The organism is Niastella sp., from assembly GCF_045805085.1.
Lineage (GTDB): Bacteria > Bacteroidota > Bacteroidia > Chitinophagales > Chitinophagaceae > Niastella.
Genome location: NZ_JBJMLX010000218.1, coordinates 1 through 57671 on the forward strand (window position 1 = coordinate 1; position 57671 = coordinate 57671).

Genomic DNA, 57671 nt, shown 5'->3' on the forward strand with positions numbered 1-57671 from the left:
CAATAATATGTACCTTTTTATTTCCTTTAAATAGAACACAGGAGATCACAGCATGAGGTAGAATATGCACTGGATCTTTTGCAAAAAGCAATACCACTTTGCTGTATCGTTTCCGATTCATGTAATGTCATCTCATAGCAGTTTAAGCTTTGTGGCTAAACCAGGCCATGTAACCGGAACATTAATCAGCTGTTTTTCAGAAATAAATATATTTTATATAAATAAAATATCAAGGGCGATCCTGAACATAAGCGTTTAAAAACGGGTCCAGTTCACCACTCCTTCTGCCAACTTTACTTTTATAGCTCGTTGTTGTTTTCCCTTTGCCTTCTGCCCTTTGCCCTTTGCCTTATTTTCTTACCTTCGCACCACCATGACGGAAAAGATTCTTATTCTCGATTTCGGCAGTCAGTATACTCAATTGATTGCCAGGGCCGTCCGGGAGGCCAACGTGTATTGCGAAATAATTCCCTATCACAAAAAAGTTGAATTTGATCCTTCACTGAAAGGTATAATCCTGTCGGGTTCGCCTTTTTCCGTGAACGACGTCAATGCCCCGGAAGTAGATGTAAAAGCCCTCAACCAGCAACTGCCCGTATTAGGGGTTTGCTATGGCGCCCAGTTAACGGCCAAACAATTTGGCGGACAGGTAGCCAAAAGTAACAAACGCGAATACGGTCGTGCCCTTATGCACAAACAAACCGACGACGTGTTGCTGAAAGATGTTATGGAGAAATCGCAGGTTTGGATGAGCCATAGCGACTCCGTACTGCAATTGCCTGCCGGGTTCAACGTGCTGGCCACTACCGATGGCATTCCCTTCGCCGCCTTTAAAAAGAACAGCGATACCAATCCCCTGTACTGTGTACAATTCCACCCCGAAGTGTACCATTCTACAGAAGGGAAAAAAATGATCAAGAACTTCCTCGTAAATATCTGCGGAGTTAAGCAGGACTGGACGCCCGCTCACTTTATCACTGATACGGTAAACGACCTGAAAAAACAGATCGGCGATCGTAAAGTGATCATGGCACTGAGCGGTGGGGTTGACTCTACCGTGGCCGCAACATTGATCCATAAAGCCATTGGCAAAAACCTGTACGGCATTTTTGTAGACAACGGCGTGTTGCGCAAAAATGAATTTGAGCAGGTACTCGAAACCTATAAAACCATTGGCCTGAACGTAAAAGGCGTAAATGTCAAACAGCTATTTTACGATGAGCTGAAGGGTAAAGTAGACCCCGAAGCCAAGCGTAAAACCATCGGCCGTCTGTTTATTGAAGTATTTCAGCAGGAAGCAAAAGCCTTTGAAGGCGTTGAGCTGTTGGGCCAGGGTACCATTTACCCCGATGTGATCGAAAGCGTATCGGTGCATGGCCCCTCGGTAACCATCAAATCGCACCACAATGTGGGTGGTTTACCCGATATTATGCACCTGGAACTGGTAGAACCCCTGCGGTTCCTGTTTAAAGATGAAGTACGCCGTGTGGGTGCAGAACTGGGAATCCCCAGCGATTTGTTAAATCGTCACCCCTTCCCCGGTCCCGGTTTGGCCATCCGCATCCTGGGTGAAATTACGCCTGACAAAGTGGAGTTATTACAGGAGGCCGACCACCGCTATATACAAGGATTGAAAGAACATAAATTATATGACCAGGTATGGCAGGCAGGCGCCATCTTACTACCGGTTAAGAGCGTGGGAGTTATGGGTGATGAAAGAACGTATGAATTCACCGTAGCTTTACGTGCGGTAACTTCGGTTGATGGCATGACCGCCGACTGGGCTCACCTTCCTTATGAATTTCTGGCACATATTTCGACTGATATCATCAACAATGTAAGAGGTATCAACCGGGTAGTGTACGACATCAGCAGTAAACCACCTGCAACGATAGAATGGGAGTAAACGTCTTTTTGAAGAGTTACCCCGCCTGCGCGGGGTAACCTTTAATTACGTGAGGTATGAATAACAATAGAACAACTCAACACTTAGTCAATAAAGAATTCCCTATGACGAAAAAATGGTTCGTATTATTATTTTCATGCCTTGCCATGGCCTGGGTAGCGCCAGTATCTGCACAAGTAACACCAGCACCAACTGGTACAACACAACCGGCACAACCCATGCAACCTGTGCTAACACAGCAAACAGATTCCGGCCGCCAGCAAATTGCCATCTTTACACCATTGTTCCTTGACTCGGCCTTTGATGTCACCGGCAATTACCGGTACGATGCCAAAACTTTTCCCAAACAATCCAGTGCAGGTTTGGAATTTTGGGAAGGTGCTGAACTGGCCATCGATTCATTACAGAAAGAAGGTATTAAACTGGATATTCATGTATATGATATCAAAGCGCCACAACCACAAATGGATTCCCTGCTGATCAGTGAAGAATTCAAATCAACGGATCTCATCATAGCACAGGTTACCTCAGCTAATGAAGTTGCAAAACTGGCCACTGTAGCCGCCACATTAGACATTCCTTTTATCAATGCTAATTATCCCAGTGATGCAGCCATTCAGAATAACCCGCATTACGTTATTCTGAACCCTACCCTGCTTACTCACTGCATTGGCCTTTACCGTTTTCTCCAAAAGAATTATTCTTTATCAGATATTATCGTATTCAGAAAGAAAGGGGCAACCGAAGACCGGATAAGAAGTTATTTTACGGAGTTTGAAAAAACGACTGCCGTAAAATTGAAGTTGAAGTATGTAACCCTCGAAGATAATTTCACCCAGGATAAACTGCAGCCCTATCTCAACAGCGATAATAAAACCATTTGCGTGGCAGGAAGCCTGGACGCCAACTTCGCCCAAACACTTTGTTCGCAGCTGGCGTTATCGAGCGATGCCAGTAACCCCAATGTGGTAATCGGTATGCCTACTTGGGACCAGATCGATTTTGAAAAATCGCAATACAAGAACCTCGAAATAGTGTACGGCACTCCGTTCTACGTAAACCCTGCCAACAAACTGGCCACCACTGTGCAGGAGAATTTTAAGAATGAATTCTATGCACGTCCGTCGGATATGGTTTTCCGTGGTTTTGAAAGCCTCTATCACTTTGGACATTTATTAATACTGAATGGGAAGAACCTGGGTTCGAGCCTGAGCGATAAAAAATACATGCTCTTTGGCGAATTCGATATTCAGCCGGTGATCAACAGAGCCACCATGACGCTTGACTATTTTGAAAATAAGAAATTATACTTTGTAAAGAAAGTAGATGGAGTAGTAAAGACAGTTTATTAGTTACCGGGTACCAGTCACCGGGTCAAAAAAGCCGTATCATGGTTGTAAACCGTGGCACGGCTTTTTTGTGTAACATAGGTGCTCCCTGGCTGCGAAGACGGGTAACCGGAAACCGGTAACTGGTAACCGGCCCCTGTAACTTAACATGTAACAGACTATTCATGCCACTGATCTCATTTACAGACAAAGGCTTGTATTGCGAAGCGGGACAATTTTATATTGACCCCTGGCAACCGGTTGATAAAGCCGTAATCACCCATGCCCATAGCGATCATGCCCGGCCCGGCAGCCAATCTTACTTATGCCACCGGGAAACCCTGCCCTTGTTAAAATTGCGGCTGGGCCCTTATAATTACCAAATAGTTGAATGGAATGAAAAGATCTACCTGAATGAAGTAATGGTATCGCTTCATCCTGCGGGGCATATCATCGGTTCTTCCCAGGTTCGCATTGAGCACAAAGGCGAAGTGTGGGTAGTAAGCGGTGATTATAAAACGGAGCCCGATGGCATCAGCGGCGATTTTGAACCCATCCCCTGTCAAACGTTTATTTCGGAATCCACATTCGGGTTACCCATCTACAACTGGAAACCGCAACACGAAATCTATCACGATATCCAGAACTGGGTGCGCAGTAATGAAGTAGCCGGCAAAACCTCCGTGTTGATCGGGTACAGCCTGGGAAAAGCACAACGGATATTACACGCATTGGAAGAAGTAACCGGCAATATTTATGTACATGGCGCCATCTGGAACGTTCATGAAACCCTGGTGCAGGCAGGTCATAAATTACCTGCCGTACAACGCATTACGCCCGATACGCCTAAGGAGGCCTTCAAGGGCAGTGTGGTGATTGCACCGCCTTCAGCAGACGGCAGTGCGTGGATGCGCCGTTTTGCTAACCATAGTACGGGCATCTGCAGCGGCTGGATGCAGGTTCGCGGCAACCAGCGACGCAGAAATGCCGATGCAGGTTTTGCACTCAGCGATCATGCCGATTGGCAGGGCCTGTTACAGGCAGTAAAAGCCACCGGTGCACAAAAAGTATACATCACGCATGGCTTTCAATCTGTCTTTAGTCGTTACCTGAATGAAATAGGCATCGATGCATCAGAAGTAAAAACGGAATTTGGAACGGAAGATGAAGAAACCTCATCCCCCGATCCCCTAAAGGGGGAGGAACCAATCTACTAAAAGAAAAATGTCAGAAAATATTCACCATACTAATCCCAATAGCTCACCGCCGAATGGCGGAATCGATAATAGCTCCCCCTTTAGGAGGCAGGGGGGTGGGATGGAGGGATTCGCCTCTCTCCTATTCACGCTTGGCACCAGCACCAAAACAAATGATAAGCTACACGCCTTATCAACCTATTTTGCGCATGCCGACGAAAAGGATAAGGTGTGGGTGATTGCCCTGTTCAGCGGTCGCCGGCCACGCCGCACCGTTAGTGGCACCCAGCTGGCAGTATGGTGTTGTGAATTAGTTGATCTGCCCATCTGGCTCTTCCAGGAATGCTATCATACCGTAGGCGATCTCTCGGAAACAATTGCTTTATTGATCCCCGAGAAAAATGATTCTTACACCCCCTCTATTGGAGGGGGTCCGGGGGCCACCCACCCACTCCATTACTACGTTGAACAATTCCAGCAACTCGAAAAAGCCACCGAATCCGAAAAGAAAGCATTTATTCTGCAGTCATGGCTGGAACTAAGCAGCCGCGAACGGTTTGTATTCAACAAATTACTGTCAGGCACTTTCAGGGTGGGCGTATCGCAAAAATTAATGGTGAACGCACTGGCCCGAACCGTTCAACTGGAACCGAGCGTTATTGCCCATCGCATCAGCGGTAACTGGGACCCCGCCACCACTGCCTTTGAACAGTTGTTAAGCGAGCAGTCAACCCAAACAGATCATTCAAAACCCTATCCTTTCTACCTCGCCTATGCGTTGGAAGGCCCCTTACAGGATCTGGGCGAACCGGCAGACTGGCAGGCCGAATGGAAATGGGATGGCATCCGCGGACAAATAATAAAACGCAACGACCAGTTGTTTGTATGGAGCCGCGGCGAAGACCTTATCACCGACAAGTTTCCGGAATACACTATTCTGCAAAGCAAACTGGAAAACGGCACTGTCGTTGACGGTGAAATATTGCCCTACAAAGATGGGCAGGTACTCAACTTTAACGTACTGCAAACCCGCATTGGCAGAAAGAACATTACAAAAAAGAATTTACAGGAAGCACCTGTTGGATTATTTGCCTATGACCTGCTTGAACTAAATGGCGAAGATATCCGGCATTGGGCACTAGCCGAGCGGCGGGCTGCTTTGGAAACACTGGTCAATTCACTGCAACTGCCCTGGCTGCAACTATCCCCTATTGTTACCTTCAGCAATTGGGAAGAACTGACCACTATTCGCGAACAAAGCCGCAACCTCAACAGTGAAGGGTTGATGTTAAAACGCAGCGCATCTGCCTACCAGGTAGGCCGCAAGCGGGGCGACTGGTGGAAATGGAAAATTGACCCGCTCACCATCGATGCGATAATGGTATATGCACAAAAAGGAACCGGCCGCCGCAGCAACCTGTACACCGATTATACCTTCGCAGTAAAAGATGGCGACAAACTGGTTCCGTTTACCAAAGCTTATTCCGGATTGACCGATAAAGAATTCGCCCAGGTAGATTCCTTTGTAAAAAAGAACTCCCTCGAAAAGTTTGGACCGGTTCGCACCGTTAAACCCGAACTGGTTTTTGAAATAGCCTTTGAAGGTATAGCTGCCAGCAACCGTCACAAATCGGGCGTAGCCCTTCGCTTTCCCCGCATCAGCCGTTGGAGGACAGATAAACTACCTAACGATATCAATACTTTAGAAGACCTGAAGCGAATGTTGGAGCTATATGGGAAATAAGAAACAGTTACAGGTTTCAAGTTTCAGGTTTCAGGTTCCGAGTTCAGTGTTGCCGCGTCGCGGTCTTTGCCCTCTGCCCTCTGCCTTGCCTTTCCACTGTCTACTGCCTTTTAAAATACTTATAACTTCCTACTTACCGCATCTGTCGTAACTTAGGGGAATGAAAAAATGGATGGTGCTCAGTCTCATTGTGATCAGTGGCGTAGCCTTTACCGGTGTGTTAATCAGCGAATATGAACCCGTTCCTATTCCGCCCAGCACACAACGCACCGGGGGCGATGTGCAGAAAGGATATGAGTATCTGACTACCGGCGAGTACGTAAAAGGGGGTATCCCTTTCAAGACCTGGTTGATGGGGATGGGCAAAAGCAAAACCAATTACCTGCAGCGTACCGGCAATAATGCCGAGATCTCTCACGAATATAATACGGTTACAGCGGCCAATGGCGAAGTACTGGTAGCGCCCAATTGCATGCAATGTCATGCACAGGTGTTCGATGGTAAACTGGTAATGGGTTTGGGTAATACCTTTATAGATTTCACCCGTAATGAAAAGCTGAATGTAAAAAACCTGAAAGCAGTGGAGAGTCTGCTGAAACTTACATCTGCCAGCAGATATAGAGCAGCCAAACCGTTTCTGGATGTAGCCGAGGCCATCTCTCCCTATCTCATCGTTAATACCCGTGGCGTAAATGCCGCCGATCGCCTGGCAGCCGTACTGGTTGCACACCGCGATCCGGTAACATTTAAATGGAACCCCGACGTACAGCTGGATATTCCCGAAACCGTTATTCCGTCTGATGTACCACCATGGTGGTTGCTGAAGAAAAAGAATGCGATGTTCTACAATGGATTTGGCCGTGGCGATTTTGGCCGTTTCCTGATGGCCTCCAACCTGCTTACTGTAAATGATACGGCAGAGTCGGCGGAAGTTGATTCACACATGCCCGATCTACTGGCTTATATTTATTCATTGGAGCCGCCCAAATATCCCGGCACTATCGATAAAACACTGGCCGGTAATGGCGAAAAGATCTTTAATAAAAAATGTGGTGGCTGTCACGGTTCCTATGGCGCTACTGAAAAATACCCCAACCTGTTGATCCCCGAGCCGGTAATTCAAACTGATTCGCTGTTGTACAAAAGCAATTATTCCGCTTCACAGTTTGTTGACTGGTTCAATAAAAGCTGGTTCACCACGGGCGATCATCCGGCGCGGCTGGAACCATTTATGGGATACATTGCGCCCCCGCTCGATGGCATTTGGGTTACAGCACCCTACCTGCATAACGGTTCTGTTCCAACGTTAGAGGCCTTGCTTAACAGCGATCTTCGCCCCAGATACTGGAGCCGCGATTTTGACAACCCGGAATACGACTATGAAAAAATAGGCTGGAAATTCACCAAAGAAACAAAGGCCCTCGATAAATTCACCTACAATACCGATCAGCCCGGTTATGGCAACTATGGCCACACCTTTGGTGACAGGCTTACTGAGAAAGACAGGAAGGCGGTATTGGAGTACCTGAAGACGTTGTGAGGAAGTTGATCAGTTGACGAGTTGACGAGTTAACAAGTTTACAAGTTAACGAGATAGAAGAAGGTTAAGAGAAATAAAGGAGAAAGTTGATAGAGTTGAAAAGAGTAAGAAACGAAAATAGTGAGAAAAATTACATCTTCGTTTGCCGTTTCACGACTCAGCCTTGCCGCGTCGCGGTTCTGCCTTCTGCCCTTTGCCCTCTGCCTTTATTTAATCAGTTTCCCGAACGAAGTATGTTTGTCTGCTTTTACCTGCACCAGATAAACACCGGGAAGCAGCGCCGACAAATTACTCATGACGATGGTATTCCGGCCCAACAATCCTTCCTGTTGCACCTTTTTTACCAATCGGCCACTCGCATCGTACAGCGCTACCTGAATCATTCCGGCTTTCTCCAGTTGCATACTTATTTGCAGAATATCTTTAAATGGATTGGGGAACACTTCAGTACTTACCGTCAATGTATTCCCGGTTCGTACCACCACCATATTGGTGTAATAGTAATTCCCATTAAGATCTGTTTCGCGGATGCGGTAATACACCGTTCCGGTAACACCCGGGGAATATACATACGAATAGGGGGTGATTACATCATTAGTGTTGGCGGCCGCCAATTCACCAACTTCGGTAAATGACCAGCCATCCAGGCTATATTCAATGGTAAAGGAGCGCGCATTTACCTGTGCATAGGCTAACCAGTTCAGTTGAACCTGTCCGTTATTATAAACAGCTTGTAAAGCACCCAACCTCTCTGCCAGTACTGAACATACAGCCGGGTTCGCCATCGTTGGCGTATAGGTATTGGGATTTGCTGCCACCAGGGCCCCGTTCACAATAAGGTTGCTGGTTGTACCCGGCATGGACTGGTTAACAGTCAACTTCTGGCCGGCAGAACTATTCTTCCCCTTGATCTGCTGGTTATTTGATACTGAACCAGCCACATACAAACTGCCATTTCCCTGAATGGTTCCATTATTACTTAACCCGCCATTTACCCGTAACTGGGCATTGCTGTTATTGATGAGGAAGCTATTGCCATTGATCGAATACGAACCGCTAACATAAAACAACCCTTCATTGCGAATACCCGTGGAGCCGGTAACACTGCCTGAAAATGTCATAATACCCAGGTTTACAATTGAATCGCTGGTAGTGCCGGTATTGAAGGTGCCGTTTGCAAAAACGGCCTTATTTTGATTATAGAACAGTCCTGAAGAAGTGAAGGTTCCATTAACGGTAACTGTTCCGCGGTTATTGATGGTAGTACCACTGTTGGTAGTAAGATCCTGGGTAAAATTTAAAACCCCGTTATTATTTATAACAGCTCCGGATCCTACATTGGCAGTAGTGCTAAACGTCATAGTACCACAAGCAGTATTCGATACCGTTAGCGCAGAGTTCTGGTTCCAGCTACTGGCCCAGGTAAAACTGCCGTTATTTGTGATGGCCGCGCCATTACTGAGCGATACGTTATTCATTATCACCGTACCATTATTTGTAACAGCGGCAGAAAAGGTATTCGCCGTGCCGGGCGCAAATTTACCACCCGTTTGTATTTGAATGACAGATCCCTGGTTGGTTGTAATATTGCCCGTATAATTGCCACCACTCACAACGACCATGGTAGCCCCGTTATTTAACGTGATGCCGCCACTGAAAGCAGTACTGATGCAAACTGTTTGTCCATTAGTGTAGCTGCCTGCAGCATTGGAAATACTGCCGGCTGGGCATTGGGCTGTTACCGCCTGGGTGGATAATATCACCCAAAGGATCACCAATAACCAACGGATATTGGCGGGGGTACGGGAATCAAGTTTCATGCGGATCAACGGGTTGGGTTGTTGCGCCCGTATAGGCACCAAACACAGGCCAGATTGCCAAAAACCTAAATCCCATTAATGGTTTACATTTTTATCAATTACATAAATACCTGTATACACTACACTTATAAGCAAGTTTTTCTTTACTAAAATACCCTTAGCAAGCGAAGGAAACCCGCATCAGCCGTTACAATCTTCCCTTTACAGGAAAAAAATTCCAAATTATGGAAAGCGCACGTCATTAGATGGCCTCCCCCCACCGGGGGTCGGGAGGGGGTATGCAACAAAAGGGTCTGAGCTTCTGGGAGGTTGGAGGGGGCCTGCAACAACAGAGTCTGAGCCTTGGGGAGGTTAGAGGGGCCTGCAACAACAGAGTCTGAGCCGGATCTCCGGCGGAAGGTTGGGTGGGGCTTGAAAATTCGCTAAATTACTTCGCAAAGGAAAGGTATGCAGGTGCTAATCAATTGCCGCATGCCCATGTGTTATGAGGCTTCAAACAACTACCGGATATACTACGATCGTTAACTGGCTGGCAAACAAAAACCACCATCCGTTCACCTTCCAGGAAGAAACCTGGCAACATATTATTAATGGTAAAAGCGGATTGGTGAACGCCCCAACAGGCTGTGGAAAAACATTTTCTGTGTTCCTGGGCGCCCTGATCGATTTTATCAATCACCACCCCGACGACTGGAAATCAAAAGGCAATAATGGATTACAACTGTTATGGATCACCCCCTTGCGGGCCCTGGCCAAGGATATTGGCCGGGCTATGGAAGAAGTGGTGAGTGAGCTTGGCATGCAATGGAAAATAGGCATCCGCAACGGCGATACCGACATCAACGAACGGCAGCGACAAAAACGCCGTATGCCCGAAGTGTTGATCATTACCCCTGAAAGCCTGCACCTGTTGCTGGCGCAAAAAGGCTATCCGGCTACTTTTGACACCCTGCAGACCATGGCAGTTGACGAATGGCATGAACTCATCGGATCCAAACGAGGCGTTCAGGTAGAACTCGCCGTTTCACGATTAGTGGGCTTGCGAAACTCATTACGCGTATGGGGCATTTCAGCCACTATCGGTAATTTAGAACAGGCGAAAGAGGTTTTGCTATCTCCTGTGTTTCACAAAGAGGGACCGATTGAGGTTAATCGCGAGGTAGCCGGCTCCCCCTCCACCGGAGGGGGCCGGGGGGAGGCCGTCAAAGCCAACATTCGCAAAGACGTTGTCATTGAATCCATCATCCCCGATGAAATTGAAAAATATCCCTGGGCCGGGCACCTGGGCCTAAGGCTGATCCATAAAGTACTGCCCATTTTAAACAACAGCCGCACCACGCTCATCTTCATCAATACCCGGGGCATGAGCGAGCAGTGGTACCAGGCTTTGTTAACCGCCGCGCCCGATCTGGCGGGCGCCATAGCCTTACACCATGGCAGTATTGAACAGGAATTGCGCATCTGGGTAGAAGAAGCTCTGCATACCGGCCGGCTAAAGGCCGTGGTATGCACCGCCAGTCTTGACCTCGGTGTTGATTTTCGACCTGTTGAAACCGTTATACAGGTAGGTTCACCCAAAGGCGTTGCCCGCTTTTTACAACGCGCCGGAAGAAGCGGCCACAGTCCGGGCGATGTAAGCCGGATCTATTTTCTGCCTACCCATTCGCTGGAACTGGTAGAAGCAGCCGCCCTGAAAAATGCGGTGGAAGAAACATTTATCGAAAGCAGGGAGCCCATGCTGTTATGCTTTGATGTGCTGATCCAGTACCTGAGCACCCTCGCCATTTCAGATGGCTTTTTACCCGAGCCGTTGTTAAAAGAGCTCAGGTCAACGTATTGTTACCGCGATATGACCGACAACGAGTGGATGGCCATCCTGGAATTTATTACCTCGGGCGGCAATGCTTTACAACAATATGATGAATATAAAAAGGTAGAGGTCATCGATGGCGTTTTTCGTATTAACAGCCGGCGCATCGCCATGCGGCACCGCATGCACATCGGCACCATTGTAAGCGAAGCCATGATGAAAGTAAAATTCCTCAGTGGCGGCTTTATTGGGGTAATAGAAGAATGGTTTGTCACCCGTTTATCGCCCGGCGATGTATTTACCCTGGCGGGCCGACAACTGGAACTGGTGACCATCAAGGATATGACTGCCCTCGTAAGAAAATCAAACGCCAAAAAATCGATCGTACCCAGCTGGCAGGGCGGCCGCATGCCGTTAAGTGCCAATCTAGGCAAGAAGTTGCGTGAGAAATTCGAAGAGGCCAGAGACATACAAGAAGGAGGCAAAGGGCAAAGGGCAGAGGGCAAAGGGCAGAAGCAGCAACCTCCCCCTCCAATGGAGAGCCAGTCCCGACCTGTCGGGAGGGCCGGGGGGAGGTCTCAAAGCAATAGGCAGAAGACAGAAGTAAGGAGTACTAAGAACGGAGATCCATTGCCGATTGCCGATTGCCGATTGCCGACGGCTTCACCTGACATCGAATTACAGGTCCTTGAACCGCTATTCAATTTACAGGAAACCCTCTCCCACGTACCCGGGGCCAATGAATTATTAATTGAACATATAGAAACGAAGGATGGCTATCACCTGTTTGTATACCCGTTCGAAGGGCGGCTGGTGCATGAAGCCATGGCAGCCATTCTGGCCTGGCGCATTAGTAAGATAACGCCCATTACTTTTTCCTTTGCCATGAATGATTATGGGTTTGAACTGTTGAGCGATCAACCCATACCGGTGGACGATACCAATGTGTATGAACTGTTCACCCCAAATAATCTATTGGCTGATATTCAGCGAAGTGCAAATGCAACAGAAATGGCAAAACGAAAATTCCGCGATATCGCGGTTATCGGCGGACTCATCTTCCAGGGTTATCCCGGTGAACAAAAGAAAGCACGGCATTTACAATCGTCTGCCTCGTTATTATTCAATGTATTTTCAGAGTATGACTCGGGTAATTTACTATTACGCCAATCCTATCAGGAAGTTTTCGATCAACAGATGGAAGAAGTACGGCTGCGCAACATGTTGGAAAGAATACAACAATCAACCATCATCATTACATTTCCCCAGCAATTAACCCCATTCTGTTTTCCGATAAAAGTAGACAGCATGCGGGAAAACCTCACTTCGGAAAAACTGGAGGACCGGGTTAAGCGTATGCAAGCACAACTGAACCAATAGGCAATCAGCAATTTGCAATGGGCAAAACCCCTCGAACGGGAATCACCTTGCCCCAACTTGTCGGGGTGCCGGGTCTTCGTTGCCGCGATGAGGCCTTCGCCTTTTGCCCTCTGCCCTTTGCCTTCTTCCCACTGCCTTTCTTTTCCACATTCATCCCAAAATGAGAAAAAAGAATCTATTCCCCCTGGGGTAGGGGCAAAAAAATACCTGCCTTTTATTGCCGTACCGATAAGCACAGTAAAAAAAGCAGGCATAAGAAATTTACACACAGCTCTAACCAACAACGTTTAAATACTTTTCAGAGGATCATAAGGTTATTTAACAATGGACTCTGAAACAGATTCCATAGGCTAGGGATTAATACGTGCCATAACAGCCAGGCCTTTCCCAGGATTTGATGTGGGTACGCTGTTCTCAAAGGTGTACGATAGATGTCGGGAATGGATACGTGTTTTCTACAGGGACAGTATATTGACTAAAAAGTAAAAGGCGAAAAAGAAGTTGATTGACATTGGATTTCACCGGTAATCACTGGATATTGGAAATGACTTTTGGACGGTTGAATTCTAAGGACTCTGGACGATACGAGGTTGCCAATCCCCGTCAATCAACTTGGCTCCAAAAATAGGTGTTGATAACAATGTGGAAAAGAGCAATATTGCCCTATTTTATTTATTCGGTTTTTACTTCCCAAACTAGTACTATTCACATATCAATAAGGTATAGTAACTACCTACCCATAGTAATGTTACCTTTCAAAATGTTTATAAGTATATTCCGAAATAATATAATTTCGTAAAAATGCTATAGTATTTGTCACGAAAATTTAAGACTTTGGGTCCGAATTTGGACGTCGTGTAAACCGGCGTCTTTGGATCCCTTATCTTATTAAAAACAATACAACCCGCATGAAAAAACCTGACACCGAAGGCGTTATTAAAGTAGCTATTGCAGACGACCATGCCCTGTTCAGGGCAGGTGTTCGCACAGCCCTCGCTGCTAAAAGGGATGTAGAGTTGATTGCCGAAGCCGACAATGGCATGCAACTCTTAAACCTGCTCAGACACATTGAACCAGACATCATTCTGCTGGACATTCAGATGCCTATTATGGATGGCATCCAAACCCTGCCTGAGATTCGCAAACTTCGGCCAGAAGCAAAAGTTATCATTCTTTCCATGCACAACGATCATTCAATGATCAGCAAGCTTATGGAGATCGGTGCTAACTCTTACCTTACCAAAAATTCCGATTCAGAAACCATTTACCAGGCCATTAGAACCTGTTACGAACAGGAATTCTTTTTTAATGAGCTTACCAACAAGGCCTTGCTCACTGGTTTGCGTACCAAACGCACAGATATTGCCGGCCCCCAGGACGTAAATCTTTCTGAAAAAGAGATCCGGGTTTTGAAGCTCATGTGTGAAGAGAAAACGACCAAAGAAATTGCTGATATTGTTGAGATCAGCCCACGTACCGTTGAAGCTATCCGCGACAAACTCAAAACCAAAACCGGCGCCAAGTCAATGGCCGGTCTGGTGATGTATGCTGTAAAAAACGGTATCATTGACCAGAACGTGTGATCCTCCCTTTAAAGAAGTAATTCAAGCAGTCACATCAGTCAAAATGTCTGTAAAGTCCGCTCCGATATATCGGGGCGGATTTTTTTTGCCTATAGGTCCCATACCAACAGGTACCTAAGTATTAGGGCTCTGCCGGATCTGTACCGGGCCAAAACCGGGTCTCTTTATAACCTAACAGGGACCTGACAGGGACTTCACAGGGATCTAACAGGGACCAAACAAGGATAAAGTCCCTGTCAGGTCCCTGCTATCTCCTGGTTATATCCTTGTTAGTCCATGTAAATACCCGAAAGAATCTGGATACAGACAACAAGCTTTCCGTATTAACTCAATGACTTTTTGTCTTTTTGTATTCTTTGCAGAACTTCACCCCATGAACAATTGGTTGTTTTATAATGGAGAGGTAATACCGGTTGAAACGCCGATCATTTCCGCCAACAACAGGGGATTGCGTTTTGGCGATGGGCTTTTTGAAACCATCAAGGTAATAAGAGGTGAAATGCCGCTGTTCCATTTGCACATGGAGCGATTGACCAAAGGACTGGCTGTATTGAATACACAATTGCCTGAAAAGTATACAGCTGATTATATCTCGCAAGCCATTTTGGAGTTGTGCAATCGCAACAACATTAACGGCGCGGCACGGGTACGCCTCACCGTCGTGCGGGGCAATGGAACCTTGTTTGCCACTGATGAGCTTTTTGCGTCTATTATTATTCAGGCAGAACCGTTGGCCGGTGATTACCTCGTCTTTAATGAAACAGGTTTAATCATTGATGTTTGTCCAGGTATTCAAAAAAGCTGTGACCAGTTATCCAACCTGAAATCGAACAACTACCTGCCCTATGTAATGGCAGCCCAATATGCCTGGCAACACCAGTTGAACGATTGCCTGGTGCTGAATGCGCATAACCGCATATGCGATGGCACCATCGCCAATGTGTTCCGGGTTCATCAAAACAGTATTTATACGCCACCGCTTTCTGAAGGCGGGGTGGCCGGTGTAATGCGACAATATTTATTAACAGAACTGCCCAAAGCAGGCTATACAGTTCAAGAAAAAATATGTACGCCGGAGGACCTGGAAACTGCCAATGAAGTGTTTTTAACCAATGCATTGTTTGGGATACGTTGGGTAAGACAGTTTAGGAATAAGATTTATAGTAATAAGTTAGTTACGATTTTACACAGTCAGTTCATAGGTTCGTAAGTTATTGAGTTCAATGATCAACATATTTTGGTTTCGAAGGGATCTGCGGTTAAATGATAACGCAGGTTTATATCATGCCCTGAAAGGCAATAGCGCGGTGCTACCCATTTTTATTTTCGACACCAACATACTTGAGCAATTACCCGGCAAAGCTGACCGCCGGGTTGAATTTATTCATACTGCTTTAACGGGTTTACAACAACAGCTGAAAGAACTGGGTTCTACCCTGGTTGTATATCACGATACGCCACTCAACGCCTTTAAACAGCTGGTGAAACAATATAGGATTGAAGCAGTATTCACCAATCACGACTATGAACCCTATGCCCGGGACCGGGATGAAAGCATTGCCCAATTTTTAAAGGAACGTGACATTGCTTTTCATACGTATAAAGACCAGGTGATCTTTGAAAAGAATGAAATAATAAAAGATGATGGCAAGCCTTACACCATCTTCACGCCCTATAGTAAAAAATGGAAGGCCAGGCTCAACGAATTCTATTTAAAGAGTTATCCTGCAAATAAGTACTTTAATAACTTTCATCAGCTGGCGGCCAAACGCATTCCTTCTTTGCAGGAAATCGGGTTTGAAAAAACGGGTGGCGAGTTTCCAACCGATTCGCCCGACAATGCCATTATAAAGCAGTACGATAAACAACGCGATATCCCGGGTATACAAGGCACCAGTCATTTGGGAGTACACCTGCGTTTTGGTACCATCAGCATCAGGCAGCTGGCGCAAAAGGCCATGAAGCTGAACGAAACCTTTTTGAGTGAACTCATCTGGCGCGATTTCTTTCAAATGATCCTTTGGCATTTTCCGCATGTGGGCAAGGGTAAGGCGTTTAAAGCGGAATATGATTTTATAAAATGGCGTAATAATGAAGCCGAGTTTACCCGTTGGCGCGAAGGCAATACCGGCTACCCCATCGTTGATGCCGGCATGCGCGAATTAAACACCACCGGCTTTATGCATAACCGCGTGCGGATGATTACCGCCTCCTTTCTGGCCAAACATCTATTGATCGACTGGCGCTGGGGCGAGGCGTACTTTGCAGAGAAACTGCTTGATTTTGATCTGGCCAGTAACAACGGCAACTGGCAATGGGCGGCAGGTTGCGGCTGCGATGCAGCGCCCTACTTCAGAATATTTAATCCCTATACGCAAACTAAAAAGTTTGATCCTGCACTCACCTACATAAAGAAATGGGTTCGGGAGTTTGAGGAATTTACTTACCCCGCTCCTATTGTTGAACATGAAACAGCACGCGCGCGCTGTTTGGAAACCTATAAGAAAGGATTGGAAAAAGCACGATAACTATTCCGGCAACTGGTAATGCTCATATAACTTCTTTACCAGCAAAGTAATATACCGCTTCAGGTAGGTTTCATTCAAAAAGGTATTTGTCCAGTTCTCAAAACGCTGGCATTGCACACCCAGGTAAAAGAAATACATACTAACACTGGCGGCGGGTATCAATTGTTTCTCCGCTTTCGGAATAGGCGTAACCGATTCGTACCCTTTTAAAAAGCTATCCAGTTTTAATTTATGCTGGTCCGGTTCTTTCTCCGTATTAACTAACTGCAATTGATAATAGGCAATATCAAGCAATAACCAGCCAGTGCCACAAAAATCAAAATCAAATAAAGTGATGTCTTCGTTGTTGTGAATATTCAGGTTATCGAACCAGATATCCAAATGAACAACGCCAGTACGTAATGAAGAGGCCGGTGCATTGTAAAACTGTTGCAACAACTGTTGTTGCGCCTTCTTCATCCATTGCATTTCTTCCGTATCGGCGGAAATGAATTGTTTCACCTTTTCAAACGATTCAATCAACAAAACAGGCGCCGTATACTGCACGCGATTGAAAGGCAAATTATGTGTTACGGCATGCATACGCGCCATTATTGTGCCCAGCTTATAATGCAGCTCTGATGAATAATTCAGCACCTTCTCTCCTTTTGCATAAGAGAACAACACGCCCATGCGCACACCTTCGGGCGCAGGAATGTGTTGAATGAAATTTCCCCGGGGATCAGGCAGTGCATAGGATACGGGAATGTCGTTTTCTTTCAATAGCCGTAACAGCCCGATCTCTTCTGTAATTTCTAATTCAGTACGCCAGTTATAACTATATACCCTGAAAATATATTTCTGCTCACCATCGGTTACCAGGTAAGCATGATTGATAGCCGCCCGCAATAACCGACAGGTGGCGCCCGCTCCAAACCCATACTGTTGTTGCAGGAAGGTAGCTAAATGAGTTGCCGACAGCGTGGAACACACAACTGGAAAAGGTTGCATAATTGATTGTATTTTATATTAGCGAATTGGAAAAAATCCCGGGAACCGGGAGGAGCAGAGGCTGATAAAGAAGGGGCAGCGTGCAGACTTGTCTCGACTTTAGTCGGGGAAGGAGGGCAAATATAAATGCGCCGTACTTATTTAAACAAATAAAAAAAAATCGAATGCCGAAGTTCTTATACTTCAACATTCGACATTCAAAATTCGTTATTCGACCCGCCTTCGCCAGGGCTTCGGCGGGCAAGTATTCTTAGTGCTGCGCCATTCTGATGGCGGTGCTTCGCAACTTAAAATAATAGTCGTCAATATCCTGCCCGGAGCGTACCGTTAAAGCAGAACCAAAATTATCGGTTTCCTCAGAATAGGTAACACAGGCTTTATCGTATTTACTGCCCGATGCGCGTGAAGAAAAATAAGCGTTCAGGATAACATCTTCTTTGGTAAGAAAAAGGATCTGACCGGTAGAATCGCATTTGATCTTTTGTTTAGGATCGCGTTTACCGGTTATCAGTTCTTTATAGATATTAATTTCCGATTGATCTGTAATGGCTTCAGAAAGCGTATCGCCATGGTTGAAGAACTTCAATTGTACTTTATCCACATCCTTTAGCAGATCGGCAAAATACGTTTTGCCTTTGCTTTTATGGGTAATGCTGCCACAGGAAAACAAGGTTAAAACTGCTAAACCAAGGGAAACTTTTTTCATATAATTACTTTTACAGTACGGCTCGCTATACAAATCATGCACCCGGTTCAACCCTTCAAATATCTTCCCGGTGTTTCAGCAAAGGCTATACCACTTTTATTACTCCGCTGTTGCTAAAAAGATTTCTTTATTGTGAGCAGCTACTTTCTTCAATTGCTCGTAAATATCCAAAAAAGTATTCACTGCTGCTTTACCATCGGCTCCCAGTTGTAAAGAATAGTTATTCACATACAGGTCGATGTGCTGGCGCATGACCGTTTCGCTCATTTCCTGTGAATGTTGTTTTACATAATCAGTTATCAATGGGTAATTGGCAAACGCATATTCCAGGCTGCGTTTTATTAATCCATCTACCTTTTGCTGCAGGGCGCTGTTGAATGATTTTTTCATTACAATACCACCCAGCGGAATGGGGTTACCTGTTTTCCGCTCCCAGTATTCACCCAGGTCAACCAGTTTATGCAACCCTTTCTGCTGATATGTAAAGCGGTTTTCATGAATGATTACGCCTGCATCTGCTTCTCCGCTTAACACCGCATCTTCAATGGCGGAGAACACCATGAATTTTTTGTTAGCGGCCTGGGGATAGGCCAGTGAGAACAACATATGCGCAGTGGTATTTTCACCCGGGATGGCAATGGTCATCTCATTCACCTCTTTAGCATTTGCTGCTGCTTGTTTTGTGATCAACAAGGGCCCCACGCCTTTTCCCAGCGCGCCACCTGCATTCAGCACAATATATTTCTCCAGTAAAAGCGGCAATACGCCATAACTGATCTTTGTAACATCCAGCCTGCCCTGTATAGCCCATTCGTTAAGGGTTTGCACATCTTCCAGTACAGGTTCTACTGTTATACCTTCTGTATCGATCTTATTATTTACTAACGCGTCGAAAATAAAAGTGTCGTTCGGACAAGGGGAGAAACCTAAGGTAAGCGTCATCTTGTTTAATTACTTTATTTTGAAATTCTAAGTGCCAGGTTGATCAGTTGACCAGTTAACCAGTTGATCAGTTAACTGGTTAACTCTGTATTTACCATCTTTATCAACTGCTCATTCAATAACTGAATAGCTTCTTTCATCTTCCATTTAGTTTTATCCCGCTCTCCTACCATATTCGATACCGCACGTAATTGGATAAATGGGATTTTTTCTATCAGTGCTACGTAGTGAAAGGCGGCGCCTTCCATGGACTCAACAACCGGCTGGTACTTTTGTTGCAATTGTTGTATCCGGGCCGGCCTTGTGCTGATCTCATTTATAGTGACTGACTTTACCAGCGGAAGGTTGTATTGTTGTAACAATTCAGCATGTTTATTCTCCAGGTTTTTGCCGGTATAGGGATCAGTGATCTGTGGCAGGCCCATATCGAACACATCTTTAAACTCATTATTTTCTTCCACGCCCAGATCACCGGTTACTTCTTCCTTTATCAACACCAGGCTGCCGGGGGGATAGTCGGCAGAAAAACTGCCGCCAATACCTGCCTGTATCATCAGGTGGGGCCGGTGTTTGTCAACGGCTTTTGTAAGCCAGTAAGTGGTGCTCATACTGCCAATGCCCGTGTTCAGCACCTCGAAACGGTTATTGCCAATGATACAATCCCGTTCGGCTAAATAGTTTATCGTGGGTTGAATTTCAAAGTTGGTGGCGGCTACCAATAAAATTTCCATACTGCAAAATTAATGATTCAAGGGCACAAGACCTTGAAACCTTGCATCTTGTAGCCTCCCCCGAGCCCTCCCGACCAGTCGGAAAGGAAATTTTCATGTGTGTGCCTTGTACCTGATGCCTTGTTTCTTGTGTCTTATCCCCTTAATATTGTGCTTTGTCCCATGTGTATTGAACCTTGCCCCCTGAACCTTGTACTTTCGATCTTATGCCTTGTTCCTTCTAAGTGTTATCTTTGCGGCAAATTTTCACGACAACAATGGTGTATCTGACTCGTGTTGAGCATTTTAATGCCGCCCATAAATTGTATAACCCCAACTGGAGCAAGGAACAGAATGAACTGGTTTTTGGAAAGTGTGCGAATGAACACTGGCATGGTCATAATTACGAATTGTATGTAACCGTAAAAGGCCGGCCTAATCCTGATACCGGGTTTGTGTGTGATGTAAAGGCATTAAGCAAGATTATTAATCAATATGTTATTGAGCAATTAGACCATAAGAACCTGAATATGGATGTGCCGTTTATGAAAGATCAGCTTTGTTCAACCGAAAACCTGGCTATTGCTATCTGGAAACAGTTACAACCACAATTACCAGCAGGCGTGCAATTGCATGGTATTAAACTGTACGAAACACCCCGCATTTTTGTGGAGTATTTTGGCGAATAGACAGTATTTGTTGTACAGGCAACAATTGGCAAACAAAAAGCGTATTACTTTGTATGTTGAATAACATGAGCAAAAAAGTGGCAGTTTACCGAAAGGAACATTTTAACGCGGCTCACCGCTTATACAATCCTGCCTGGGATATGGCGAAGAATGATGCCGTGTTTGGTAAATGTAACAATCCCAATTTTCATGGCCACAATTATGAAGTAGTGGTAAAAGTAACTGGTGTACCTGATCCCGAAACCGGTTATGTGATGGACATGAAAATATTAAGTGACCTCATCAGGGACCACGTGCTTGAACAATTTGACCATAAGAACCTTAACCTCGACACTCTGCATTTTAAATCACTGAATCCTACGGCTGAAAATATTTGTGTGGTGATCTATGAACTGTTGCGTGCGCAAATTGACACCCAGCTAGATCTGCAAGTACGTTTATATGAAACGGAAAGAAATTTTGTAGAGTATCCGGCATAATTCTTCAATACCATTGCTTGCCGGGCATTCAGCATTAAGCATACATAACTAAACCATCGGAAAATGGCCTTCAAAAAAATTGAACAATACGACGAGAAAATAATGCCGCCGTTAATGCACCATTACCGCGAATCACTGAAACTGCTGGGAGAGGATCCTGAAAGGGAAGGGTTGGAGAAAACGCCGGAACGGGTTGCCAAAGCCATGCAATATATGATGCAGGGCTACGATCAGGATGCAAGGGCTATTTTAAATTCAGCCAAATTTAAAGAGTCTGTAAGCGAAATGATCCTGGTTAAAGATATTGAGTTGTACAGCATGTGCGAACACCATATGCTGCCCTTCTTCGGCAAAGCGCATATTGCTTATATTCCTAATGGGTATATTACCGGTCTTAGTAAACTGGCCCGGGTAGTTGATGTGTATGCCCGCCGGTTACAGGTGCAGGAACGCCTTACCACCCAAATACTGGATGCCATTAAAGAAACGTTGAATCCCCTGGGCGTGGCCGTCGTTATAGAAGCCAAACACCTTTGTATGATGATGCGGGGTGTGCAAAAACAAAACTCAATTACCACAACATCGGCTTTTTGGGGAGAGTTTGAGAAGAACCAAACCAGAAGCGAGTTTACAAAATTAATTTCCAGCAGGTTGCATTAATATAAGTTGCGCCGTTAATCCGTTGATCAGTTGACCAGTTCCTGGTTAACTGATCAACGGGTCAATCTGACTATAGATCTCTGGTCATCACTCCAGCCTTCCATTTTTGGGAATATCCAAAAATATAACTACTAAATTTGTATTTATCATTTCTTCCACCAGTTCCGACTTCTTTTTTGGATAGTTAAAACCTTTGTGGCATTTTTGTTTTTTAAACCCCTTTTTACATTATGACACATGCGTTTGTGTTCCCGGGGCAGGGTTCCCAGTTTCCGGGGATGGGAAAAGACCATTATGAAAACAGCGCTTTTGCGAAAAGATTATTTGAACAGGCGAATGAGATCGTGGGGTTTCGTATTTCCGATATCATGTTTAACGGCACTGAAGAAGATCTGAAACAAACCAGGGTAACACAACCCGCCATTTTTCTTCATTCTGTTATAGCCTTTAAAAGTATTGATAATGCCCGCCCCGAAATGGTGGCAGGCCATTCACTGGGTGAGTTTTCAGCATTAGTGGCCAATGGCGTATTGAGCTTTGAAGATGGATTAAAATTAGTAAGCATCCGGGCACAGGCCATGCAAAAAGCCTGCGAATCAAGTCCTTCTACCATGGCGGCCGTTCTGGGTCTTGATGATGCCAAAGTAGAAGAAATTTGCGCCCTGGTTCAGGATGAAACCGGTGAAGTGGTGGTACCGGCTAATTATAATTGCCCCGGACAGTTGGTTATAAGCGGAAGCAAAAAAGGAATTGAAGTGGCTATCGAACGCCTGAAAGCTGCCGGCGCTAAACGCGCATTGGTATTGCCGGTTAGCGGCGCTTTTCACTCTCCTTTAATGGAACCAGCCAAAGCCGAATTGTCGAAAGCAATTGAAGCAATCACATTCTATCATCCTAATTGTCCTGTTTATCAAAACGTTGTGGCGAAGGCAGTGGGCAACAAAGAAGATATTAAACAAAATTTGATTGATCAGCTGACCAGCGCAGTTAAATGGACCCAAAGTATTAAGACCATGATCACCGACGGTGGCGACCATTTCACTGAATGCGGTCCGGGTAAAGTATTGCAAGGTTTGATCGGAAAGATCGACAAAAAAGTTACTACTGATGGCGTAAGCTAAGCCAATAGGCAATGAGCAATTGGCAGGAAAATTGTACCCCTAAACAAATAAAAGTGGATCATCTTATTCAGGTGATCCACTTTTGTTTTTGGCCTCCCCGGTACTCCCGACAAGTCGGAAGGAGGTTGGGCCTTATCTAAGCATTCCTTTAAACTTTGTTTTTCCAAGAGCCGCATTACTAAACAACACTTCTTCGGTTAATCCGAGGCGTTGTTGCGGCGTAACGGCCATGCGGGCATAAGAGCCGCTGCTGATAAAATGCAGCACAGCGCTCAAACAGGCTTCATTGCCATCGCCCCAGTTTTTATCGAGTCCATCAACCACCTGGTGGTCAAGGGGTAACCCGTTAAAATAATTTCCCTCTCCTAATTTATTTACTGTACGGAACGATACCGGGAAAATATACCAGTCAAATACCGGTATGGGATAAAAGCCAACCGGTTTGCCATGAGTATGGGTGGGACCGATCAGTTGTACATCCATATAAGGCTTTAAACTGTTTATCAACAGTTCACTGGCCGAAGCGGTGTTCTGACTTACAATAAAGAACAGGCGGTTAAGATTGAGGCTTCCTTTTTTTGTAAAATTCTCAGTGGTATTGTAGGCCAGGTATTTATCATTGAACTCTTCGGTAAGCATTACCTGCTTATCACCGGCAGCAGGCACCAGGTAATTCGCCAGCAGATTCTGCACCGACACATAGCCACCGCCGTTATAGCGCAGGTCAACTACAATATCCTGCACATGCTCACTGCTGAACTTATTAAAGATGCGTTCAAATTCATTGCTGATCTCTACGGTATCGCCCAGGAAAGAATTGAATACAAAATAGCCGGTTTTACTACCATTGGTGTTATACACAGAATCGAACAACACCGGATGTTCACGATAAGAAGAAGCCTTTAAAGTAATGGTAGTATCGGTGTTATTGGGGCGGGCAAAGACAAAAGTGCCAACAGGACTTTGATACACCGCCCTGACGATATCGTTTGAATTAGCGATTGTGAAATTGGCAACTCCGTTGATCTGCTTAATGTGCCAGCTGCGTTTGATACCAGCTTTACCCGAAGGGGATTCGCGCTCTACATACGATACGCGCAGATCGTCATCGGCATAGAAAAAAATGTTCATCCCAAAATCGCCGCCTATACCGGTGCTCAGTGCATTCCAGTCAGATTTCAGCATGGCGAAACTCCACCTGTCAACTGGCACACTGAACCCCGGTTCTGCGCTGTAGGCCCTGATGCCTTCCATAACCGCATTGGGATCGGGAAACATATGTGGATCGAGCGAGGCAGGAATGTTGTTATGCCACAGATAAATATCACGTGCATAATTAACAGTAGTGTCAACCTTGACCTCACTGCTAATAACGTCATGATTTTTTCTGCAGCTTGCCAGCGAAATTCCAACTATGATAGCGCCTGCTACAATCGTCTTCATAAAATGAAACTGAACTTTTTCTATGTGACCTATATCAGGTATAAAGTTGCTAATTCAAATGCACATTTTACATAGGAGGGAATAATAAAAGAATAACTTTAACAAGTTACAACTATTTGAAGAAAAAGTTCACTTTCGAACAGGGTGAGCCCTCCGCCAGTTGGCGAATGACCCCCTAATCCGGCTAGACCGGAATGCTGCAGTTGATCCATTCGGGATCAAAATGCGCTTTATATTTTTTGTAGAAGTTAATGGCCGGTTCGTTCCATTCCAGCACCTGCCATACTATTCCGTTGAATTGTTTTTCCTTTGCCTCCACAATCAATTGATCGAACAGCTTTTTGCCCAGGCCCTGCCCCCGCATTTTCTCTGTAACGATCAGGTCTTCCAAATACATCCGCTGGCCCTTCCAGGTACTGTACCGAATGTAATACATAGCAAAGCCTTCTACCTGTCCGTCAACTTCTGCTACCAGCGCCCACCAAACCGGTTGTTTGCCAAAACCACTTTCCACAAAATGTTCCATGGTAACGGTCACTTCCTGCGGAGCTTTTTCATATTCCGCCAACTCGCGGATCAGTTCCAGTAAGCGGGCACAATCTTCTTTTACAGCACGACGAATAGTAATCTTCATGTTTATTTATATAAATGAATATGCTAATTGATCTTAAACTGGCATGTTGTTGTCTAAGTCGCCGTTACAGGTTACAAGGTTACAGGTTTCAAGGTCTCCTGCAACCTGAAACTCCCCTTTAGGGGGCTGGGGAGAACCCGGGACCTTTTACAAAACGGCCGGGTTTGGCGCCGGTGTGCTCGCCGTCTTTTAATACCTGCACGCCGTTCACCAGCACATGCCTCATGCCGGTGGCAAACTGATTCGGTTTATTATACGTGGCATGATCCTCAATGGCGGCGGGGTCAAAAATAACCACATCGGCATAATTACCGGCTTTCAGTTCACCGCGTTTTTGTATACGTAAATTAGTGGCCGGCAATTTACTCAGTTTGCGAATGGCTTCAGCCAGCGATAGCACTTTTTCTTCCCGCACATATTTTCCCAACAACCGCGCTACATTTCCATAAGCGCGGGGATGACAATTAAACTGCAGAAAAACGCCTTCGGGTGTATAGGAACCTTCATCGGAGCCAAAACTTACCCAGGGCAATTGTTGTTCCTTCTTAATGTTCTCTTCATCCATTAAGAAATAAATAGATGCAATATTGGAGCTGTCTTGTACGAGCAGATCCATTACTGTTTCTTCCGGTGAGGTATGGCGAATGGCGGCGATTTCGGCCAATGATCTACCGGTGTATTTTTTCAGACTGTCCTGTCTGAAACCTACCAGCAGGATCTGATCGGGCGACCCGGCCGCTACATAAAAGTTCTCCCATTTATCGGTAGGCGTATCCATATCATGGATGGTTTGTTTGCGAATGGCAGGATCCTGCAGGCGCTCCCTCAGTTTTCCAAAACCACCATCCTGTAACGTGGGCGGCAGTGTGGCGGCCAAACCGGTGCCACCAGCCAGATAATTGTACATATCGGCAGTTATATTCAGTCCTTCTGCCCGTGCCCGCTCAATGCGGCGGATCACGCTATCCATTTTACCCCAGTTGCTTTTACCAGCGGCTTTCAGGTGATATATTTCGGCGTGGATATGCGCACGTTTGGCTATATTGATTAACTCTTCCACCGCTTCATACAACTGCGTGCCTTCACTGCGTATATGCGAAATGTAAGAACCGCCATAGTGGCAAGCTTCGTCGCACAACGCCACCAGTTCATCGGTTTTGGCAAAGAACGCCGGCGGGTATATCAGGGAAGAACCAACGCCCAGCGCGCCTTCTTTCATGGACTGCGCCACCAGTTGCCGCATACTTTCCAGTTCGGCTGGTGTGGGATCGCGGTTATCTTCACCAATGATATAACGGCGAAGCGTGGTGGCGCCCACAAAGGAGGCCACATTGCACGAAACGCCTTTATGTTGTAAAAAATTCAGGTATTCGCCCAGGGTTGTCCACCCTACCTTGTATTTGATCGCAGTTTGCGCCTGCTCCATTTCTTTTGCCATCACAGGAGACAGCGGCCCCATGCTTTCCCCCTCGCCCATCACTTCAAGCGTTACGCCCTGCCGGATGTCGCTTTGCGAACGGCCATCCTGGATCAATGATTCGTTGGCCCAGCTTAGCATGTTGATGAAACCGGGCGCTACCGCCAGGCCTTTTGCATCTATCACCTGGCGCGAATGGGCTTCGCTCAGGTTACCGATAAAAGCAATGGTATCGGCATTGATGGCTATATCGCCCGTATAAGGTTGTTTGCCATTGCCATCGTAGATGGTGCCATTATGGATTATAAGATCGTACTTATTTGCTTCTGATAGTTTACAGGATACACCAATTGTAACTATACCAAGCATCATTAACCAGGGGTAGTGTTTCATATAGTAGAAGTTGCAGGTTTCAGGTTACACGTTACAGGTTTCAAGTTTCAGGTTACAAGTCATAAATAGCAATTCTGCATTAAGGTCCCTGTAACCCTGGAACATGGAACCTGGAACTTTTGCTTAGAATTACAAACCACCTAATGATTGTTCCAGGTCCATAAGTATATCCTGCACATTCTCCATACCTATACTCATACGTATAAGTCCATCCGTAATGCCATACTGCTCCCGTTGCGCTTTGGGCACGCCGTAATGCGTCATGGAAGCGGGGTGGCACAACAAGGTATCACAAGTACCCAGCGACACGGTGCGCGTACACAACTGCAAGCGATCCATCATTTGCACGCCTGCCTGCAAACCACCTTTGAGCTCGATGCTCATAATGGCGCCGGGGTGCCGCATTTGTTTGCTGGCCAGGTAATAATCAGGGTGTGAGGGTAACCCGGTGTAATTCACTTTAGCAACCGCTTCATGTGTTTCCAGGTAATTCGCTACTTCTGTAGCGTTATGACAATGACGCTCCATGCGTATTTCCAGGGTGCGCATCCCATTTATCAACAGGAAGGCATCGAATGGATTGCTGTTGCCGCCAAGGAGCTGTTGGGTTTTGGCGGCTTTGTCGTTCATAAATTCAATGTCACGCCCTAACAACACGCCACCGACTGCGGTACCATGACCGTTCAGGAATTTGGTGGTGGAATGCATGATAAAATCAACGCCATACCGAAATGGTTGCTGCAGGTAGGGCGTGGCAAAGGTATTGTCACAGGCTACCAGCTTGCCGTATTGTTTGGCGAGTTTAGTCAGTTCGTCAATATCTACGCATTGCACTGTGGGATTGGCCGGTGTTTCGAGGTACACCATGCGTATTTGCGGATCGGCCTTCAAGGCTTCTTCTGCTTTATTCAGATCGCGCAGGTCGGCAATCACGGCTTCTATGCCCAGGCCGGGCAGTATTTTATCCATCAATTCCTGCGAACCGCCATACAGGGAAAAATGCGACAGTATTTTATCACCTGCTTTCAGGTTCGACAAAAACAAGGTGGTTATGGCAGCCATGCCCGATGCATGCAACAATGCTTTTACCGTGAGGGGGAGGCCATTGGCATCCGGTACACCAAAACATTCCATGGCGGCGATCTTTCGCTCAGCTTCGGTAAAGGTTGGGTTACCCCAACGGCTATAGATATATCCTTCTTCCTGTTTGCTAAAGCGACGCATTCCCTGCTCGGCCGAGTCGTAAACGAAAGTGGAGCTGGCGTAAATGGGTGTCAGGTGTGCATAGTTGGGATCCTGCTCGTGGCCGGCATGTATTGCCAGTGAGGTAAAGCCTGTATATGGGAATTGTTGATTTGCCATGTGTTCGAAGATACAGAATCGTGAATGGTCAATGACCAATGGTGAATGGATTTCTCAATTTTGAGTTTCCTAGTTAGTTCGAAATTGAGAGAATCGCGAGTTATTCACCATTGACCATTCACCATTGACGACTAGTATCCCCACTTAATCAGCGTAGCACCCCAGGTAAAGCCACCGCCAAAAGCTGCAATCACAATGTTGTCGCCTTTTTTCAGTTGACTTTCCCAGTCCCACAGACACAGCGGAATGGTGCCGGCCGTGGTATTGCCATATCGTTGAATATTCAGCATTACTTTATCGTGACTCAAACCAATACGATCGGCCGTAGCATCGATGATGCGTTTGTTGGCCTGGTGTGGAACCAGCCAGGCGATATCATCACCGGTGAGGTTATTTCTTTCCAGCAGTTCAGCGCTTACATCGGCCATACCTTTTACGGCTGCCTTGAATACGGGCTGTCCTTCCTGGTAAATGAAGTGTTCTTTATTGGCAACTGTTTCAGCAGTAGCGGGGCGTAATGAACCGCCTGCTTTCATGTGCAGGTGCGCACAGCCGGCCCCATCGCTTCTCAGGATGCTATCCTGTACGCCGTACCCTTCTGTATTGGCTTCCAGCAATACGGCCGCACCGCCATCGCCAAAGATGATGCAGGTAGTACGATCGCTGTAATCTACAATGGAACTCATTTTATCGCCACCGGCTACAATCACTTTCTTACACCGGCCGCTTTCAATCAATGCGGCGCCGGTAGTAAGGGCATACAAAAAGCCGCTGCAGGCGGCCAGCATGTCAAAACCCCAGGCATTTTTAAGACCGGCTTTGTGGCATACCAGGTTAGCGGTTGAAGGGAATATCATATCAGGTGTAACCGTTCCAATTACCAAAGCGTCAATTTCCAGGGGGCTGATACCTCTTTTTTTCAGGAGTTGTTCTACAGCGGGGGTCAGCAGGTCTGAAGTACCTTTCTGTCCTTTTAAAATTCGTCTTTCTTCAATCCCGGTACGGCTCCGGATCCATTCGTCGTTGGTATCTACTATCTTTTCTAAATCTGCATTAGTCAGCTTGTCTTCCGGAACAAAACCACCAACAGCTGTGATGGCGGCAGTAATTTTTTGCGTCATGCTACTTTTATACAAGTTTGATATTGAATTATTTTCAAGAACAAAATCACTATCAATGAGTAAATAAGCTGGCAAAGATAGGATAAAGCAGGTTATCCCCCAGCCCCCTAAAGGGGAGCCGTCAATCGTCAATCGTGAATCGTGAATGGTTACCGGTTGCCAGTTACCGGTTGCCGGTTTGCCTGTTACCGGTTCAGAGTTTCGGGTTCTGAGTTAGGGTTGCCGCGACGCAAACCTTTGCCCTTTGCCTGCTGCTTTTTCTGGCATTATTTCTGACCTTACTATAACGTTCTCATTAAGTAAAAGTTATATGAAAACCGGCCGAATTATGAAATCGGCACATTCGGCAAACTATCAACCAGAATCCGTTATTTTCGTCCTATGATCGCATTTGTAAGAGGACAGTATGTTCTAAAAACACCCGCCGTTGTGCATATAGAGGCCAACGGTGTAGGCTATGAGCTGCATATAAGTCTGAATACCTATTCACATATCCAGTCGCTCGACAAAGGACTGTTGTATACGCACTTGCACATTAAAGAAGATGCGCATACCCTCTATGGTTTCTTCGATGTGGCAGAGAAAGAGTTGTTTCTGCAGTTGCTAAGCGTATCCGGGGTGGGTGCAGCTACCGCCCGAATGATGCTGTCTTCCCTGAAACCCGAAGAGCTTTCACACGCCATTGTGCAGGGGAATACCAAACTATTGGAGTCAATAAAGGGCATTGGGAAGAAATCGGCCGAGCGTATCGTATTGGAACTGAGGGACAAACTTAGCAAAACCAAACCAGGTTTAAATATTTCACCTTTGGTTAACAATACGCTGGAACAGGACGCGTTAAATGCCCTGATCGCACTGGGGATTGCCCGGTCTTCAGCCGAACAGGCAGTACAACGCGTTGTAAAAGCGGAACCTTCTCTCAGTGCAGTTGAAGAAATAATTAAGAAAGCTCTAAAAACAATATAAGCCTATCGGACTGGAACTCTACCTAACTAATTCTTTAGAGAAGATTGTTACGCTCATACAGAAACCGATTAACCATTGTGTTAATAGCTGCTTGTGTTGGGTTGAGTTCAACCGCAAGGGCTTTCTATGCTCCATTCCAGGATACCAGCAGAAAGCAAACATCAGCTATTGATACACTGAAGTATCCCCTGCACGACCGGCGGGGCGATTACTTTACCTTTCCTCAGCGGAATTCCATGGGCCTCAAAGACCCGGCTAATATCCAGGATTCCATAGTTTACGATCCCAAAACAAAGCAGTACTACATCATTGAAAAAATAGGCGACTTCTATTACCGGAAGCCTACCTACCTCACTTTTGATGAGTTCATGAAGTTAATGGGCAGTAAACAGGAAAATGATTACTTTAAGAAAAGATCGAATATTCTCAATGATCTCAACCGAAAAATGCTGAAACCAAAAATGTCGATGACAGATAACCTGTTCAATCGCATTTTCGGGAATGGCAAAATTGAGATCAAACCCCAGGGAGAGGTAAACATCATTGCCGGCTACCAGGGTCAGAATATCAAAAACCCGGCCCTGCCCGAGCGGGCCCGTCGAAACGGTGGGTTCGATTTTGATATGAACGCCAACCTCAGTGTGATCGGTAATATCGGCGATAAGCTAAAATTGCCCATCAGCTACAACACCCTGGCCAATTTCGACTTCGACAACCAGCTCAAACTCGACTATACCGGCAGCGATGACGAGATCATAAAAAAGATCGAGGCGGGTAATATTTCCTTCTCGTCAAAAGGAACGCTGATTCCCGGCGCCCAACAACTGTTCGGGATAAAAACCCAGCTGCAGTTCGGGAAACTGTTCATCACCGGTGTGCTCGCCAACCAGCGATCACAAAAACAATCGCTGGGTTTACAGGGCGGGTCGGCCAATACTTATTTTGAGTTCAAGGCCAACGATTATGAGGAGAACCGCCACTTCCTGTTAGCTCAGTACTTCCGCCAGAACTACAACAAAGCCATGTCGAAGCTGCCCATAGTGAGCTCGCAGGTGCAGATCATGCGGGTGGAAGTTTGGGTAACCAACCGGAACGGGTCCACCACCGAAACCCGGGATGTGGTAGGCCTGATGGACCTGGGTGAGCCCAATCCTTACTACCGTCCCGGCACAGGCAACCCTAATGCCCTTCCCAACAACGATGCCAACACGCTGTTTCGCGATATCATAAGAGATCCCAGCAGCCGCAACTCATCGGCCATTACCAGTAAGTTACAATCGATGGGGTTGAACCCGGTACAGGATTTTGAAAAAACATTTGCGCGGAAATTAAATCCAAGTGATTTCTCCTTCAATCCGCAGGTTGGCTTTATCTCTGTTAATCAGCCATTGCAACCAGACGAGGTATTGGGCGTGGCTTATCAATACAGCTATAATGGACGCATTTACCAGGTAGGTGAATTTTCGCAGGATGTGCCACCCGATACCTCCGTTAGCGGGGCCGGTACGCAAAAAGTGTTGTTCCTGAAATTATTGAAAGCCACTTCGCAACGTACCAACCTGCCGATCTGGAACCTGATGATGAAAAACGTGTACACCCTTAAAACAAAAGACGGAAGCTATTTATCAGGTGTACAGGCAGCAGATTTTAAACTGAACGTTTTATACGAAGAACCAAGTTTAGGCCAGAAGCGCTTTTTACCCGAAGGGGATAACCCCGGGGTGCCATTGCTTACCCTGTTAAACCTCGACCGGTTAAATGCACACAACGACCCCCTCCCCGATGGGGTGTTCGATTACCTGGAAGGTTTTACCATTCAATCGCAACAGGCGCGCATCATCTTTCCTTTTTTGGAACCGTTCGGTCACGACCTTGATTCCGTAGCCTTCCGTAACAGTCCGGCAGACATAAAAGCCAAATATGAGTTCCTTCCACTATACGATACCATCAAGGAAATAGCTAAAACCTACGCCAACCTCGACCGGTATGTCATCAGCGGTTATGCAAAGGGATCAAGCAATTCCGAAATTTCACTGGGCGCCTTTAATGTGCCGCAGGGTTCGGTAAGTGTAACCGCCGGCGGACAGGTGCTTAAAGAGAATGTGGATTATACGGTTGACTATAACCTGGGTACGGTGAAGATCCTTAACCAGGCCATTCTGAATGCAGGCCTGCCCGTAAATGTGCAGTTTGAAAACAATGCCGGGTATGGCATTCAGCAGCGAAACTTTATGGGACTGCGGCTCGACTATATGGCCAAACAAACGGCCAGGGAACAATTATCGATCGGCGCCTCATTGGTAAGGTTGGGTGAACGCCCATTCTTTTCCAAAACCAGTTACAATGAAGACCCTATTCGTAACACCATGTACGGCGTGGACTTCAACTACATGACGCAGGCGCCCCGCCTTACCAGCTGGTTAGATAAACTTCCTTTCTATCATACCACTGAAATGAGTACCGTTACCGCGTATGGTGAAGCGGCCTACCTGAAACCGGGCCACCCGCCGCAAATTGGTAAGGGCAGCGGAAGCCAGGTATTCATCGATGACTTTGAAGGCGCGCGCAATGCAATTGACCTGCGCTTTCCGTTGGTGAGCTGGGGCCTTTCTTCAACCCCTGCCGGCAATGGCCTGTTCCCCGAAGCTACCATGCGCGACACCGTGGATTATGGTTTTAACCGCGCCAAACTGGCCTGGTATAACATTGAACCGGTGTTGCAGGACAAAACAAGCCCTGATAACCCCATCAGCGATAAAAAGTTGCTGGACGATCCCCGCGTTCGTTCGGTGAATGTGAAAGACCTCTACCCGAAAAAACAAAATATCGACCTGGGTCAGGGAAGCCTGGTTACTTTCGATATGGCCTATTACCCTACCGAAAGAGGCCCTTATAACTATGATGCCCGTGCGGGAAGCGTGGACGCCAACGGCCGGTTATTAAATCCCAGGAAACGCTGGGGTGGTATTATGCGCGGTCTTGACCAGGTTGACTTTGAAACCGGCAACGTGGAGTTCATCGAGTTCTGGTTACAGGACCCTTATATCAAGAATCCCGGCAGCTCAGGTGGTGAACTGTATTTCAACCTGGGTAATATTTCGGAAGACGTTTTAAAAGATGGTAAACGCTTTTTTGAAAATGGCATCAGCGGTGCTGTTACCACGGCCCGGGAAGATACCGCTACCAGTTGGGGTAAGGTTCCGGCCAACCCTATACAGGTAACGCAGGCCTTTAGTAATGACCCCGGCGACCGTCCCTTGCAGGACGCCGGTTTTGATGGGTTGGTAGATGACGCTGAAAAAGTAAAATTCCAGGGTTACTTAAACCAGCTGCAAAGCATTGGCGTTGGCGGCGGTGCTATTGCAAATGCACAGAACGACCCTTCAAGCGATGACTACATCAACTACCGCAATGCACAATTCGGCTCAAACGATGGTATTCTTATCCGCTATAAAAACATCAATAACCCGCAGGGCAACTCACCCGTTGCCGGCAGCGGCGATAAATTTGTAAGCGCCTTTACCCTGTATCCCGACCAGGAGGAGTTCAACCGCGATAACACGCTGAATGAACTGGAAGAATATTTCCAGTATAAAGTTGAACTGAAGAAGGGAGATATGCACGTTGGTGCCAACTACATCACGGATAGCGTTATCGTTCACCCAAGCCTCAGCGAAGCCGAAACCTGGTACCTGTTCCGCGTCCCCATCAGGGAATACGACAAGAAAATAGGTAACATCCCCGACTTCAAGTCGATCCGTTTCATCCGGATGTACCTGACCGGCTTCGAAGATTCAGTAGTGTTGCGTTTTGGCAAACTGGAGCTGGTACGTAACCAATGGCGTGGGTTCAACTACCTGCTGGATACCACCAATCAGTATGTGCCCATTCCCGCCAATTCCCCCACTACGGTAAAACAACTGGCAGTGAATGTGGAAGAAAATTCATCAAGATTTCCTGTTAACTATAAAACGCCTCCAGGCGTAGTTCGTCAGCAACAATTAAGCAACAACAACGTAAACCTGTTGCAGAACGAGCAATCACTGAGCTTACAGGTTTGTAACCTGAACAAGGGCGATGCAAGAGGGGTATTCAAAAACCTTAGCCTCGATCTTCGCCAGTACAAACAGTTACAGATGTACGTACACGCCGAGTCGGTAAAAAGCGACGGCGACATTAAAAACGGGGAGCTGTATGCCATCATCCGTTTGGGTAATGACCTCATCAGTAACTTCTATGAAATAAAGATCCCCCTGGATATGACGCCCTGGCGAACCACCGATGATGACCTGATATGGCCGGCAGCCAATAACCTCGATCTGTCGCTCGACAGGTTGACTAAATTAAAAGTAACACGCAATAGCACCAGCGGCAATAGCTATAAGTACTACGAGGAAACGGATGCCGATGGTAAACAGTTTGCGATCCTTGGTAACCCCAACCTGGGTGAAATAAGGTCATTCTTTATTGGGGTGCAAAACCCCAATCGCCTGGATGCCTGCACCGAGGTCTGGTTCAACGAACTGCGGTTATCGGGCCTCGATGAGCATGGCGCCTGGGCAGCTACCGGCCGTTTAGACATAAAGCTCGCCGACCTGGGTACTGTATATATCTCCGCCAGCGCCAGAACCGCCGGCTGGGGAACGCTGGAACAACGGGTGAACGAACGCTCACGCGAGGCCTACACCCAAATGGATGTTGCCACCAACCTGGAACTGGGTAAACTGTTGCCGGCTAAAGCAGGTATTTCCATCCCGGTGTACGCCAGCTACCAAAAAACAGTGACCACTCCTGAATACGATCCTTACGACCTGGATATAAAACTGAAAGACAAACTAAAGGCCGCCACGGCTGCTCAGAAAGACTCTATACGTAACGATGCCATCGATGTAAAAACCATTAAAACGGTCAACTTCACCAACGTGAAGAAGATGAATACCACTGGTAAAAAACAACAGATCTGGAGCATCGAGAACTTCGACGTAAGCTATTCTTATTATAAAGAAGAACAGCACAACCCGCTTATTGATAACAACGCGGTAGTACGTCACCGTGCGGGATTGGGTTATAATTATACTTCTACTCCCAAATACTGGGAACCGGTAAAGGGCATGATTAAAACAAAATCGCCCTGGGTAGCTGCTGTGAAGGACTTTAACATTAACCCCCTGCCTACCCTGCTTGGGTTCAGGGCTGATATAAACCGCCAGATGGGCATTTACCGGCCACGCGCCGTGGGTACACCCAAGAACCTGATACCCGAAACATACGACAAGTACTTCACCTTTGACCGTACTTATAATTTACGCTGGGACTTCACCCGTTCGCTGAACCTCGACTTTACCGCGTTGAACCGCGCCTGGGTTGATGAAGACAGCGGACGCCTGGATGAAGCAGAGAGAAAACGCATGTGGCATAACTTCTGGAAAGGCGGCCGTACCATTGAATACAACCACAAAGCAACGGTATCGTATACACTGCCTACCAATAAAATACCATTCCTTGACTGGACAACCATTCGCGCGGGCTACACGGCTACGTACGATTGGCTGGCCGCCTCTCAGCTGGCACGCGAACTGGGTAACACCCTTTCGAACACGCAAAGTAAAAACCTGACGGCCGAACTGGACTTTACCCGGTTGTACGCCAAATCGAGGTTACTACGCGCCTTTGATGAGGATATGCCGGCGGCCCCACCGCCACCGCCGGGAATGGGCGATAAAAAAACCGATTCAACCGGTAAAAAGAAACGCGATAAAAATGCACCCCTGGAGTTAAGTGGCGCTGCCAAATTTGGCGGCCGCATACTCACCATGTTAAAACGGGTGAATGTGCAATACTCTGAAAACGCCACCGCCACCATTTATGGTTATACCGATAGTACGCACGTGCTGGGGATGAACTTTAAATCGATGGCGCCGGGGCTTGGGTTCATTTTCGGTAAACAGCCCGACACCAACTTTGTGAACATGATGGCGCAAAAAGGCTGGCTATCGGCCGACTCGAATTTCAACTACCAGAACCGGCAGGATTACCAACAGAAACTGAATATAACGGCCACGCTTATTCCTGTCAGGGACTTAACCGTTGACCTTACACTGGATAAAACATTTGGTAAAATGTACAGTGAGTTGTACAAAGACACCACAGGCACCGGCCAACACTTTGCCCGGTTGAACCCGTACACCTCCGGTAGCTTTAGTGTAAGTTATATTGCATTAAAGACCATGTTCACGCCGGTTAGGCCAAATGAAGTAACCACTACTTTCCTGAAATTCCAGGATTACCGCATGATCCTTTCGAAGAAGTTAGCCGAGCAAAACCCTTATTCCAATAAGACGCAAACTTCTGATGGCTATTACACCGGTTATGGCCGTTATGCGCAGGATGTATTGATCCCTGCATTCATTGCTGCGTATACCGGCAAATCGCCAGACAATGCGCCGCTGATAAAACAGGATAATCCAAATATCAGGTCGAACCCGTTCTCCGGCATTTTGCCAAGGCCCAACTGGCGGCTTACCTATAACGGGTTAACAAGGATCCCGGGCATGGAAAAGATCTTCACCAACTTTACCATTTCGCATGGGTATACCGGTTCATTGAGCATGAACAGCTTTACCTCATCGTTATTATACCGGGATTCTGCACGACTGGCGTATCCTTCATTTATCGATACGCTTACCGGTAACTATATTCCTTACTTCCTGGTGCCAAATATCTCCATCAGCGAGCAGTTTGTACCGTTGATCGATGTGGATATGCAGTTCACCAACCAGCTCACAGCGCGGTTTGAATATAAAAAGTCAAGAACGGTAAGTTTGAGCTTGATCGACTTCCAGCTCAGCGAATCACGTTCAACCGAGTTTACCATTGGGGCCGGTTACAGAAAGCGGGGCGCTTTCTCCTGGATCAGGTTCAAAGGCAAGCCGCTGCAGAACGATGCCAGCTTCAGACTGGATGTTGGATTGCGCGACGACATTACCGCCAACAGCCGGTTAGACCAGGACCAGTCTTTGCCCACCAACGGACAAAAAGTAATCACCATTAACCCAACAATAGATTATGTGATAAGTAACCGGGTTAATCTGAAACTATACTTTGAGCAACGCAGGGTTGAACCGAAGATCTCTACTTCACCGCCCATTACCACTACGAGGTGTGGGTTGCAGTTAAGGATCTCATTAGCGCAGTAAGAAATAAAACGAAGCCTCTGGTTATACCGGGGGCTTCTTCTTTTTAAGGGCAGAGGGCCCTCCTACGCTAAAGCTTCGGCGGGCAAGGCAAAAAATAAAGCCCCAATGTTACCGTTGGGGCTTTATTTTATATAAGCTTTTTGTATTCAGCGTTCAGTCTTAAGCGTTCTGCGTTAATTTTTGGCTGTAGGTTCCGGTTTCTTCATCAACATTACATAACCACAGAGTTTCTTTTTTTGTTTGTTTACCTGAACCGGTTTTATCATGTGGTACTCACTAAACTGCGGCGTATAAGTATAACTGATAATATTACCATCCACATCGCCCCATTGGTTTCTTTTATATACAACCTGGCGTTCATTCCAGTCATACATACGTACCTCATATAACTTCGAGGATGGGTCACCGATAAAAACAAACTGGTAAATTGTACCACCCGTCATAGGTAAAACTACGGGTAGCTCATACTCGCTTTCCATTTGAATGGAGGCTTCGCGTAATAGTACATATCCCTGTTCAGAGCTGACTTTTTTTATGCTGTCAACCGCATGTTGGTAGGGATTGCCTTCACAATTTTGAAGCTTGATCACATCACTCTGGGCCCTTAAAATAGGGGAAAATAGTAAGCAAAAACATGCAATTATGCATGTGCATAGGGATTTACACATAGGTAATGGCTTTAAAGCAGGATTTTGGAATTTGTCGCAGTATAAAGCTACACAAATCGCCGGCTCCTGCAAGTAGTTTTGCTAAGATTTCACATATTCTAAATGAACCATGTATTACAAAGCATTAAAATACCTACTCAGGCCTACCAGTTTCCAGTGGAAAACTACCAGGCACAAGAAAAGTATTTTAGCACGGAAATTACCGATGCAGGTAAAAAGAGTTTGCCTGGGCTATACAGGTAAGCACCAGATCGTTAATACATACATGTGGTGGTAGAGTAGTAGTATAATATACAACGTCAGCTACGTCATTAGCGGTAAGGGGTTGGTAGCCTTCGTACATTTTATCAGCAGCTTCTGCGTTGCCTTTAAAACGCACCATTGAAAATTCTGTTTCTGCAGCACCGGGATGAATACCGGTAACTTTTATTTTGTGCCGCACCAGGTCAATCCGCATTGACTGCGAAAGCGCATCAAGGGCGTATTTAGAGGCGCAATATCCATTTCCCCGTTCATACACTTCCTTGCCTGCAATAGATCCTATGTTAATAATATGGCCTTGCTTTCTTTCTATCATGCCGGGCAACACGGCCTTTGTAACATACATCACGCCTTTCACGTTAGTGTCGAGCATGATCTCCCAGTCTTCTGTATCAGCATCTTCGAAATAATCACGTCCCAACGCTAATCCAGCATTATTAATGAGGATATCAATCGTAACAAAGGCTTGTGGTAATTGTTTAATGGCAGTAAAAACATTTTCACGATCGCGTACATCAAATTCGAGGGAATGCACCGGTACATTATAATTTTGTACCAAGTGTTTTTCCAGTTCAGCAAGCCGGTCGGCCCGGCGACCGGTAATAATTATTTTGTAATTATTGGCGGCGAATTTTTCAGCCATTGCTTTTCCAAAACCTGATGTAGCTCCGGTGATTAGTACTGTTTTCATGAAAGAAGAGAAATTTGATGCGAAAGTAATTAAAGAAAGGCAATAGGCAGTGGGAGTCGTGAATCGGCAATGCAGATTCGTCGCGAGCCTACAACTAAATCTAATAACTTAAGAACCTACGAACTGAAATTTGAATACAGAACCAGAACTTAAAACTTTAAACTTTGAACTAAAAACTTTTATCGTAACAAAATCGCAGTACCCTTCCTCATTACCACTTTACCCGTATAATCAGTTCCTTTCGCCATCCATACATAGGTGCCGGGATCTTGTGGTTTGCCGTTGAGGGAGCCATCCCACCCTGTTTCGGGTGAATAACTTCTGTATACCATTTGTCCCCATCGATTAAATACGCAGAAATAATCGAGCGTGGCAATACCAACCGGTATTGGCCGTAATACATTGTTGCGGCTGCCACCCGGTCTGAATGCATTGGGCACAAAAATATCAGGCGCCGTTTTAAATACCTTTATATTGATGGTATCGAGGTCATAACACCCTTCAGCGGTATAGGCTTTTAACTGGTAGCTGAAATTATCATCCAGCATAGCAATGGGACTAGCAATATCGTTCCGGTTAAGGTGCAATGGCGGTAGCCATTCATAAAAATCAGAACCCCGCCCGTTTAGTTGCAATGGCTGGCCCACCACAATGGACGTGTCTCTTCCTGCAAAAGCAATGATCTCATTTTTCACCCTCACCACTATGGTATCTCTGCCGGGTTTGGGACAACCTAACGTATCATACACACTAAGCACATACGAAGTTGTTCTTTTGGGCCAGGCCAGCGTATTCAAACTGTTTGGATCACTTAAGGTACTCATGGGGCTCCAGAAGAAACGGTACCCCACCATGCTGGCATGTATGCTGGCTGTATCTTCATAACAAATCAGCGTATCGGCCCCTGCCCTGGCTATAGGGTATGGAATGGTGCGCAAGGTTACATCATCTTCCGTAAAACATTTACCGATATGCGCCACCACATGATATTTGGTGTTTGATGTTGGCCGCACCCGCGGTTGCTTTATATTGGGGTTATCGAAATAGCCGGGAATATCCGAAGTCCATTCAAATTTCAACCCATCGGTTTGCGGGTTCAACTGAACCGTATCCGTAAGGCAAATGGTGCTATCCACCCCTGCATCAAGAGTTACAAAATCAACCACCCGCACCCGCACATCAGCCGTATTGATACAACCATTTTCGTTTAAGGTTACGGTATAGGTAGTAGTGATCTTTGGCCACACCAATGGTGTAGGCGTATTTTCATTGAGGATATTATATTTAGGCGCCCAGGAGAAGACCCCATTTCCGCCTGCGATCAGGGGCAAGGTATCGATGCTGCAGATCAGGGTATCGGTAAAGGGCAGGTAAATGGCTGGTTTATCCCGCACATCGGCTTTGTTGGTAACAGTACCCACGCACCCCTTATCGCTTTCTACTGTGAGCGTTACATTTTTTAACCCGGTAGTGTTGTACTTCCAGGTTGGGTTTTTCACGGTCGATACATCTGCAGTAGTAGTTTCATCACCAAAATCCCAGCTCCATTTAGCCGCGTGCCCATATTTTGAAGTAGTTTGATCAATGAACTGTAAAGGCAATAGTAAACAACTGCCCTGCACCGAAAAGGCGGGGAAGAAACCGGGATACACTTTTGCCAGCGTTACGGTTTCATCTTCACACTGTCCGGCCAGTACCACTTTCAATTTAACCGTATAGGTACCGGTGTCTTTATATTGGTGCTGTATCCTGCCTTCAGGATCGGTAGTGGTTTCAGGTGGCGAACCATCGCCATAATCCCAGGTGTATACTGAACCGGAGGGATTCACCTGCTCGTTTTTAAAAGTTACCAGGAAGTCGTCGCAAAAAGAATAATTGGGATTCAGCAGGGCTTCCAGCGGAATACAATCCGACACTTTCACATGCACATCCTTGCGATGGATATTGATCAAAACGCCCTGGCGGTATTCATATGCACAAACCGTTATCACATACTGCCCGATAGTTGAAGGGGCAATACCACTGATAATCCCTGTTCTGGAATTAATGGTCACCTGTGCGCCCAGGGGCGCATTCCCATTAAAAGGCGATTGATAATTCAACGATGAATAAGGCGGCGTGGAGGCTGTAACGGGACTGGGTGAACCGGAAGAAGCGCCTATAAAACCACTGCAGAAAGTATAAGCGATGGAATCGGTACCATCAGGTTCTGTTGCAGCAAAGCTCAAAGTAAAATTACTGCCGCGGCAAATGGCGGTAGCATCGTTGGGCAAAAACCGGGGGCTTGAATTTTTATAGGCATCCGCCAAAATATTGGTGCCGGGAATTTCGCACATATATGTTGCACCCACTGAATTACTGGGCGCCACCATATTTACGATATTATTGATACGGCAACAGCGCTGATAGGCAATGGTGTATCCGTTGGCATTTATGGGCACTGTAATAATTGTGGAAAACGAGCGCACCCGGTAACACACATCTGTAGGAGGATTGCTGATACAGGGGTTGGAATTGGGATCGAACTTCAGAAACACATCGCCGATGTAAGGCGCCGTAAACGGACTGCCACGCAGTTGTCCATTAGAAGATTTATCAAAAACGGTCAACTTGATCTCGGTGTCAAGCTGCCCGCTACTCGTGGCATTACAGTCGATATATAACTTTAAAGTAACACGGTATTGAGAAGTATTGGCATCGCTTCCGGGTCCCAGGTACTCATAAAACATTTCCCCACCCTTGATATGCTCGGCAAAGAGGGACTGGATCGTTCCAAAAAATAACAACAAAGCTATCGCCAGGGATCTTCTCATTAGGCTGGGCTACAACACCGTTTACGTTATACAAATTGGCCATGCATCAAAAACTCTTCAACGAAAACGTTACTTAGTTCAGGTTCTTCCCACATTCCCATATGACCGGATTGTTCAAGTGTATGAATATATGACAATCCAGGCATATAACACTGTTGCACTACCTGCTCATATGGTATCGTGTTATCTAATTTTCCCATAATGAACAATACAGGGCGGGAAAAGTTTTTGAGAACGCTGGTCCTGTCAGGGCGCACTATCATGGCCCGGTAGTAATTTACGAGCGATTGGCTAACAAAGTTGGTGTAGCGGGCTAATAATTTATGCACTAGTTCGGGCTGGTGCTTTTTTGATACATCGGAGAAAAGATTGGGGTAAGATTGCTCTAAAAATTTAGCAGCGCCATATTGCTGGATGAATTCGATGCCCCGGCGGCGGGCCGTCTTTTTCTCTTCACTATCGGCATACGCAGTGGAATGAAACAACCCAAATGATTGCAGGCGGTCGGGATATTTTTCTGCAAACGCCAGGGTAATATATCCTCCCATACTATGCCCTATCACGCTGGCTGTTTTGATATTTTCCTGGTCCAATATGTGGTGAATGCATTCGGCAAAATATTCCATCGACCAGTCAGCATCATTAATGGGTGAGCGGCCACTTCCAGGAAGGTCTGGTATGATTAGTTGAAACCTGCTTTTTAAATATTCTACCTGGTGCTCCCACACAGTGCCATCTTCTGCAAAGCCATGTATCAACACAACCGGCTTTCCCTGCCCTTCTACACGATAAAATACCGGTTTATCATTTAGTAGAATATTGTTTTCTGTTGCCATGACCTGAAGGTACTACAATTCAATATTTATCCTTCTGGCGTTGTGGAAATTGTTTGGGACGTTCGTAGTTACTCGTTTTGTAAAAGGTAAATTCCCGCGGAAATAACTCCGCAGCAGAATGATGCCCAGCAACGGCAATACGCCAACATTTATTTGTTGTGGAATAAAGAACCAGCAAAGCGTAAATAATGCAGTGAGCACAAATACGATCCGGAAATATTGTTGCAGCCATTTTCTTTTTAAATACACTACAAAGGCAACAAAGAAATGAGTAGGCAATGCCCAAAGCACATTAAAGTTATTGCGGCAAACCGTATCAACGCGGATAACCCATAAGGTTACAACCAATAAACCAAAGATGCCTATGCATAGAAAAAAGACGCTGTCAAATACATTCAGAAAGGCCTTTACAAATCTGGTGGGAATGAAAGATAACAATCCAATAATTAAAAACAATACAGTGAAAAAAAGTACCGGCGGAAGATCGATCTGTGGCTTCATCAGTGGAAAGCGCACAACCTCCTGCTTGCTGGCTACTAATGGATGGCCGTCGGCAGTGGCACTGTCGAGCCCCCACATCAGGTAATCAGGCAAAAACATCGACTGGTCGTTGGTTACCCGGTCATCGAAATTACTTCCCAAACAAAGATCGATGCCAAACTTGCTCCAGCTTTGACCGCCTTTATCGAGATAAGTGTGTATCAGGTTTCGGTAAGTTGGTCTTTTTTCGGGAAGAATATTTTTGAAAACCACCGAGGCGCCGGTTTGCCGAACGATCATATCGCGGGCGCGGGTAGTACAGTTATCGGTATGAAAATAATAATTGTAGTACCGGTTTTGTTCCAGTGCATTTTGTTGCAGGGCAGCATACATCCGTTGTTTTTGTTCGCCGGTCAACAGCAGCTCCTGTTCTATTACCCCACGGTCTTCAGAATAGTATTCCTGTAAAAACTCCTGGAAGGAATAGTTAGAAAGGGCATACCGCATAATACCCCTGGTGAACTTTGCATAAAAGTTGGGATCGCGGTCGTCGAAAGTACCGTAGTTATAAACCATATCCACGCCGTGTATGCTGTCGGTAACCCGCAGGGCCGTATGACCAAATGTTGAATACAATTCCATGCCCGGGCTACAGGTAAGCAGGCTGATGCGTAAATGACTTGTATCCGATTGAGCTACGGCTTTTAAACAGCAGAAGGAGAAAACAAACAACAAAAATCTACTGAACTTCATCAGGATGAATTTAAAAAATTACAGGTTACAAGTTTCAAGTTACAGGTTTTTCACCTGCCTTCCCTGGAACATGTAACCTGCAACCTGGAACAAAAAACTATCTTCTACTATAGTTCGGTGCTTCTCTTGTAATTTCTATATCGTGTGCGTGGCTTTCTTTCATCCCGGCATTGGTAATGCGAACAAACTGCGCCTGCTGTAAGGCTTTGATGTCTTTTGCCCCGCAATAACCCATTCCTGATCTAAGGCCACCAACATATTGATAAACGATCTCGCTCAAGCTTCCTTTAAATGCCACCCGGCCTTCAATGCCTTCGGGTACATATTTTTTGATATCGGCTTCCACATCCTGGAAGTAGCGGTCGCCACTACCCTGGCTCATAGCGCCCAGTGAACCCATACCCCGGTATTGTTTGAATTTTCTTCCTTCATATATAATGGTTTCGCCAGGGCTTTCTTCCGTTCCGGCAAAAATGCTGCCCATCATTACCAGGTTGGCGCCGGCAGCCAGTGCTTTCACCATATCACCGGTGTAACGGATACCACCATCGGCAATTAATGGAATACCCATTTTATGTAGTACTGATGCCGCTTCCATAATAGCGGTGATCTGCGGAACACCTGCACCGGCAACGATACGGGTAGTACAAATTGAACCGGGGCCAATACCTACTTTTACCGCATCGGCGCCTGCTTCAGCCAACGCTTTTGCCCCGGCAGCGGTTCCCACATTTCCCGAAATCACCTGCAGCTTTTTAAAGTTTTTCTTCAGCGTCTTCAGCGCATCGATCACTCCTTTACTATGACCATGTGCGCTATCCAAACACACTACATCTACACCTATTTGTTGCAGCGCAGCAGCCCGGTCGAGCAGGTCGCGGGTAATACCCAGCGCTGCGCCCACCAGTAAACGGCCGTATGAATCTTTCACTGCATTGGGAAAGTCCTGCACCTGCAGAATATCGCGATAAGTGATCAGTCCAAACAAGGTACCGTCTTTTTTAACTATCGGTAACTTTTCAATTTTATATTGCTGTAAAATCTTTTCCGCTTTTTTAAGATTGGTGCCTTCAGGAGCTGTAATGAGGTTTTCCCTTGTCATTACCTCACTAACAACACGTTTGTGGTCTGTTTGAAAACGCAGATCGCGATTGGTTAAAATGCCAACCAGCTTTTTATTTTTATCAACGATGGGAATGCCACCAATGCGGTTTTCTTTCATTAACCGTTGGGCATCGCCAATGGTGGCTTCTTCATGCAGTGTTATAGGGTCCAGAATAAGGCCGCTTTCACTTCTTTTCACTTTCCGCGCCTGTTCAACCTGCTGTCCGATGCTCATATTCTTATGCAGAATACCCAAACCGCCTTCGCGGGCCAGGGCAATTGCCAGGTTGGCCTCCGTTACCGTATCCATGGCGGCCGATAACATGGGAACATTTAATTGAATGCTTTTGGTAAGCCAGGTACGAACCTCTACCTCTCTGGGCAGCACTTGTGAATAAGCGGGAACCAGTAAAACGTCATCGAACGTTAAACCTTCACCTAAAAACTTACTTGACTGGGGGGATTTTTTCTGTGGAGCACTATTTCTTGTTGCCATGTGCAAAGATAGGATGGCTCCCCAATACGCTCCAAATGAAATTTTAATGACCTATTTTATCACTTTATGATAAAATAATTAGTATTTTAGCGCTAAACTTATTAGTCTATGTCAACGGCCGGTAAAAATCTGAAGTACCTGCGCAAGCTGCGCGGATGGACACAGGAAGAATTTGCCACCAAATTACAGATCAAACGCTCTTTGCTGGGCGCTTATGAAGAAGAGCGGGCAGAACCCCGCATCGATGTACTGGAACTGGTTGGTGAATTGTTCAAACTCACCCTCGATGAGTTATTGCTGAAAGACCTGGCAGATACCAGGGGCAATTACCTGGCTAAACGACGCGCACAAAAACTAAGCGCCGGCACTAATGAAATACAGTTTGTACCGGTAAAAGCAGCCGCCGGTTACCTGGCTGGTTATGCAGACCCGGAATTTATTGATGAATTGAACACCTTCACCCTTCCCATGCTGGCGCCCGGCCAATACCGCGCCTTTGAAATTGTGGGTGACTCCATGTTGCCAACACCCAGCGGTTCCATCATCGTGGGCGAAAAGGTGGAAGACATCAACGATGTAAAGAACAGCTTCACCTATATAGTTGTATCGCGCAACGAAGGCATTGTGTACAAAAGAGTGATGAAGAACAACCGCACCAAGAATAAGTACACCCTTGTGAGCGATAACCCTACCTATCAGCCTTACCAGGTAAATGGCGAAGACATAATTGAAGTATGGAAGGCCACGATGATCATTGGAAAGGCTAATGCACAACCGCACTGGAATGTAAACCAACTGGCCAATGTAGTAAATACATTACAGGAGCAGGTGAGTTACCTTAAAAAGAAGATAAATTAGTAAGCAATTCAGTTAATACACTTCGAACAAATTGTTCCCGGTTACTGCGCCTTGCTTCGCTAAAGCTATGCCGGCATTCGGTCGCGAAGGTTCAGCGAGGCAAGGCCGCTCCCCGGTTTCCGGGCCTTTGACCAAGACTCCCTATTATTCTTCGGCATCACTTAACTGGGTAACCTGTAACCGGTGACTGATAACCGGCAACCGGTAACTTTTCTTGCAACTATTATTCAGTTATATTTGTCCTGAACTTCTTATATGATGTAATATTTGAAGGGGCCTGTCTACGCGCAACCAGACATTCCCACCCGTAATTTGTACTACTTCCCTTTCCTATTTTAAGGACTAGCAGTAACCATGCTAACCTGTCTCCTTTATTCAATACGGACGCACATCGCTGTTAAAACGATCTATGCTTAAATGCCTGGTGGTTATATTATTGTTCTTTATGCATACCCGGTTGTTCGCACAACCCAAAATAACCCAGGCTATATCCGTTGCCCAGGCGCCATGCATCGATGGGTCATTAGATGATTCCGTTTGGCAAAACGCGCCGGTAGCCATTGACTTTATTACCAACACGCCAGTGTATGGCAAACCGGCTACCGTAAAAACAGCCGTGCGGGTTTTGTATGATAACAATGCTATTTATATCGGCGCTTACCTGTACGATGATCCGGCCGGCATCAGGCGCCAGTATACCCCACGCGATAATTTGCAAAAGGCGAACGTTGACTACTTCTCTGTTTTCCTCGATACTTATAAAGACCGGCAGAATGCTTTTCAATTTCTCGTTACCGCCCGCAACGTACAAACCGATGCCCGGGTAAGCGCTAATTATACCGGTAATGAAGGCATGTATGGCGATGCCAGTTGGGATGCCGTATGGGAAAGCAAAGTAGGGTTTCGCCCCGATGGCTGGACCGTTGAAATGCGCATTCCGCTTTTTTCTATTCGCTTCTCCCGCAAAACAGCCGCCGACTGGGGCATACAGTTCATGCGCTTCAGCCGCCGCCTTAATGAAACTTCTTTCTGGAACCCAGTAAACCCCGCCGTAAGCGGCTTTGCCAACCAGTTTGGCGATATTACCGGGTTGAACAAACTGGTACCACCCTTACGACTGAGCTTTTCTCCTTACGTTAGTGGCGGCTACCGGCAAACACCGCACAGCAACAGCGCGCAACAAAATGAAACGCTTAAAAGCGGCGGCATGGATGTAAAATATGGCATCAATGAAAGTTTTACCCTCGATGCTACGCTTATCCCCGACTTTGGCCAGGTGGTCTCTGATAATGTGGTCAATAATATCAGTCCGTTTGAAGTAAGGTTCAGGGAAAACCGCCCCTTCTTTACCGAAGGCACCGAACTGTTCAATAAGGCCGGCATTTTTTATTCGCGCCGCATTGGCAAAACCCCTGATAAATATGACACGCTTGAAGATAAAGTCAACTCCGGGAAATTAGATGGCTACCAGCTGATAAAAAACCCGTCGGTAACCCGGTTATATAATGCCGTTAAGTTTTCGGGCCGAACGGCCGGCAACCTGGGCATTGGTATTTTTAATGCCGTAACCGAAAACGTACAAGCCACCCTGCGTAACCGTGGCACCGGAATAGATTCTACCGTAATCACTGAACCGCTTACCAACTATAATATTATTGTATTGGACCAGGCATTAAAGAACCGTTCTTACATCACTTTTACCAATACCAATGTGCTGCGTAATGGGCAGGAACGCGACGCCAACGTAACCGCACTGGATGTTGCCCTGTACGATAAGGCCAACCGGTATGGCCTGGTGATTAAACCAAGATACAGCATTGTGCGCAATGGCCCAGGCAGGTACGATGGCTTCGCCAATCACCTGGAAGCCGGTAAAGTGAGTGGTAACCTGCAGTTCTCCTTCACCAATGAATTAAGAACCGCCCAATACGATCCCAACGACCTGGGCTTTCAATTATCGCCCAATGCCTTTTCCAATACCAGCGCCATCAGTTACAATATTTACCAGGCAACCCCTGCTTTTTTAAACCAGAGCTATAGAATAGCGGTGAACCACGATTACCTGTTCAAACCATTTACTTATCAGAAAACATCTTTCGAAGCGGCTTCGTCCTGGTTATTTAAAAACTTCTGGAGCCTTTCGCTTACGGCCGATATTGCGCCCTGGTGGTATACCGACTTCTTTGAAATGCAAACACCTGCCAGCCTGTTTCAAACACCCCGGCAACCATTAAAACGGGCGCCTTATTATAACCTGTTTATAGAAGGCAATACCGATAATCGCAAACCATTAATTGTAAGCTGGCTTATTGGTGGTGCAGAAGGCCCGCTGCCGAATGATCCTTATTACGGCCTTCAGGTAGCCGTGAGCTACCGGTTCAGCGACAAGCTTATACTGGAAATGAGTTACAAACGTCAATACGATAATGGACAGTATGGCTATGCATTTGTTCGCGATCTGCTCACCCAGGCGCCCATCCTGGCCCGGCGTACATATGCCGATGTTACCGGTGTGTTCAGTGGCGTGTATAATTTCACCTCGCGCATGAACCTTACCTTCAGGGCCCGTCATTACTGGAGCCGGTTACAAAACACCAATCTGTTCAACATTCAGAAAGATGGGTACTGGACAGCCCGGTACGATCTGATGCCCCGCGACTACAACATCAATTACAATGCTTTTAACCTGGATGTTTTTTATACCTGGGATTTTCGTTTAGGCAGCCGGTTAATAATTGGCTGGAAGAACTGGCTGGGAAAAGATTATGAGTATACCCTCAGCTCCAATACTTATAAATATTACACTACTAATGCCCGCCAGTTGTTCAACACCCCGCATGGCAATGAGTTTACAGTTAGGTTTATCTATTTTTTAAACTATCAACAGTTAGAAGGAAGAAGCGGTAGCCGGCAATCGGCAGTCCGCAATCGGCAATAACTCAAAGCAAACTACAATTCATAGATGTCTTTAGCCACCCTGAACGTATTGCAATGCGCGTCCACAATGGTTTTTATATCGGGGGAATAACCGCCGCCCATGGCTACTACGCAGGGAATGCCATGCTGTTTCAATTGCGAGAACACCAGTTCATCGCGGCGGCGGCAACCTTCCATACTTATTTTCAGTTTGCCAAACTTATCTGTCGATAAAATATCCACGCCTGATAAGTAAAAAGCAAAATCAGGTTTTAATTGATCGAGCAGGGTAAACAGGTTGCTTTGCAGCAGGCTTACATACAGCTTATCTTCGGTACCATCGTTCAGCGCAATATCGAGATCGCTTTTTTCTTTATGAAAAGGATAATTATGTGCGCCATGCATACTGAAGGTGAATACGCGGGGTTCATGTTCAAAGATACTGGCCGTGCCATTGCCCTGGTGCACATCGAGATCTATAATAATGATCTTGCGCGCCAGCTCTTTTTTAAGCAGGTAATTGGCAGCCACGCCGAAATCGTTCAACAGGCAAAAGCCCTCTCCCCTGGCGGCAAATGCATGATGTGTGCCCCCGGCCACATTCAACGCTACGCCATGTTCAAACGCATGGCGACAACAATCAATGGTGCCCTGGGTAATCACAAATTCCCGCCGGGTTAACCGGGGCGATTGTGGAAAACCAATATGCCGTTGTTCGCGGGCCGATAAAGTTTGTTGCTGCAGTTTATGTACATACTCCGCATCGTGCGTCCATAATACAATCTCATCATCACAAACCTCCGGTGCAAATAAGTTATTGGGCGTTATAGTGCCTTCGTATAACAATTGTTCGGGTATCAATTCATATTTAAGCATGGGAAACCGGTGCCCCTCCGGCAACGGATGCGCATAAATGGGATCATATGCTATTTTCAGTAAGGGCGATGTGGGGCTCATTGCAACTGTACAATATTGTCGTTTACGATGGCAAATACATTTTCTTCATCTTCCGGCCTCACAATCGCAATACCGGTAAACCGGCTGAATGCGGGCAACACGCAAAATGCTTTGGCAAAGTAAAAACAAGGAAAGCTTAGTGATTGTTTGGCAGCGCCCCGTAATCGAATACCGGGATGAATATGGCCCGAGAAAAAGTAGTCGGTATCATGGGGGGATACATTATCCAGGTCGTGCCGGAACCGGAAAGCCCCGAGCTGTAATTCCTCGTCGGTAACCTGAATATTACATTGCTTATACCAGCTTTCGTGCAGAATATCGTGGTTGCCTTTTACCAGGTGAACCGGAAGATCAGGAAAATCGTGCCGCCACCTTTGAAACAGCTCCAGTTCTTTATTCTGATGGCTGTGAAAAAGATCGCCAACTGCTATTATTTGCCGGGGTTGAAAATATTGTATCAGGTGCACCAGCCGTTGCAGGTCTTCTTTATATACCGCCTGGGGTACGGCAATACCCGATTTGCGAAAATGCCCGGTCTTGCCAAAGTGAAGGTCTGAAAGAATAAGGGCCTTCTCTTCTTCCCAAAAAACACTCCTGTGTGCTGATAACCAAAGTTGTTGACCTAATAATTTATACGAAACCGGCGCCTGCATACGAATCAGAATTATTAATTAGAATCCGGTGCAAGGTATTTCAAAATACAGCGTGCGCCATCAGATAAAATTGGTGAAAATATAATGGCTAAGCATTTCTATTTATAGCGGTCCTTTTTCGGCAATCTTGTTGCGCAGGTCCTTTGTCCATGAAATAAGAATTGCTTTTTCCTGCGCCGTTAAACTGGCGTCTTTATGTATCCACAGATAGCTGTTCAGCGGCATTTCTCCTTTCTCAATTTGCTCTCCTACTTCTTCCATTTTATGGTTCTGCCGTTTTGCTGTATAGGCGGCAAACTCAGAAAAATTCAGTTCTTCTTTTCCTTCATTCACGTGATGCTGCATCCACCAACCCACCGGTTGAATATTTGTATACCAGGGATAGCGGGTGTTGTTACTATGACAATCGTTACAGGCGCGTTGTAAAATATGGGCCACCGTATCGGGCACGGTATAATGCTGACTGATGTCGTTGGGCGAAACGGCTGCTGACTGGTTACGGGTGGGGCGAATAAACTGGATAACGATCAGCAATGCAACCAGCACGAGCACTATTTTTTTCTTCATACCGAACAGATTTTAGAAAATGAAAATAAGTAAAAGCAGCGTGGGTTGGTAATGTATGCCCCCGGTATGGGCTGGTAAGCTTCTGAAAATATCGAATGGGCAATATTAATCAATGAGTTTGTTGCGCATACCGTACATGATAAGGCCGGCAATGGTTTTGGCGCCTACTTTCGATTTCATGTTCTGGCGAATGGTCTCAATAGTGCGGGGGCTCAGGAACACTTCTTTTGAAATTTCTTCAGTGGTTTTATCTGCCGCCAGCAACTTCAGTATCTTGATTTCTTTTTCGGAGAATTTGATGGGATTGGGGTAAAACTGCCGTACCTGTTTTTTGGTTTGCAATTTCGACAGTACCGCTTTGTTTACAAGGTCATTAAAGTAAAAATCATCATTCATGCAAGTGAGTATGGCCTGATAGATCTCTTCAGGGTCGGAGGTTTTTGTGAGGTAAGCGTTGGCGCCCATTTCCTTCATCTTGGTGATCATTTCCTGTTCGTCGTACATGGTAAGTACAACGATCTTTACATCGCTGTATTCCTTACGTAGTATCCCAATCGCATTCACCCCATCTACCTCGGGCATACGAATATCCATCAGTAAAACATCTGGTTTTTTGATCTGCATTTTGTGCATCAGATCTCTACCATCTTCGGCTTCCCAAAGAATCTTCAGGTACTCTTTTCCTTTCAGAGCCATTTTAATGCCGTCGCGAAATATTTTATGATCGTCGGCAAGTGCTACTTTAATAACCAGTTCAGTGCTCATAATGGGTAAGGTTGGCTTATTAATGGGTTATAAGTTGTTCCTTTTCTGGTAAAATATACCCTACCGTTTTAACCCCTTAATGGTTTGTTTTCATACCGTCCGGGGCCCTAACCTTGGGCAATATCGCATAAAAAAACGATTTCACTCACATTGTAAACGTTAGTTTACCAGGATCAATCGAAATAGTACCAGTTTATATGCGAAGCTTTTACGTATTTACCGGTAATTCCCGAATTGTTAAAATAGAGCGTTTCCGCTATTGCGAACAGGCAGGTGGCCGATTACTTTTGTTTCGGAAGTTGATTGATAAGGAATGGCAACCTTAAAACATCCAATATCACGATTACCGTCCTAAAAGTATTTCCAAAGATCTTATGAATGCCGCCTGTCAAATCCAATATCGGTCAACTTCTTCTGTTTTGTTTTAACCATTCTGCTTTCAGGCAATTACCTCATCCTGTTCAATACAAAGTCATACCCTTTCGAAAACATAGTTCAATTGATACCTGTTTTTAAAATCAGTTGTATTGCAATCAGTCAGCCGATAAATAAGAAAAGGAAACTTTTACTGTAAGAGCTGCTCTTTGCGTTGCCCCGTTTTTAAAATCCAACACGTTGCTTAAGCACTAATCCTACGATACTTAAGCAATTACACTTATTCACATGTGTGAATAACCATCTCACGAATGTAGGTTATACGAGTTTTAACAATAGTAAATATACGGTATATTACGAGAAAATTTCCCCCATTTTATATCGTAATACTTCTTAGAAAATCCCCTCAAAACGCAGGCCCATAGAGCATTTCAAGCAAAATTACAGCATTTATGGGTGCTCGCAACCCGTTGTATATCTTTTTTTTTGGAGGTTTCTTAACACCCGGAACCACTTTTTACAACCTCTAAAAACTTACTACTATGATGCAGACTGAACTCCTCACTAAACGTAACATTGCTACTATTGGTGAAGAAATTACCCATGAATTAGGCGCTGAACTGGTAACCAACTACCGCAAGGCTCATCCGAATGATGTACAAGGTTATATTATCGGCAAGGAGATCCTGAACCAGATCCTGGCTCAACCTGGTTGCGCCGGCATCCAGTTCCACAACGCTATCAACGAATTGGGACAAAAAACCCTGGTTTACGTAGGCCTCGATCAAAATGGCAAACAACTTATTAACTACACTGTAGTGACTGAAGACGCTCAACTTCAGAAACAAAAAGGCATTGTTGCTGACAGAAGTATCCCCTCTCCTTCCGGCGACGATATTTTCGGGGATGATGGATGGTTTATTGTTGATTAAATAAACCTGAATCTCTATATTTGAGGTAAAGCGCCTTGGTATAGAGAGTTTTTTCTTACATATCAGCTTATATTCTTCGCTATTACCCGTAATTCTCTTTCTTGCCTTTTTAAGGCACACCAAAAGGAAGGAATTATGGGTAATCTTTATTTACTCATTGTACTCATTCCTAAATGATATAATACTTTTAAACCTGTCTGCCAAGCTCTTCCTGAGCACCTATACGCTGGTTGAGTTTTTCCTCTTCAGTTATTTTATCTGGCTCATTATAGAAGGCAGGATGTTCAAAAAAGTGATAGCTACTGTCTCAACATTGTTTATTATATTTATCTGTTATTACTTTTTCACCACAAAGTGGAACTTTTTTGATTCAGTGCCAGTAGCTTGCGAATCAATTCTGATCTTTACATTTTCCCTGTATTATTTATTCGAGCAAATAAACAAACCCAGGGTGCTGTTTATATATAATACCTCCATGTTCTGGGTAATACTGGGCTTTCTGGTTTACCTGGCGGGTTCTTTCTTCATCTATACATTCGTAGATGAGATAGATAGCAGAGACATTGGTAAATTTTGGTTCATCACGTTCATATTCAATACCATAAAAAATCTTTTCTTTAGCATTGCTTTTTCGCTGAGAGAAGCAAAGGACAAAAACAGCAGTAGCCTGTCCTCATATGATAATTTTTTTAAAAACCCCTATAACCCATTATAAACCCCGCTTCTCACATACTAATGATCTTGCTGCAGGTCACGCATGGCACCGGCCAGTTTCCCATGGTACTGTACTTTGGCACCATTGGCATGCTGGTTCTTACCATTGGCCTCATCGTTTTCATTATTTTCCATCAACGTAAGGTTATCCGTTACCAAATGCAATTGCAATACATGGAGCAGGAGCAACAGAAAATGCTGTTGAATGCCTCCATCCGTTTACAGGAAGAGGAGCGGCAACGCATTGCTGCCGATTTACACGACGATGCCGGTCCCCTGTTGGCCACCGCTCGTTTATACCTGAACGAGAACCTGGTGAACCTCGATAAAACCACCCAGCTGCAAAGCATTTATAACGCCAAGCAGATCATTGACGATACCATTCAGCTGATCCGTAATATTTCACACAGCCTGATGCCCCCCACCCTTAAAAACTTTGGGTTGGAATCGGCGGTGAACGACTTGTTCCAGAAGATCAGCGGCTCGGGCAGCATGAACGCCAGCTGCCGTTTTCACGATTACCGCGAACGCCTGCACGCTGACCAGGAATTGATAATTTTCAGGGTTATACAGGAATTGGTGAATAATATTCTGAAACACAGTAATGCCAGTTTTATTCATCTAACCCAGAACCTGAGTGGTAATAAATTGTATATTCGCCTTCATCACGATGGCCGCGGTATTACCCAGGCCGATTTTGATAAACTGAATAAAAGTAATGTGGGTTTGGGCCTAAAAAACATTCAGAGCAGGTTGAAGCTGTTGCACGGACGTATATATTTCGAAAAAGACATTTCGCAAACATACTATAAGGTTACTATCGAAATTCCCCGGTTGGAGGAAGAACCGGTAGCACCACAATTATAAAATATTGGTTCATATTTTGATAAGGGCTACTACTATCTTAAGATGCAGCGCGGAATAAGTGTTTATACTAACGTAAAACCCATACCCCTGAAAACCTAAACACTTAAAATTTTTAGTAATTTAGTTTTGCCAATATCATACAATGATGGGACCTATTAAAGTGGCTATTGCTGATGACCACAAGATATTCCGTAAAGGGGTTATTTTGTCGTTAAGGCCTTATACAAACATAAAATTCGTACTTGAAGCAGAAAACGGCCAGGAACTGTTGGATAATTTACCAGCAGCCCCTGAGCAGCCTGATGTAATTTTAATGGACCTGCGCATGCCCCTGAAAGATGGCATCGAAACAACGAAAGTAATTGCCCGCCAATATCCTAACATCCATGTAATTGCGCTAACGATGTATGAAGATGAGCGATTTGTGAGCCATATGATGGAAATTGGCGCTAACGGATACCTGCTCAAAAGCGCCGACCCTTCCGAGATCAAGAAGGCGATCATGGAGGTAATGAGCAAAGGGTATTACCTGAATAACTTTGTAAACAGGATACTTTTAAAAAAATCACACGCCCGGGTTAAAGTGGTGCCCAGCCTAAACAGCGAAATCACCCTCAGCGACCGCGAGCGGGATGTGATAAAATATATTTGCATGGAGTTTACCGCCCATGAAATTGCACAAAAATTAGAGGTGAGTCCGCGTACTGTAGAAGCTATCAAAGACAGGTTGATGGAACGCTTTGGAGCTAAAAACACGGCTGGCCTTGTATTTTTTGCAGTTAAGAATAACCTGATTGATTAAACTCCCGGCAATTTTTGACAAATAACATAAAGCCGGCACTATGTTGATACCCTTATATTCAGCGTTAAAAACAATACAGCCCCCTATGAAGAACCGGTTTGGCCCTGAACTCTTAGACCATGGTAGAAACCGGTGGAAGTATATTTATTGCCCTGTCGCTGGTAGTAATGCTATTGTCGTTACTGCCCGTGTGCATACTCTTTATTCGTAAAGTAGCGGCTTCCGCTGTTCTTAACGTCCTGAAAGTCCTTTGCCTTTTCGTAATCTGCCAGTATCTCGCGCTTTTTTTCATTCAACCCGGACTCCCCACTCTTCCCATCGTCTTTAAACTCGTTGAATTCACGCTTGTATATTACCTGTTCAATTTACTGATGATCTCCGCCCAGGGAAAAGACATTCTGAAAATGGTGCTGGTATCGTTTCTGTCTGTAACTATTACTATTTACGCATTAAAAGGCCTTTCGGCTTATACGGATGTACTGACCATAATACAGGCCGGCCTATTGACCGTGCTGGCTGTTGTTATCTTATTACAACTCATCAACAACCGGCATATTTTTCTCGCCAACGAACCGGCGTTCTGGATTGCGGGTGGCCTGTTGTGCTATAATGGAATGGTAGTATTGATGGAAGCTATTGCAGGCAGTCACCCCAATCTGCCGCAACAAATACAACAGGAGAAAAGTATTATTATAACGCTGGCGGATATGTTGCGAATGGTGTTCTTTATTGTAGCCGCTTCGGTTGCCGGTAAAAAGAATGACAATAATAAAAACGACGTTGACATTCAACCACCCCCGCCGTTATTTCCCAAGCCTGTTAACCGGCGAACCATTAAATATTAGAGGGTCATTTCCGGAATATCGCCTTCAATTACCAGCTTACCCAATGTTTTATTGCGGATCTCATCAACCGTTACGCCGGGGGCACGTTCAATCAGTTTAAACCCACCCTGGGGCAATACATCGAGCACGGCCAGGTCGCTTACTATGCGTTTCACGCATTTTACTCCGGTTAACGGTAAAGTGCAAGCGGGCAATACTTTCGATTCGCCTTTGGGGTTGGTATGCATCATGGCCACAATGATATTTTTGGCGCTGGCTACCAGGTCCATGGCGCCGCCCATGCCTTTTACCATTTTGCCCGGTATTTTCCAGTTGGCAATATCACCGTTCTCTGAAACCTCCATGGCGCCCAGTACGGTCAGGTCAACCTTACCCGCCCTGATCATACCAAAGCTTTCAGCGCTGTCAAAGAAAGCGCCTCCGGGGATCACCGTTACCGTTTCTTTACCGGCATTAATGAGGTCGGCATCTATATCCGATTCAACGGGATAAGGGCCCATGCCCAGGATGCCATTCTCTGACTGCAGCATGATCTCAATGCCAGCTGGAATATAATTGGAAACCAGGGTTGGAATGCCAATACCCAGGTTCACATACATGCCATCTTTTAACTCCTGAGCAATCCGTTTTGCAATACCGTATTTATCTAAAGCC

At 45.8% G+C, this 57671-nt stretch carries 43 protein-coding genes (1 of these 43 running past the window's edge); 22 read left to right on the forward strand and 21 right to left on the reverse strand.

Annotation, left to right across the window (positions count from 1 at the left end):
• Window positions 1–373 precede the first annotated feature (373 nt).
• The 5 genes from guaA to ACJ751_RS11105 all read left to right on the forward strand — a co-directional run bounded on the left by guaA (window position 374) and on the right by ACJ751_RS11105 (window position 7714).
• Entirely contained in the window at window positions 374–1906 is a 1533-nt protein-coding gene (gene guaA, locus ACJ751_RS11085) for a glutamine-hydrolyzing GMP synthase (RefSeq protein ID WP_407745559.1), read from the forward strand.
• Window positions 1907–2010: 104 nt separating this feature from the next.
• Complete coding sequence (locus ACJ751_RS11090; protein WP_407745560.1) at window positions 2011–3258, forward strand: hypothetical protein; 1248 nt, start codon at window positions 2011–2013, stop codon at window positions 3256–3258.
• Between the two features lie 161 nt (window positions 3259–3419).
• On the forward strand, window positions 3420–4451 hold the full coding sequence (locus ACJ751_RS11095) for a ligase-associated DNA damage response exonuclease (protein WP_407745561.1): 1032 nt from the start codon (window positions 3420–3422) through the stop codon (window positions 4449–4451).
• Window positions 4452–4458: 7 nt separating this feature from the next.
• On the forward strand, window positions 4459–6174 hold the full coding sequence (locus ACJ751_RS11100; RefSeq protein WP_407745562.1) for an ATP-dependent DNA ligase: 1716 nt from the start codon (window positions 4459–4461) through the stop codon (window positions 6172–6174).
• A 160-nt stretch (window positions 6175–6334) separates the two neighbouring features.
• Window positions 6335–7714: a hypothetical protein gene (locus ACJ751_RS11105; RefSeq protein ID WP_407745563.1), complete on the forward strand. Its 1380-nt coding sequence runs from the start codon at window positions 6335–6337 to the stop codon at window positions 7712–7714.
• Window positions 7715–7920: 206 nt separating this feature from the next.
• Here ACJ751_RS11105 and ACJ751_RS11110 read toward each other — a convergent pair whose 3' ends face one another.
• Window positions 7921–9534 carry a T9SS type A sorting domain-containing protein gene (locus ACJ751_RS11110; RefSeq protein ID WP_407745564.1) on the reverse strand — a complete coding sequence of 538 codons (1614 nt, stop codon included), beginning with the start codon at window positions 9532–9534 and terminating at the stop codon, window positions 7921–7923.
• 484 nt (window positions 9535–10018) lie between these two features.
• Here ACJ751_RS11110 and ACJ751_RS11115 point away from each other — a divergent pair, with 484 nt between their 5' ends.
• The 4 genes from ACJ751_RS11115 (at window position 10019) to ACJ751_RS11130 (ending at window position 16835) form a co-directional block, all read left to right on the forward strand.
• Window positions 10019–12724, forward strand: a complete 2706-nt coding sequence (locus ACJ751_RS11115; protein WP_407745565.1) for a ligase-associated DNA damage response DEXH box helicase — start codon at window positions 10019–10021, stop codon at window positions 12722–12724.
• A 908-nt stretch (window positions 12725–13632) separates the two neighbouring features.
• Window positions 13633–14307 carry a response regulator transcription factor gene (locus ACJ751_RS11120; protein WP_209139535.1) on the forward strand — a complete coding sequence of 225 codons (675 nt, stop codon included), beginning with the start codon at window positions 13633–13635 and terminating at the stop codon, window positions 14305–14307.
• Window positions 14308–14680: 373 nt separating this feature from the next.
• Window positions 14681–15517 (forward strand): aminotransferase class IV, encoded by an 837-nt coding sequence (locus tag ACJ751_RS11125; protein ID WP_407745566.1) that lies wholly within the window; start codon window positions 14681–14683, stop codon window positions 15515–15517.
• 13 nt (window positions 15518–15530) lie between these two features.
• A complete protein-coding gene (locus ACJ751_RS11130; protein ID WP_407745567.1) occupies window positions 15531–16835 on the forward strand; it encodes a cryptochrome/photolyase family protein in 1305 nt (434 codons plus the stop codon).
• On the opposite strand, the gene ACJ751_RS11135 is transcribed toward ACJ751_RS11130, so the two are convergent.
• From ACJ751_RS11135 to mqnB, 4 genes are all read right to left on the reverse strand, one after another.
• Window positions 16836–17825, reverse strand: a complete 990-nt coding sequence (locus ACJ751_RS11135; protein WP_407745568.1) for a phosphotransferase enzyme family protein — start codon at window positions 17823–17825, stop codon at window positions 16836–16838.
• 250 nt (window positions 17826–18075) lie between these two features.
• The gene (locus tag ACJ751_RS11140; protein ID WP_407745569.1) at window positions 18076–18531 is read right to left on the reverse strand and encodes a hypothetical protein; all 456 of its coding nucleotides are present in this window, start codon (window positions 18529–18531) and stop codon (window positions 18076–18078) included.
• Window positions 18532–18630: 99 nt separating this feature from the next.
• The gene (locus ACJ751_RS11145; RefSeq protein WP_407745570.1) at window positions 18631–19473 is read right to left on the reverse strand and encodes a 1,4-dihydroxy-6-naphthoate synthase; all 843 of its coding nucleotides are present in this window, start codon (window positions 19471–19473) and stop codon (window positions 18631–18633) included.
• Window positions 19474–19544: 71 nt separating this feature from the next.
• Window positions 19545–20204, reverse strand: coding sequence for a futalosine hydrolase (mqnB, locus tag ACJ751_RS11150; RefSeq protein WP_407745571.1), 660 nt, complete (start codon window positions 20202–20204; stop codon window positions 19545–19547).
• A 257-nt stretch (window positions 20205–20461) separates the two neighbouring features.
• On the opposite strand from mqnB, the gene ACJ751_RS11155 reads away from it, so the two are divergent.
• From ACJ751_RS11155 to fabD, 4 genes are all read left to right on the forward strand, one after another.
• A complete protein-coding gene (locus ACJ751_RS11155; protein ID WP_407745572.1) occupies window positions 20462–20872 on the forward strand; it encodes a 6-pyruvoyl trahydropterin synthase family protein in 411 nt (136 codons plus the stop codon).
• 53 nt (window positions 20873–20925) lie between these two features.
• Entirely contained in the window at window positions 20926–21351 is a 426-nt protein-coding gene (locus tag ACJ751_RS11160; protein ID WP_407745573.1) for a 6-pyruvoyl trahydropterin synthase family protein, read from the forward strand.
• A gap of 63 nt (window positions 21352–21414) precedes the next feature.
• Window positions 21415–22011 (forward strand): GTP cyclohydrolase I FolE, encoded by a 597-nt coding sequence (folE, locus tag ACJ751_RS11165; RefSeq protein ID WP_407745574.1) that lies wholly within the window; start codon window positions 21415–21417, stop codon window positions 22009–22011.
• A gap of 230 nt (window positions 22012–22241) precedes the next feature.
• The gene (fabD, locus tag ACJ751_RS11170) at window positions 22242–23132 is read left to right on the forward strand and encodes an ACP S-malonyltransferase (RefSeq protein ID WP_407745575.1); all 891 of its coding nucleotides are present in this window, start codon (window positions 22242–22244) and stop codon (window positions 23130–23132) included.
• 132 nt (window positions 23133–23264) lie between these two features.
• On the opposite strand, the gene ACJ751_RS11175 is transcribed toward fabD, so the two are convergent.
• The 5 genes from ACJ751_RS11175 to ACJ751_RS11195 all read right to left on the reverse strand — a co-directional run bounded on the left by ACJ751_RS11175 (window position 23265) and on the right by ACJ751_RS11195 (window position 29502).
• Entirely contained in the window at window positions 23265–24575 is a 1311-nt protein-coding gene (locus ACJ751_RS11175; protein WP_407745576.1) for a S41 family peptidase, read from the reverse strand.
• Between the two features lie 184 nt (window positions 24576–24759).
• Window positions 24760–25209, reverse strand: coding sequence for an N-acetyltransferase family protein (locus ACJ751_RS11180; RefSeq protein WP_407745577.1), 450 nt, complete (start codon window positions 25207–25209; stop codon window positions 24760–24762).
• Window positions 25210–25327: 118 nt separating this feature from the next.
• Window positions 25328–27019, reverse strand: coding sequence for an N-acyl-D-amino-acid deacylase family protein (locus ACJ751_RS11185; RefSeq protein ID WP_407745578.1), 1692 nt, complete (start codon window positions 27017–27019; stop codon window positions 25328–25330).
• A gap of 129 nt (window positions 27020–27148) precedes the next feature.
• The gene (locus ACJ751_RS11190) at window positions 27149–28381 is read right to left on the reverse strand and encodes a trans-sulfuration enzyme family protein (RefSeq protein WP_407745579.1); all 1233 of its coding nucleotides are present in this window, start codon (window positions 28379–28381) and stop codon (window positions 27149–27151) included.
• 131 nt (window positions 28382–28512) lie between these two features.
• Window positions 28513–29502, reverse strand: coding sequence for a beta-ketoacyl-ACP synthase III (locus tag ACJ751_RS11195; RefSeq protein ID WP_407745580.1), 990 nt, complete (start codon window positions 29500–29502; stop codon window positions 28513–28515).
• Window positions 29503–29883: 381 nt separating this feature from the next.
• Here ACJ751_RS11195 and ruvA point away from each other — a divergent pair, with 381 nt between their 5' ends.
• Window positions 29884–30468 carry a Holliday junction branch migration protein RuvA gene (ruvA, locus tag ACJ751_RS11200; protein ID WP_407745581.1) on the forward strand — a complete coding sequence of 195 codons (585 nt, stop codon included), beginning with the start codon at window positions 29884–29886 and terminating at the stop codon, window positions 30466–30468.
• Between the two features lie 77 nt (window positions 30469–30545).
• Window positions 30546–37664, forward strand: a complete 7119-nt coding sequence (gene sprA, locus ACJ751_RS11205; protein WP_407745582.1) for a cell surface protein SprA — start codon at window positions 30546–30548, stop codon at window positions 37662–37664.
• A 173-nt stretch (window positions 37665–37837) separates the two neighbouring features.
• Here sprA and ACJ751_RS11210 read toward each other — a convergent pair whose 3' ends face one another.
• The 6 genes from ACJ751_RS11210 to guaB form a co-directional block, all read right to left on the reverse strand.
• Window positions 37838–38254 (reverse strand): hypothetical protein, encoded by a 417-nt coding sequence (locus ACJ751_RS11210; protein ID WP_407745583.1) that lies wholly within the window; start codon window positions 38252–38254, stop codon window positions 37838–37840.
• Window positions 38255–38531: 277 nt separating this feature from the next.
• The gene (locus ACJ751_RS11215; protein ID WP_407745584.1) at window positions 38532–39284 is read right to left on the reverse strand and encodes an SDR family NAD(P)-dependent oxidoreductase; all 753 of its coding nucleotides are present in this window, start codon (window positions 39282–39284) and stop codon (window positions 38532–38534) included.
• A gap of 179 nt (window positions 39285–39463) precedes the next feature.
• Entirely contained in the window at window positions 39464–42097 is a 2634-nt protein-coding gene (locus tag ACJ751_RS11220) for a PKD domain-containing protein (RefSeq protein ID WP_407745585.1), read from the reverse strand.
• 26 nt (window positions 42098–42123) lie between these two features.
• Entirely contained in the window at window positions 42124–42933 is an 810-nt protein-coding gene (locus ACJ751_RS11225) for an alpha/beta fold hydrolase (protein WP_407745586.1), read from the reverse strand.
• Window positions 42934–42945: 12 nt separating this feature from the next.
• Window positions 42946–44166, reverse strand: coding sequence for a DUF4105 domain-containing protein (locus ACJ751_RS11230; protein ID WP_407745587.1), 1221 nt, complete (start codon window positions 44164–44166; stop codon window positions 42946–42948).
• Between the two features lie 97 nt (window positions 44167–44263).
• Complete coding sequence (gene guaB / locus ACJ751_RS11235; RefSeq protein ID WP_407745588.1) at window positions 44264–45766, reverse strand: IMP dehydrogenase; 1503 nt, start codon at window positions 45764–45766, stop codon at window positions 44264–44266.
• Window positions 45767–45874: 108 nt separating this feature from the next.
• Between guaB and ACJ751_RS11240 the strand changes: the two genes are divergently transcribed.
• Window positions 45875–46624 carry an XRE family transcriptional regulator gene (locus ACJ751_RS11240; RefSeq protein ID WP_407745589.1) on the forward strand — a complete coding sequence of 250 codons (750 nt, stop codon included), beginning with the start codon at window positions 45875–45877 and terminating at the stop codon, window positions 46622–46624.
• Window positions 46625–47033: 409 nt separating this feature from the next.
• Window positions 47034–49562 (forward strand): DUF5916 domain-containing protein, encoded by a 2529-nt coding sequence (locus ACJ751_RS11245; RefSeq protein WP_407745590.1) that lies wholly within the window; start codon window positions 47034–47036, stop codon window positions 49560–49562.
• A gap of 11 nt (window positions 49563–49573) precedes the next feature.
• Here the strand turns inward: ACJ751_RS11245 and ACJ751_RS11250 are convergent, their stop codons facing one another.
• The 4 genes from ACJ751_RS11250 to ACJ751_RS11265 all read right to left on the reverse strand — a co-directional run bounded on the left by ACJ751_RS11250 (window position 49574) and on the right by ACJ751_RS11265 (window position 52482).
• On the reverse strand, window positions 49574–50497 hold the full coding sequence (locus ACJ751_RS11250) for a histone deacetylase (RefSeq protein WP_407745591.1): 924 nt from the start codon (window positions 50495–50497) through the stop codon (window positions 49574–49576).
• A complete protein-coding gene (gene pdeM / locus ACJ751_RS11255) occupies window positions 50494–51150 on the reverse strand; it encodes a ligase-associated DNA damage response endonuclease PdeM (RefSeq protein ID WP_407745592.1) in 657 nt (218 codons plus the stop codon). The genes ACJ751_RS11250 and pdeM overlap by 4 nt, the downstream gene beginning before the upstream one ends.
• A 102-nt stretch (window positions 51151–51252) precedes the next feature.
• Window positions 51253–51717, reverse strand: a complete 465-nt coding sequence (locus ACJ751_RS11260; RefSeq protein ID WP_407745593.1) for a heme-binding domain-containing protein — start codon at window positions 51715–51717, stop codon at window positions 51253–51255.
• Between the two features lie 105 nt (window positions 51718–51822).
• Complete coding sequence (locus tag ACJ751_RS11265; RefSeq protein WP_407745594.1) at window positions 51823–52482, reverse strand: response regulator; 660 nt, start codon at window positions 52480–52482, stop codon at window positions 51823–51825.
• Between the two features lie 917 nt (window positions 52483–53399).
• Between ACJ751_RS11265 and ACJ751_RS11270 the strand changes: the two genes are divergently transcribed.
• The 5 genes from ACJ751_RS11270 (at window position 53400) to ACJ751_RS11290 (ending at window position 57017) form a co-directional block, all read left to right on the forward strand.
• Complete coding sequence (locus ACJ751_RS11270) at window positions 53400–53789, forward strand: hypothetical protein (protein ID WP_407745595.1); 390 nt, start codon at window positions 53400–53402, stop codon at window positions 53787–53789.
• A 157-nt stretch (window positions 53790–53946) separates the two neighbouring features.
• The gene (locus ACJ751_RS11275; protein ID WP_407745596.1) at window positions 53947–54504 is read left to right on the forward strand and encodes a hypothetical protein; all 558 of its coding nucleotides are present in this window, start codon (window positions 53947–53949) and stop codon (window positions 54502–54504) included.
• Window positions 54505–54524: 20 nt separating this feature from the next.
• Complete coding sequence (locus tag ACJ751_RS11280) at window positions 54525–55370, forward strand: sensor histidine kinase (RefSeq protein WP_407745597.1); 846 nt, start codon at window positions 54525–54527, stop codon at window positions 55368–55370.
• A gap of 142 nt (window positions 55371–55512) precedes the next feature.
• A complete protein-coding gene (locus ACJ751_RS11285; protein WP_407745598.1) occupies window positions 55513–56172 on the forward strand; it encodes a response regulator in 660 nt (219 codons plus the stop codon).
• A 119-nt stretch (window positions 56173–56291) separates the two neighbouring features.
• Window positions 56292–57017 (forward strand): hypothetical protein, encoded by a 726-nt coding sequence (locus ACJ751_RS11290; RefSeq protein ID WP_407745599.1) that lies wholly within the window; start codon window positions 56292–56294, stop codon window positions 57015–57017.
• Here the strand turns inward: ACJ751_RS11290 and ACJ751_RS11295 are convergent.
• On the reverse strand, window positions 57014–57671 hold the 3' portion of the coding sequence (locus ACJ751_RS11295) for a 3-oxoacid CoA-transferase subunit B (RefSeq protein WP_407745600.1). The gene runs 2 nt beyond the window's last position; 658 of the gene's 660 nt are visible here — the last part of the coding sequence; the start codon is cut by the window's right edge — 1 of its three bases falls inside, at window position 57671; the stop codon is at window positions 57014–57016. The two genes, ACJ751_RS11290 and ACJ751_RS11295, sit on opposite strands and share 4 nt — an antisense overlap.

Bases quoted from the DNA above. Each gene is read 5' to 3' on its own strand.
- ACJ751_RS11135 (WP_407745568.1), bottom strand. From the start codon at position 17,825: ATGCAACCTTTTCCAGTTGTGTGTTCCACGCTGTCGGCAACTCATTTA.
- ACJ751_RS11100 (WP_407745562.1), top strand. From the start codon at position 4,459: ATGTCAGAAAATATTCACCATACTAATCCCAATAGCTCACCGCCGAAT.
- fabD (WP_407745575.1), top strand. From the start codon at position 22,242: ATGACACATGCGTTTGTGTTCCCGGGGCAGGGTTCCCAGTTTCCGGGG.
- ACJ751_RS11250 (WP_407745591.1), bottom strand. From the start codon at position 50,497: ATGAGCCCCACATCGCCCTTACTGAAAATAGCATATGATCCCATTTAT.
- ACJ751_RS11270 (WP_407745595.1), top strand. From the start codon at position 53,400: ATGATGCAGACTGAACTCCTCACTAAACGTAACATTGCTACTATTGGT.
- mqnB (WP_407745571.1), bottom strand. From the start codon at position 20,204: ATGGAAATTTTATTGGTAGCCGCCACCAACTTTGAAATTCAACCCACG.
- ACJ751_RS11280 (WP_407745597.1), top strand. From the start codon at position 54,525: ATGATCTTGCTGCAGGTCACGCATGGCACCGGCCAGTTTCCCATGGTA.
- ACJ751_RS11185 (WP_407745578.1), bottom strand. From the start codon at position 27,019: ATGAAACACTACCCCTGGTTAATGATGCTTGGTATAGTTACAATTGGT.
- pdeM (WP_407745592.1), bottom strand. From the start codon at position 51,150: ATGCAGGCGCCGGTTTCGTATAAATTATTAGGTCAACAACTTTGGTTA.
- ACJ751_RS11130 (WP_407745567.1), top strand. From the start codon at position 15,531: ATGATCAACATATTTTGGTTTCGAAGGGATCTGCGGTTAAATGATAAC.
- ruvA (WP_407745581.1), top strand. From the start codon at position 29,884: ATGATCGCATTTGTAAGAGGACAGTATGTTCTAAAAACACCCGCCGTT.
- ACJ751_RS11245 (WP_407745590.1), top strand. From the start codon at position 47,034: ATGCTTAAATGCCTGGTGGTTATATTATTGTTCTTTATGCATACCCGG.
- ACJ751_RS11090 (WP_407745560.1), top strand. From the start codon at position 2,011: ATGACGAAAAAATGGTTCGTATTATTATTTTCATGCCTTGCCATGGCC.
- guaB (WP_407745588.1), bottom strand. From the start codon at position 45,766: ATGGCAACAAGAAATAGTGCTCCACAGAAAAAATCCCCCCAGTCAAGT.
- guaA (WP_407745559.1), top strand. From the start codon at position 374: ATGACGGAAAAGATTCTTATTCTCGATTTCGGCAGTCAGTATACTCAA.
- ACJ751_RS11125 (WP_407745566.1), top strand. From the start codon at position 14,681: ATGAACAATTGGTTGTTTTATAATGGAGAGGTAATACCGGTTGAAACG.
- ACJ751_RS11195 (WP_407745580.1), bottom strand. From the start codon at position 29,502: ATGACGCAAAAAATTACTGCCGCCATCACAGCTGTTGGTGGTTTTGTT.
- ACJ751_RS11160 (WP_407745573.1), top strand. From the start codon at position 20,926: ATGTTGAATAACATGAGCAAAAAAGTGGCAGTTTACCGAAAGGAACAT.
- ACJ751_RS11190 (WP_407745579.1), bottom strand. From the start codon at position 28,381: ATGGCAAATCAACAATTCCCATATACAGGCTTTACCTCACTGGCAATA.
- ACJ751_RS11110 (WP_407745564.1), bottom strand. From the start codon at position 9,534: ATGAAACTTGATTCCCGTACCCCCGCCAATATCCGTTGGTTATTGGTG.
- ACJ751_RS11220 (WP_407745585.1), bottom strand. From the start codon at position 42,097: ATGAGAAGATCCCTGGCGATAGCTTTGTTGTTATTTTTTGGAACGATC.
- ACJ751_RS11265 (WP_407745594.1), bottom strand. From the start codon at position 52,482: ATGAGCACTGAACTGGTTATTAAAGTAGCACTTGCCGACGATCATAAA.
- ACJ751_RS11140 (WP_407745569.1), bottom strand. From the start codon at position 18,531: ATGAAAAAAGTTTCCCTTGGTTTAGCAGTTTTAACCTTGTTTTCCTGT.
- ACJ751_RS11215 (WP_407745584.1), bottom strand. From the start codon at position 39,284: ATGAAAACAGTACTAATCACCGGAGCTACATCAGGTTTTGGAAAAGCA.
- ACJ751_RS11260 (WP_407745593.1), bottom strand. From the start codon at position 51,717: ATGAAGAAAAAAATAGTGCTCGTGCTGGTTGCATTGCTGATCGTTATC.
- ACJ751_RS11105 (WP_407745563.1), top strand. From the start codon at position 6,335: ATGAAAAAATGGATGGTGCTCAGTCTCATTGTGATCAGTGGCGTAGCC.
- ACJ751_RS11230 (WP_407745587.1), bottom strand. From the start codon at position 44,166: ATGAAGTTCAGTAGATTTTTGTTGTTTGTTTTCTCCTTCTGCTGTTTA.
- ACJ751_RS11115 (WP_407745565.1), top strand. From the start codon at position 10,019: ATGAGGCTTCAAACAACTACCGGATATACTACGATCGTTAACTGGCTG.
- ACJ751_RS11120 (WP_209139535.1), top strand. From the start codon at position 13,633: ATGAAAAAACCTGACACCGAAGGCGTTATTAAAGTAGCTATTGCAGAC.
- ACJ751_RS11240 (WP_407745589.1), top strand. From the start codon at position 45,875: ATGTCAACGGCCGGTAAAAATCTGAAGTACCTGCGCAAGCTGCGCGGA.
- ACJ751_RS11095 (WP_407745561.1), top strand. From the start codon at position 3,420: ATGCCACTGATCTCATTTACAGACAAAGGCTTGTATTGCGAAGCGGGA.
- ACJ751_RS11155 (WP_407745572.1), top strand. From the start codon at position 20,462: ATGGTGTATCTGACTCGTGTTGAGCATTTTAATGCCGCCCATAAATTG.
- ACJ751_RS11145 (WP_407745570.1), bottom strand. From the start codon at position 19,473: ATGACGCTTACCTTAGGTTTCTCCCCTTGTCCGAACGACACTTTTATT.
- ACJ751_RS11225 (WP_407745586.1), bottom strand. From the start codon at position 42,933: ATGGCAACAGAAAACAATATTCTACTAAATGATAAACCGGTATTTTAT.
- ACJ751_RS11175 (WP_407745576.1), bottom strand. From the start codon at position 24,575: ATGAAGACGATTGTAGCAGGCGCTATCATAGTTGGAATTTCGCTGGCA.
- folE (WP_407745574.1), top strand. From the start codon at position 21,415: ATGGCCTTCAAAAAAATTGAACAATACGACGAGAAAATAATGCCGCCG.
- ACJ751_RS11290 (WP_407745599.1), top strand. From the start codon at position 56,292: ATGGTAGAAACCGGTGGAAGTATATTTATTGCCCTGTCGCTGGTAGTA.
- ACJ751_RS11180 (WP_407745577.1), bottom strand. From the start codon at position 25,209: ATGAAGATTACTATTCGTCGTGCTGTAAAAGAAGATTGTGCCCGCTTA.
- ACJ751_RS11285 (WP_407745598.1), top strand. From the start codon at position 55,513: ATGATGGGACCTATTAAAGTGGCTATTGCTGATGACCACAAGATATTC.